This window comes from Pseudomonas sp. Irchel 3E19 (genome assembly GCF_900187585.1).
GTDB classification, from domain to species: domain Bacteria; phylum Pseudomonadota; class Gammaproteobacteria; order Pseudomonadales; family Pseudomonadaceae; genus Aquipseudomonas; species Aquipseudomonas baetica.
Genome location: NZ_FYDT01000005.1, coordinates 78,354 through 134,369 on the forward strand (window position 1 = coordinate 78,354; position 56,016 = coordinate 134,369).

The window sequence follows — 56,016 nt, forward strand, 5'->3', positions numbered from 1 at the left end:
GAATCAATGTCGACTGACACACCCTCTTCGCGAGCAGGCTCGCTCCCACTTTTGTTTTGTGTGTGGCAAATAATTCAATCTGCCAGGAGATGGCTTTTTCCCGTATCCAGAACAACGTCACATTCCCCCTGTGGGAGCGGGCTTGCTCGCGAATGCAGTGGGTCAGATGGCATCAATGTCGACTGACACACCCTCTTCGCGAGCAGGCTCGCTCTCACTTTTGTTTTGTGTGTGGCAAATAATTCAATCGGCCAGGAGATGGCTTTTTCCCGTATCCAGAACAACGTCACATTCCCCCCGGTGGGAGCGAGCCTGCTCGCGAAAGCGGTGGGTCAGAGGGCATCAATGTCGACTGACACACCCTCTTCGCGAGCAGGTTCGTTCTCACTTTTGTTTTGTGTGTGGCAAATAATTCAATCTGCCAGGAGATGGCTTTTTTCCGTATCCAGAACAACGTCACATTACCCCCGGTGGGAGCGAGCCTGCTCGCGAAAGCGGTGGGTCAGAGGGCATCAATGTCGACTGACACACCCTCTTCGCGAGCAGGCTCGCTCCCACTTTTGTTTTGTGTGTGGCAAATAATTCAATCGGCCTGGAGATGGCTTTTTTCCGTATCCAGAACAACGTCACATTACCCCCGGTGGGAGCGAGCCTGCTCGCGAAAGCGGTGGGTCAGAGGGCATCAATGTCGACTGACACACCCTCTTCGCGAGCAGGCTCGCTCCCACATTTTTTTGTGTGCAGCCCTGATAACCCTATCTGCCTATAAATCACTTGATGCGATCACCGCAGGTTATCGCCGGATACGCATAAGTGATTATCCGGCAGCCCTTCGCGCTGGCTACAGTCGCTCCATCGACTGAACGCCTGTTCAGGCGACCAACAACTACAAAAAGCCCGCCCTGTCACTTCCGCAGGGCACATACCGGCAGCAAAGGAACCTTCACATGACCCGTCCAGATTCCGCCCTGGCTCTGTCCAGTGCCATCGCCAAAAGCCGGCTGCGCCTGCTGCCGTTTCTGATCCTGATGTACATCCTCGCCTTTATCGACCGCTCCAACGTCGGCTTCGCCAAAGCGGCGCTGCAGGCCGATACCGGGCTGGGGGATGCGGCGTTCGCCTTCGGCGCGAGCATCTTTTTCATCGGTTACGCGTTCTTCGAAGTGCCGAGCAACTACATGCTCCATCGCCTCGGCGCCAAGGTCTGGCTGTGCCGGATCATGGTCACCTGGGGCCTGGTCTCGGCGGCGATGATGTTTGCCCACAACGCCGAAACCTTCTACGTCCTGCGCTTCATGCTCGGTGTGGCCGAAGCCGGTTTCTTCCCGGGCATCATTCTTTACCTCACCTACTGGTTCCCGGCGCAGAGTCGTGGTCAGGCGCTCGGGCTGTTCTATTTCGGCCTGCCGCTGGCGCTGGTACTGGGCAGCCCGTTGTCCGGCTGGTTGCTGGACTTCCATGGCGTATTCGGCCTGACCAACTGGCAGTGGCTGTTCGTCGTCGAAGGCTTGATGGCCTCGGTGGTGGGCATCGCCGCGTACTTCTATCTGGTCAACCGTCCGGCCCAAGCGACATGGTTGAGTGCCGAAGAAAAGCAGGCGCTGCAAACGGCGCTCGATGAAGAAGACGCGAAGAAAAAAGACTCCAGCCCCCACGGTTTTCTGAGTGCCTTGCGCAACCCGCGAGTGCTGCAATTCTGCCTGGCGTATTTCACCATTCAGATGAGTGTTTACGGCGTGGTGTTCTACCTGCCGACGCGCATTGCCGGGTTGCTCGACGGTCATGTCGGTTTGAACGTCGGCCTGATCACGGCGATCCCGTGGATCTGCGCGCTGATCGTCACCCGCATCGTCACTCGTTACGCCGACCGCACCGGCCAGCACCGCCGCCTCGCCGTGTGCATGTTGACCATGGCCGCCCTTGGCATCGCGGCGTCGGCCTTGGGTACCAGCATGGTGCCGGTGGTGCTCGCCTTCTGCTTCGCGGCCGCCGGATTCGTTTCGGTGCAGCCACTGTTCTGGACCATTCCCACCAGTTACCTCAGTGGTGCTGCCGCCGCTGGCGGGATCGCCCTGATCAACTCCATCGGCAACCTCGGCGGCTTCGTCGCGCCGAACCTGAAAACCGTGATGGAAACCTCGTTTGCCGACCCCCGTGCCGGGATGTTTGCCCTGGCTTTGGTCGGCCTCGTTGGCGCCGTCCTGTTGTCCCGACTTCGCACCACGCAAACCCCTGTTTCTCCCTCGCAGCTCACACCGGCTCAGGTTGGCTGATCACTACTTAAGCGTTAGCAAGGAACCGTATTCATGAAAATCAAAGCGATCCGTACCCGCGTCTTCGAATGGAAAGGCAAAGTCGTGCCACCACAGGCGCACTTTTGCACCAACGCCAGTGACATTCTCTTCGAGCGTGGCGATGCCATGGGCTCGTTCCGTTTCCACGGCTGGCTGGTGGTGGAAATCGAAACCGACACCGGTCTGGTCGGCATCGGCAACTGCGCCCTGGCACCGCGTGTGGCCAAGGAAATCATTGACACCTATCTGGCGCCGATTGCGATCGGCGAGGACCCGTTCGACAACGAGTACATCTGGCAGAAGATGTACCGACAGAGCCACGCCTGGGGCCGTAAAGGCATCGGCATGGCGGCGATCTCGGCCATCGACATCGCCATCTGGGACATCATGGGCAAAGCAGTGAACAAGCCGGTGTTCAAACTGCTCGGTGGGCGCACCAAGGAAAAGATCTGGACCTACGCCTCCAAGCTCTACGCCAATGACAACCTCGACCTGTTTCTTGAAGAGGCGCAGGGCTATCTGAACCAGGGTTTCACCGCGCTGAAAATGCGCTTCGGCTACGGCCCGAAGGACGGCCCGGCCGGCATGCGCAAAAACATCGAGCAAGTGCGCGCCCTGCGTGAACTGGCCGGCCCCGACGTCGACATCATGCTCGAGTGCTACATGGGCTGGACCCTCGAATACGCCCGCCGGATGCTACCGAAACTGGCCGAGTTCGAACCGCGCTGGCTGGAAGAACCGGTGATCGCCGACGACATCGAAGGCTACATCGAGCTGAAAAAAATGGGCATCATGCCGATCTCCGGCGGTGAGCATGAATTCACTTCTTACGGCTTCAAGGACTTGCTCGAACGTCGCGCCATCGACGTCATCCAGTACGACACCAACCGCGTCGGCGGCATCACCGCCGCGCGCAAGATCAACGCCATGGCCGAAGCGTGGTCGGTGCCGGTGATCCCCCACGCCGGGCAGATGCACAATTACCACCTGACCATGTCCACCACGGCCTCGCCGATGGCCGAGTTCTTTCCGGTGTTCGACGTCGAGGTCGGCAACGAACTCTTCTACTACGTGTTCAAGGGCGAGCCGCAACCGGTCAACGGCTATATCCAGCTCGACGACCACAAGCCGGGCCTGGGCCTGGAAATCTCCGATGAGTATTTGAGCGACTTCAACATCATCGAATGACCTGCCGGGCGTCGCCTGCGGGCGGCGCCATCCATGTATTTCCGGAGGGCCGCACATGCGCCTGATTCAATTTGAAAACACCGCTGGCCAGCGCCAGGTCGGGCTCGTCGAGGGGTCGCAGGTTCACGTCGTGCGCAACACCGTCAGCACCCGCGAACTGGCGCTGGCGGCGATTCGCGCCCGCCACGGTCTGCCAGAGCAAGTGGCCCTGCGTGGCACTGAGCTCGGCCCCGATTACGCCGAGCTGCTGCAACAGGGGCGGGTTCTGCCGCCGCTGGATCACGAAGATCCGGCCCACTGCCTGATCAGCGGCACCGGCCTGACCCACTTGGGCAGCGCCTCGGCCCGAGACAAAATGCACCAGCACGATGGCGCCGTCGAAGCGGGCATGACCGACACCATGCGCATCTTCAAGTGGGGCATCGAGGGCGGCAAACCGCCGGCCGGCGAAGTCGGTGCGCAGCCGGAATGGTTCTACAAGGGCGACGGCAACATCGTCGTGCGCCCCGGCGCGGATTTCCCGGTGCCGCCGTTTGCCGAAGACGCGGGCGAAGAACCAGAGCTGGCCGGCCTCTACGTGATCGGCGACGACGGTCTGCCGTATCGCCTCGGTTATGCGCTGGGCAACGAGTTTTCCGACCACATCATGGAGCGGCGTAATTACCTGTACCTGGCCCATTCCAAACTGCGCTTCTGTGCCTACGGCCCGGAGCTGCGGGTCGGCGCGTTGCCTACCGATCTGGCCGGCACCAGCCGCATCCTGCGTGACGGCGAAGTGCTGTGGGAGAAACCGTTCCTCAGTGGCGAAGACAATATGTGCCACAGCCTCGCCAACCTCGAATTCCACCACTTCAAATACGCGCAGTTCCTGCGTCCCGGCGATGTCCATGTGCATTACTTCGGCACCGCCACGCTGTCGTTTGCTGACGGCATAAAAACCCGTCCGGGTGACCGCTTCCAGATAAGCCTCGACGCGTTCGGCGCGCCGCTGGAAAACGGCATCGGCGAAAGCGCCCAGCCGCTGGCCATCGGTCAGGTACGTGCGCTGTAACGCCCAATTGTTTGAGGAATTGCCATGACATCGCTACTGGGTCACAACTACATCGGCGGCCGCCGCAGCGCCCAAGGCAACGTGCAGCTGCAAAGTCTCGATGCCACCACGGGTGAGGCGCTGCCGGGGCATTTCGTCCAGGCCACCGAAGCCGAGGTGGACGCTGCTGCCAAAGCCGCCGCTGCTGCCTATCCGGTTTACCGCAACCTCAGCGCGGAAAAACGCGCGTTGTTCCTTGATGCCATCGCCGATGAAATCGACGGCCTCGGCGATGAGTTCGTCGCTACCGTATGCCGTGAAACCGCATTGCCCGCTGCCCGTATCCAGGGCGAGCGCAGCCGCACCAGCGGCCAGTTGCGGCTGTTTGCCAAAGTCCTGCGCCGGGGCGATTTCTACGGTGCGCGGATTGATCGGGCGCTGCCTGAGCGTCAGCCGTTGCCACGTCCGGATCTGCGCCAATACCGCATTGCCCTCGGTCCGGTGGCGGTGTTCGGTGCGAGCAACTTTCCGCTGGCGTTTTCCACCGCGGGTGGCGATACCGCCTCGGCGCTGGCCGCTGGTTGCCCGGTGGTGTTCAAGGCCCACAGCGGCCACATGGCCACGGCCGAGTGGGTGGCGGACGCGATCATCCGTGCCGCCGAACGCTGCGAAATGCCTGCCGGTGTATTCAACATGGTCTACGGCGGCGGAGTCGGTGAATGGCTGGTCAAGCATCCGGCGATCCAGGCGGTAGGGTTCACCGGTTCGCTCAAGGGCGGCAATGCCCTGAGCCAGATGGCCGCGAGCCGCGCGCAACCGATCCCGGTGTTCGCCGAGATGTCGAGCATCAACCCGGTGTTCCTGCTGCCTGAAGCGTTGGACGTGCGCGGCGAGCAGATCGCCGCGCAGCTGGCCGGTTCGGTGACACTGGGTTGCGGGCAGTTCTGCACCAATCCCGGTCTGGTGATCGGTTTGCGCTCACCGCAATTCAGCACGTTTGTTCGGCGCTTCTGCGCCAATATGAGCGGCCAACCGGCACAGACCATGCTCAATGCCGGCGCCTTGGCCAGTTACAGCAAAGGCCTTGGCGAGTTGCACGAGCATCCGGGATTGACACACCTGGCCGGTCATCCGCAGCAAGGCAATCAGGCCCAGCCGCAGGTGTTTCAGGCCCACGTCAGCCTGTTGCTCAACGGCGATGCGCTACTGCAGGAAGAAGTCTTCGGCCCGACTACCATCATCATTGAAGTGGAGGATCAGGTGCAGTTGGCGCAAGCGCTGCAAGGTTTGCGCGGGCAACTGACGGCGACGTTGATCGGTGAGGCGGGGGAGTTGCTGGAGTACCGCTGGCTGGCCGAGCTGTTGCAGGAAAAGGTCGGGCGGATTCTGTTCAACGGTTATCCGACCGGGGTCGAAGTGTGTGAGGCCATGGTGCATGGCGGGCCGTATCCGGCGACCTCGGATGCGCGCGGGACGTCGGTGGGGACGCTGGCGATCGATCGGTTCTTGCGGCCGGTGTGCTTCCAGAATTACCCGGATGCGTTGTTGCCCGAGGCGTTGCAGGATGCCAATCCGCTGGGGATTCGGCGGTTGGTGGATGGCGAGGTGAGTGAACTGGCGCTGTAGATTTTCAGTGCCTGTGCGGGCCTCTTCGCGGGCAAGCCCGCTCCCACAGGGATCTATGTTGCTGCACAGATCCAGTGTGGGAGCGGGCTTGCCCGCGAAGACGGTTTCAGCAGCCCCGACAAACTAGCGGGCCGCTACCTCGGTAGCCTTCACCACCGCCGGCTTCAACACCAGCCACAACGCAATGGCAATCAACACCCCGCCATACAGATGCGCCATCGACAGCGGTTCATCCAGCAACGATGCCCCCCACAACACGCCGAACGCCGGGATCATGAAGGTCACGGTCATCGACTTCACCGGTCCGATGGAGCTGAGCAGGCGGAAGTAGATGATGTAGGCAAACGCCGTGCAGCCCAGACCCAGGCCCAGCAGCGACAGCCAGACATTCCAGCCGCCCCAGCTGGCCGGTGGCGCGGTGATCACGCTGTAGCCGAACAGCGGCAACAGAAACAGCGTTGCGCCGAGCATGCTGCCCACCGCCGACAAGCGGCTGTCCAGCCCGCCGGCCTGATCCAGCCAGCGTCGCGCGAGGAATCCTGCGAAGCCGTAACAAGTGGTCGCTAGCAGACAGGCGAGGGCGCCCATCAGCAGTTGCAGATCGAATGCCACTGGGCCTGCGCGGGTGAGCACGCCGACACCGAACAGTCCGAGGAACACGCCGCTGAGCTTGGCAGCGGTGAGTTTTTCACTGAAGAACAACCCGCCAATCAACACACCCATCAACGGCGTGGTGGCGTTGAAGATCGCCGAGTAACCCGCCGGCAGCACCTGCGCCGCCACCGAATACAGCGTCGCCGGAATCCCCGAGTTGATCACACCCAGCAACATCACGGTTTTCAGCTTGCCTTTGAAATCCCAGCTGATACGCATCAGCCCGAGGATCACCAGCAGCCCGACGGCCGCAATCGACACGCGAAAAAATGCTGTCGGAATCGTACCGATCACCGGCGCAATAATGCGCATGAACAGGAAGCTTGCGCCCCAGATGGCTGCCAGCGACAGCATGCGGAAAATATCGACAGGGCTCACGACAGCACTCCTTCCTTGATCGGGACGAGAGTGTTGCCGAGCGCCCTGACGATGGCAACCGCTAATCAGGCATTTAATTTTGGTCTGACCGGTCCATTGTTTACGCCGGCAACGAATAATCCCTGCCGTGTGCAACTACGACGAGGTTTTGGCCGAAATTGCACTTCTCCTCTGGCCGGTTCCGTGGCTAAGCTCAAGCATTCCACATGCACGCAGAGGTTTGATCTATGCCGCAGCCATGGCCCGCCACCGATATCGCCCGCATGATCCTCGATGGCTTCGACGATTACCGCGAGCATTTCCGCCGGATCACCGACGGCGCGCGGGAGCGCTTCGAGCAGGCGCGCTGGCAGGAGATCCAGACGGCGTCGGCGGCGCGGATCAATCTCTACGAAGAAAAGGTCGGCGAAACCATCGCTCGGCTGCGTGAACATTTCGACGAAGAAGCACTGATGAACGTCAGTTGCTGGCCGCTGGTGAAAAGCGCCTACATCAGCGTCATCGACCTGCGCTTCGACGATGAGCTGTCCGAGACCTGGTACAACTCGATTTTCTGCGGGTTGTTCAGCCATGACCTGATCAGCGACGGCTGCATGTTCATCCACACCACCCGGCCCAGCCTGCGCCGTGCCCGCGCCGCGCAAACCCGCACGTACAAACCGCAGGGCCAGTTGTCGGGGATGCTGGCGAGCATTTTTGCCGACTACCGCTTCAGTGAGGATTACGCCGACCTGCCGGGCGACCTGCGCCGCCTCGAAGCGCAACTGCGCGAGAACCTGCCGGACTGGGTATGCAAAGACCCGGAGCTGAGCGTCGAGCTGTTTTCCTCGGTGCTGTACCGCAACAAAGGCGCGTATCTGGTCGGGCGCATCTACACTCGCGACGAGCAGTGGCCGCTGGTGATTCCGCTGCTGCACCGCGAAGGTCGCGGGATTCAGATCGATGCGCTGATCACCGACGAAGCCGACGTGTCAATCATCTTCTCCTTCACCCGCTCGTATTTCATGGTCGACGTGCCGGTGCCGGCGGAATTCATCGGCTTCTTGCGGCGGATCCTGCCGGGCAAGCACATTGCCGAACTGTACACCTCGATCGGCTTCTACAAGCACGGCAAGTCCGAGTTCTACCGGGCGCTGATCAATCACCTGGCCAGCACCGATGACCAATTCATCATGGCCCCGGGCGTGCGCGGCATGGTCATGAGCGTATTCACGCTGCCGGGTTTCAACACCGTATTCAAAATCATCAAGGACCGCTTCTCGCCGTCGAAAAACGTCGACCGCGCCACGGTGATCGAGAAGTACCGTTTGGTGAAAAGTGTCGACCGGGTCGGGCGCATGGCCGACACCCAGGAGTTCGCCGATTTCCGCTTTCCCCTGAGCAAGTTCGACCCTGCGTGCCTGGAAGAACTGCTGGACGTTGCGCCGTCGACGGTGTCGGTGGAAGACGACACCGTGCTGATCCGCCACTGCTGGACCGAGCGACGCATGACACCGCTCAACCTCTACCTGGAAAACGCCAACGATGCGCAGGTGCGTGAGGCGCTGGAGGATTACGGGCTGGCGATCAAGCAGCTGGCGGCGGCGAACATCTTTCCCGGTGACATGCTGCTGAAGAACTTCGGCGTCACCCGGCACGGGCGCGTGGTGTTTTATGACTATGACGAGATCTGTTTTCTGACCGAGGCCAACTTCCGCCACATCCCGCAGCCGCGCACGCCGGAGGATGAAATGGCCTCCGAGCCGTGGTACTCGATCGGGCCGCTGGATGTATTCCCCGAGGAGTTTCCGCCGTTTCTGTTTGCCGATTCGGGGCAACGCAAGTTGTTCGATCAGTTGCATGGCGAGTTGTACAACGCCGATTACTGGAAGAGCCTGCAGGAGGCGATTCGGGCGGGGAAGGTGATTGATGTGTTTCCGTATCGGCGTAAGGGCCTCGATAATGAATGAAGGCGCGGCCTTTGTGTTGAGGATGAATGGCATTTGTTTAGGCGGTCTGTGACAATGCCAGTCTAATCAAACGACAGCTTGGATGGTCGAGGCACCCATGAAAATCGAATCAATTCGGCTAAAAAACTTTAAAGTTTTCCGCGATGTGCACTTAAAAGATATTCCCCCCTTCTTAATTGTGGTAGGAGCGAACGGTGCAGGGAAAACTTCACTTTTTGATGTTTTTGGTTTTTTGCATGATTGCTTGAAGGGAAATGTTAGGCAGGCACTAGATAGCCGTGGACGCTTTCGAGAGGTGCTTAGTAGGGATAGTGATGGAGATACCATTCTTATAGAGATTCAATATCGAATGCCCATCGCTGGAGTTAATCGACTGGTCACCTATTCTCTTGAAATTGGTGATAAAAATAATATTCCATATGTTAAGCGTGAAATCCTCCGATATAAACGTGGACGTTATGGTAGTCCATACCGGTTTCTCGACTTTGAAAATGGTCAAGGCTTTGCCATTACCAACGAAGAAGATTTTCAACGTTCTGATGAGGAGTTGGATCGTGAGTATCAATCGGTTGCCTCTGATACGTTAGCTATTAAAGGGTTAGGTCAGTTTGAAAAATTCAAGGCTGCTAATGCTTTTAGGCAGTTAATTGAACAGTGGCATGTTTCCGATTTTCATATCAGTTCTGCAAGGGGGCGAAAGGAGCCTTCCGGTGATTCCGAACATTTGTCTGAATCTGGCGATAATCTACCGCTGGTTGCTCGTTATATGTATGAGCAGCATCCGGAACAGTTTCAAAAAATATTGGAGACTATGTCTAGAAGGGTGCCAGGGGTAAAAACGATTGAGCCACTTTTAACGGCTGATGGTTATTTGACGCTCAGATTTCAAGATGGCGCCTTCAAAACGCCATTTTTAGATCGTTATGTGTCTGATGGGACAATTAAAATGTTTGCTTATATGGTGCTGCTACATGACCCTGTACCACACCCTCTATTGTGTGTTGAAGAGCCAGAGAATCAGCTCTATCCAACATTGATGCAAGAGCTTGCAGAAGAGTTTCGAGGCTATGCATTACGAGGCGGTCAGGTTCTCGTATCCACTCATTCACCTGACTTCCTAAATGCTGCGGAATTGGATGAGGTTTGCTGGTTGGTAAAGAAAGAAGGTGGAACTGAAGTTCGACGTGCAAAGGATGATCCGCAAATTTGTGCCTATATGGCTGATGGTGATCAATTAGGTTACCTGTGGAAACAAGGCTTTTTTGATGGGGCCGATCCACAATGAGAAAAGAGCTGGTTTTTTTACTGGAAGAACGCTCTGCGAAAGTCATGCTTGAAAGTTTGTTACCAAGAATGCTTGATGAGCGAATTGATTTTAGATTGATTGCCTTTGAAGGTAAGCAGGATCTCGAAAAGCGGATGGTTATGCGTATGAAAGGATACGTGAATACGGAGGCTCGTTTCGTCGTAATGCGGGATCAGGATAGTGATCCAAATTGCATAGCTCTAAAGTCGAGGTTGGTCGCGAAGTGTCATGATTCTGGGAGGGGCACGGTTAGCTTGGTCCGTATTGCATGCAGGGAGTTGGAAACCTTTTATCTTGCGGATCTTAAGGCTGTAGAGAAAGCTCTCGCTATAAAAGGTATAAGCGAAAAGCAGAATGTCGCAAAATTTCGCAATCCTGACTACTTGGTGTCGCCGAGTCATGAGTTGAAAGTTGTAAGTAAGCAGAAGTATGAAAAAATTAGTGGGTCTCGTGATATTGGGCTTTATTTAGATATTGATAATGTCCGTTCTGATAGTTTTCGTAATTTGGTTGAGGGTATAAAATTTTTGGAGCGCGAGCTTCTTGCTCTATAAGCGGGTTCCTATGCGATGATTTTGATTGTTGTGTGGTAAATTTTCTGCAATGCACCTTTTATAAGAATTTTGTACACCCGATGACCAACGAATCGCCCTCCATCGACAAACTGCTGAAAAACCTCGATCACGCCATGCTCGCCGACCGTCACCGGCTGCGGCGGCAGTTGCTTGAGCTGCGCAAGAAACCCGATGAGGCCAAACTGGCCCAGTGGGTGGTGCGCATGCAGGCGTCCTGCGATCAAGTGCTGGCGCGCAAGGCCAGCCTGCCGGTGATCCGTTACGACGACAGCCTGCCGATCGCCGCCAAGCGCGACGAAATCAAAAAAGCGCTGGAACAGCATCAGGTGCTGATCATCGCTGGCGAAACCGGCTCGGGTAAAACCACGCAGTTGCCGAAAATCTGTCTGGAAATCGGTCGCGGCCAGCACGGTTTGATCGGCCACACCCAGCCACGGCGGATCGCGGCGCGCAGTGTTGCCAGCCGGGTTGCCGAAGAACTCGCCACGCCCCTAGGTTCACTGGTCGGTTATCAGGTGCGTTTCGAAGACCAGAGTGATTCCAACACCCTGATCAAACTGATGACCGACGGCATCCTGCTGGCGGAAACCCAGAACGACCGCTATCTGGAACGCTACGACACGATCATCGTCGACGAGGCTCACGAACGCAGCCTCAACATCGATTTCCTGCTCGGTTACTTGAAAACCCTGCTGCCGCGTCGTCCGGATCTGAAAGTCATCATCACGTCGGCGACCATCGATCTGGAGCGTTTCTCCAAGCATTTCGACGACGCGCCGATTGTTGAAGTCTCGGGCCGCACCTTTCCGGTGGACACCTGGTATCGCCCGCTGACGCTGGAACAGGACGAAGAAGGCAACCGCGTCGAAGATGACCTGACCGTGGATCAGGCGATTCTCGCCACCCTCGACGAAATCGCCGCTTACGAGCGCAGCGAACGTCGCAGCCCCGGCGATGTGCTGGTGTTCCTGCCCGGTGAGCGCGAGATTCGCGACGCCGCCGATATGCTGCGCAAAGCCCAGATCAAGCACACCGAGATTCTGCCGCTGTACGCGCGCCTGTCACCGGCCGAACAGCAGCGGATTTTCCAGTCGCACCCGGGCCGTCGTGTGGTGCTGGCGACCAACGTTGCTGAAACCTCGTTGACCGTGCCGGGCATCCGTTACGTGATCGACAGCGGCACCGCGCGCATCAGCCGCTACAGCTACCGCGCCAAGGTGCAGCGCTTGCCCATCGAAGCGATTTCCCAGGCCAGTGCCAACCAGCGTAAAGGTCGCTGCGGCCGGGTCGAGCCGGGCATCTGCATACGTTTGTACAGCGAAGAAGATTTCCTCGGTCGCCCGGAATTTACTGACCCGGAGATTCTGCGCACCAACCTCGCCGCCGTGATCTTGCAGATGCTCCATCTGCGCCTCGGCGAGATCACCGCGTTCCCGTTCATCGAGCCGCCCGACGGCAAGGCGATCAGCGATGGTTTCAACCTGCTGCAAGAACTCTCGGCGGTGGATCGCAACAGCCAGTTGACCCCGCTGGGTCGCCAGTTGGCGCGCCTGCCGGTCGACCCGCGCATGGGCCGCATGCTGCTTGAAGCGGCGAAGCTCGGTAGCTTGCAGGAAGTGCTGATCGTCGCCAGTGCCATGTCGATTCAGGACCCGCGCGAGCGTCCGCCGGAACGCCAGCAAGCGGCCGATCAGGCCCACGCACAATGGAAGGATGTCGATTCCGACTTCGCCGGGCTGGTCAATCTGTGGCGCGGTTTTGAAGAGCAGCGCCAAGCGTTGACCGCCAGCCCGTTGCGCAACTGGTGCCGCAAGAACTTCCTCAATTACCTGCGCCTGCGCGAATGGCGCGACTCGCATCGGCAGTTGAGTCTGATTTGCCGCGACATGCAGTTGAGCCTCAATAAAGAGCCGGCGGATTACCCGAAACTGCACAAAGCCGTGCTGGTCGGTCTGCTCAGCCAGATCGGCCAGAAAACCGAGGATGGCGACTACCTCGGCGCCCGTCAGCGACGCTTCTGGATTCATCCGTCATCGGGCATTGGCAAGAAGCGCCCGCAATGGCTGATGACCGCCGAGCTGGTGGAAACCACCAAGCTCTACGCGCGCATGGTCGCCAAGATCGACGCCGACTGGATCGAGCCGCTGGCCGGGCACTTGATCAAGAAAAACCACTTCGAACCGCACTGGGAGAAGAAGCGCGGCCAGGTCGTGGCATTTGAACAGATCACTCTGTTCGGGCTGATCGTGGTCGGCCGTCGCCCGGTGCATTACGGCCCGGTGGATCCGGTGGTCTCGCGTGAGTTGTTTATCCGCGAAGGTCTGGTGCGTGGCGAGATTCAGTCCCGAGCCAAGTGCCTGACGGCCAACAAGCAGTTGCTGGAACAGCTCGACGAACTCGAAGCCAAGGCCCGTCGTCGCGACATTCTGGCCGACGAAGAAACCTTGTACGCCTACTACGATGCGCGGCTGCCGGCGGAGATTCACCAGACTGCGACCTTCGACAGCTGGTATCGCGTCACCAGCCAAAAAGATCCGCAGCTGTTGATCATGCGCGAAGAAGACGTGCTGGCCCGCGAGGCCAGTGAAGTCACCGCACGCGATTACCCGGACACGCTGCACATCGGCGATCTGGAACTGGCGCTGACTTACCACTTCGAACCCAATCACCCGCGCGACGGCGTGACCTTGCGCGTGCCGGCGCCGCTGTTGCCGATGTTGCCGCCGGAGCGTCTGGAGTGGCTGGTGCCGGGGCTGATCGAAGCCAAGTGCATCGCCCTTGTGCGTAACCTGCCCAAAGCGCTGCGCAAGAATTTCGTGCCGGTGCCGGACTTCATCAAGGCTGCGTTGCAACGGATGACCTTCGCCGAGGGCTCGCTACCGCAGGCGCTGGGCCGTGAACTGTTGCGCATGACTGGCGCACGGGTCAGCGATGAAGCGTGGGCGGAGGCTGCGCAGCAAGTCGAAGGGCATCTGCGCATGAACCTGGAAATCGTCGACGGCCAGGGCAAGTTCCTCGGCGAAGGGCGTGATCTGGCCGAGCTGACTGCACGCTTCGCTGAAGCCAGTCAGGCGGCGTTGGCGGTGCCGCAGAGTGCGAAAAGTCAGCAACCGGTGGAAGCCAAGGTTTTCGCACCGGTAGCGGAAAAGACTCAGCAGAAGATTGCCGGGCTGTCGATGACGGTGTACCCGGCGCTGGTGGAAGAGGGCGGCACGGTCAAGGAAGGGCGTTTCTCGACCCCGGCCGAAGCCGAGTTCCAGCACCGTCGCGCCTTGCAGCGGCTGTTGATGCAGCAATTGGCCGAGCCGGCCAAGTTCCTGCGTGGCAAGTTGCCGGGGCAGACTGAGCTGGGCTTGCTGTATCGCGAGCTGGGTCGGGCCGATGCGCTGGTCGAAGACATTCTGCTGGCCAGTCTCGATAGCTGCATTCTGGAAGGCGAAGACCCGTTGCCGCGTGATGGCGCCGGGTTGGCAGCCTTGGCCGAACGCAAACGTGGCAGTTGGACTGAACACGCCGAGCGCGTGGCGCGGTTGACACTGGATATCCTGAAAATCTGGCACGGTCTGCAAAAACGCTTCAAGGGCAAGATCGATCTGGCGCAAGCCGTGGCGCTCAACGACATCAAGCAGCAGATCAACAATCTGGTCTATCCGGGATTCGTCCGGGAAACGCCGATGCAGTGGCTCAAGGAGTTGCCGCGTTATCTGAAAGCGGTCGAACAGCGCTTCGAAAAGCTGGGCGCGCAGGTGCAGAAGGATCGGGTCTGGAGCGGCGAACTCGCCGGCCTGTGGGCGCAATACCAGACCCGCGCCGCCAAGCACGCGCAGGAAGGCAAGCGCGATCCGCAGCTTGAGTTGTATCGCTGGTGGCTGGAGGAATACCGGGTTTCACTGTTCGCCCAGCAGTTGGGGACGAAAGTGCCGATCTCCGACAAACGCCTGAATAAACAGTGGACCCAGGTCGAGCCCTGATCTTGCTCCCCTACGCAATCCCCCTGTGGGAGCGAGCCTGCTCGCGAAAGCAGAGTGTCAGTCAACGCAATAGCGACTGATACGACGCAATCGCGAGCAGGCTCGCTCCCACATCGGGATTTGGGTTGTGCTTGAGGAAGGCGCCAAAAGTCCGGGTTTATGGCAAACTTCGCGACCATAAACGCCAGTTTCGCGACCCAGAGCCTTCGGCGCGGTCGCGGATCGGAATAAAGCGATGCCAGGTTTGCGTCCCCCGGATGGGAATAGACCCTTTGTGTGTTGGCACGACGGTTCCAGCACTTTCTGCCTGAACAGATTAGAGAAACGACCATGCATAACGTCGTCATCAGCGGCACCGGCCTGTACACCCCGGCCAACAGCATCTCCAACGAAGAGCTGGTGCAGTCTTTCAATACCTACGTCGCCCAGTTCAACGCCGACAATGCCGACGCCATCGCCAGCGGCGAAGTCCAGGCCCTGACCGAATCCAGCGCCGCGTTCATCGAAAAAGCTTCGGGCATCAAAAGCCGCTTTGTCATGGACAAGGACGGCATCCTCGACCCGCAACGCATGGCCCCACGTCTGCCGGAGCGCTCCAACGACGAATGGTCGGTACTTTGCCAAATGGCCATCGGCGCTGCCGAGCAAGCCTTGCAGCGTGCCGGCAAGACCGCCGCGGACATCGACGGCGTCATCGTCGCCTGTTCCAACCTGCAACGCGCCTACCCGGCCATCGCCATTGAAGTCCAGGAAGCGCTGGGCATTCAGGGTTTCGGTTTCGACATGAACGTGGCCTGCTCCTCGGCGACTTTCGGCATCCAGGCCGCGGCCAACAGCGTGCAACTGGGCCAGGCCCGGGCGATCCTGATGGTCAACCCGGAAGTCTGCACCGGTCACCTGAACTTCCGTGACCGCGACAGCCACTTCATCTTCGGCGACGCCGCCACTGCGGTGATCATCGAGCGCGCTGATCTGGCCACCTCCAAGCATCAATTCGACGTGGTCAGCACCAAACTGCTGACCAAGTTCTCCAACAATATCCGCAACAACTTCGGCTTCCTCAACCGCGCAGCGGAAGAGGGCATCGGCACCCGCGACAAGCTGTTCGTGCAGGAAGGCCGCAAGGTGTTCAAGGATGTTTGCCCGATGGTTGCCGAACTGATCGGTGAGCATCTGCAAGAGAACCAGCTCAACGTCGGCGATGTGAAGCGTTTCTGGCTGCACCAGGCCAACCTGAGCATGAACCACCTGATCGTGCGCAAGCTGCTGGGCCGCGAGGCCACTGAAGAAGAGGCACCGGTGATCCTCGACACCTACGCCAACACCAGCTCTGCCGGTTCGGTGATTGCCTTTCACAAGCATCAGGACGATCTGGCTGCCGGTTCGTTGGCCGTGCTGAGTTCGTTTGGTGCCGGTTATTCGATCGGTAGCGTGATTCTGCGTAAACGTTGATTGCGCCCAAAAGTTCGTAGCCTTCGGCAGCTCCTGCACTGACCCCTGTAGGAGTTGCTGCAGGCTGCGATCTTTTGCTTTTAGAGAGGTAATACATGCCCGCAACAGACGACACCCAATTGCTCGAACGCCTGTTGGCCGGCGAGCAAAAGGCATTCAAGGAACTGGTCAGCGCTTACCAGGGCGCAATGCGCGCTGTGGCTTTTGCCATCGTCGGGCAGCGGCATGTCGAAGAGGTCGTGCAGGACGCCTGGCTGTCGGTGGTGCGCCATATCGGCAGCTTCGAAGGGCGCTGCAGTCTCAAGACCTGGCTGTTGACCATCACCGCCAACTCGGCCAAGAGCCGCTACAAGCAGAACCGCCGAGAGGTGCTGCTCGACGACCTGCCTTCGCCCCACGGCACCATCGATGACGACCGTTTTTCTGCCGGTGACGGCCATTGGCTGGTCGCACCCTACGCCTGGCACCAGGACACCCCGGAGGCATTGTTGACCGAAGGCGAACTGCGCGAGTGCCTGGAGCGCACGCTGCTGAGTCTGTCGGAGTTGCAACGCAGCGTTTTGCTGCTGCGCGAGCGGCAGGGCCTGGAACTGGAAGAGATCTGTAATCTTCTGGATATCTCGTTCTCCAATGTCCGCGTGTTACTGCATCGTGCGCGGTTGAAAGTCTTCGCCACGGTGGAGCATTTTGAGGAGACCGGCGAATGCTGACCTGTAGGGAGCAAGTGGCGAGCTCCAGCGATTATCTCGATGGCCAGCTGAGCTTTCGCCAGAAACTGATGGTGCGTCATCACCTGATGTTTTGCCTCAACTGTCGGCGTTTCATTCGCCAGATGAAACTGATGCAAGCGACGCTGAAAGCAATGCCGGAAAAGCCTGAAGACGGAGTCGATGCTCTGGCCGAACGCCTGGCATCTCAACGACGCAAAGACAATCCTCTGTAGGCGCTGCCGAGTGAAACGAGGCTGCGGCAGCTCCTACAGGGGAGCAAGCAGTGAAATAGCCCGGCGCGGGTGAGACGAACGGATGATGGGGATCGTCGCGCCCGCACCGGGCTATAGGATGAAGCGCTTTTAGAACTTGGCTTCCGCATCCAGCTGCAGGGTGTTGGCGTCTGCGTCACGCTGGGTACGGCTGGCGAAGTCGGCCTTGGTCAGGAAGTAGGTGGCACCGATGGCGAAGTTCTTGTCGATGTCGTAACCGACCTTGAACTTGTGCCCACGGGAGCCGGTGGTGCCGTTGGCGAAGTCGGAGTCGGTGAAGGCGCCGACGACAGCATTACGCTGCACGTCACGATAGTTGTAGTCGAGGTTCAGGCCGAAGACTTTCGACTTGGCACCCAACAGCCACGCGGTGTCCTGATCGGTCACGGCATCGTTGTTCTTCACGTATTGGCCGTAGAACGACAACGGCATCGGCAGACCGCCGATGTCGACCTGGCTGAAGCCTTCATACAGACGGAATTCGTTGTTGGCCGAGTTGCCGTTGACCGCCAGGGCGCACGGCGTGGATGTGCCGGTGCAGCGGCTGTCTTCGTCGTTCTGGTAGGCGTAGACGCTGCCGCCCAGCGTCAGTTTCAGGTTATCGGTGATGTTGAAGCGGCTACCCAACTGGCCTGCGGTCAGACGCAGGTCGTGACGAAATTGCACGCCATCGCCGTCAACGTTGTCCTTGAGGTTGTAGTTACCCAGGCTGCCGAACAGTTCGGCGCTGCTGCCCAACGGGTATTTGTAGGTAACGGCCAGACCTTCCGGGTTGATGTCGCTGTCCCAGATCACGTCGCCCATGCTGACCCACGGCTGCAGCATCTTGCCGCCGATGATGTGCAGGTTCTTGATCTGATCGGGGTGGTAGTCGATGTAGCCGAGGTCGAGCCAGATCTGCTTCTTGTCGAAGTAGTTGTCCTGATCCTGGTTGGTCGAACGAGCGTCATCGCCGCCGCCGGTGGCGATACGGATGCCGGTGTCGACTTGTGGGTTGATCTCGGTGTAAGCGCCCAGACGGGCACGGATGCGCTGGCGATCCTTGTCGCGGCCGCCGTTGTTCGGTTCGCCGTCGATCTTGATGGTTTCCTGACGAATACGTACATCGCCCTTGAACTGGGTCTTGGCAGCCCAGGCCAGTTTCTGGTCGAAGACGCTTTGTTCGTTGGTTTTCTTCGCAACAGCGGCGACTTGTTCGTTGGTCTCTTGCTGCGCCTGCTGGGCGATTTGCTGAGCCTTCTGATCCTTGGCCAGTTCAGTTTGCAGTTCGATGTACTGCGCCTGGGAAATGGAACCGTTAGCCTTGAGCATGTCGAGCAGTTTGGCGTCGACTGCGGCACTGGCCGGAACACTCATGGCCAGCAACAGGCCACCGCACAGGGCCGCCGCAGTTTTCGTGGAAGCAAGACGCATAGCAATCTCCGAATAAGAGGGATGGCTGAACCATCCCGGGCACAACCGACGGTTGAAGGTCGGAAAACAGTGTCCGGGTAGAACCCGGCGCTCTAAAAACAGGCGCCAGTATCGCGATGGTTTATGACAGTGCAGTGGCACGGTGATGGCAGGTTGATGACGGTGCAGGTTTGCCGTGAACTATTGATCTAGAGCGCTGTCGGCCGATGGCGGGTGTGTAATGCAGCGCAATCGGCGATACTCGCCGGGCGCTGAAACCCAGATGTGGAGAGCTTGTTGATGCCGCTGCAACGCCTGCAAAACCTGTCAGAAATTGCTTCGACAACATGGGATGCGCTGGTGCCCGAGAATCAGCCATTTCTGCGTCATGCCTTTCTCAGTGCACTGGAAGACAGCGGCAGTGTCGGGCCTCATACCGGTTGGCAGCCGGAGCATTTGCTGCACCTTGAAAATGAGCGGCTGATCGCCGCACTGCCCAGTTACCGCAAATGGCATTCCTACGGCGAGTACGTGTTCGATCACGGCTGGGCCGATGCCTGCGCACGCGCCGGCATCGATTACTACCCCAAGCTGTTGACGGCGGTGCCGTTCAGTCCGGTCAGTGGCCCTCGGCTGTTAGCGGCAAATGCCGAAGACGGCTTTGAACTGCTCAAGAGCCTGCCGGGTTATCTGGAAATCGAAGGGCTTTCCAGTGCCCACATCAACTTCACCGACCCGTTCACCGATGCCGCCATGGCCGAACAACCGGGCTGGCTGCAGCGCATCGGCTGTCAGTATCACTGGCAGAATCGCGGCTACCGCGATTTTCAGGATTTTCTCGACGTGCTCAGTTCGCGCAAGCGCAAACAGATGCGCAAAGAGCGTGAGCAGGTGGCAGGGCAGGGTTTCGAGTTCGAATGGCTGGAAGGTCGTGAGCTGGACGAGAAACAGTGGGACTTCGTCTACGCCTGCTACGCCAACACCTATGCGGTACGTCGGCAAACGCCGTATCTGACGCGAGAATTCTTCAGCTTGCTGGCCGAGCGCATGCCCGAATCGATTCGCGTGGTGCTGGCCAGACAGGGTTCACGGCCGGTGGCCATGGCCTTCAGCCTGGTCGGTGGCGATAGTTTTTACGGACGCTATTGGGGCTGTCTGGCCGAGTTCGACCGACTGCATTTCGAGACCTGTTTTTATCAGGGCATGGATTACGCGATTGCGCAGGGTTATCAGCGGTTTGATGCCGGTGCTCAGGGCGAGCACAAACTGATTCGCGGCTTTGAGCCGGTGATCACCCATTCGTGGCATTACCTGCGGCATCCGGGGCTGAAAGCGGCGGTGAAAGATTTCCTGCAACAGGAACGCGCCGGCATCCTCGCCTACGCCGAAGAAGCCAGAACAGCCTTGCCCTACCGCCAGACATAAATCCCTGTGGGAGCGAGCCTGCTCGCGAAGGAGTTGGGTCAGTCGGCATATACGTTACTGACACAACGTCTTCGCGAGCAGGCTCGCTCCCACAAAGGGATCTCAGGCACCCCTCAGGTTTCTTCTTTGCCCAACCAGCGATAGATCCCGCCACCGACCACCGCGCCAATCAACGGCGCGACCCAGAACATCCACAACTGCGCGATCGCCCAGCCGCCGACCATCAGCGCCGGGCCGGTGCTGCGCGCCGGGTTCACCGAAGTATTGGTCACGGGAATCGAGATCAGGTGGATCAACGTCAACGCCAGGCCGATGGCAATCGGTGCCAGCCCTGGCGGAGCGCGTTTGTCGGTGGCGCCCAGAATGATGATCACGAACATCGCGGTCATCACCAGTTCGGTGACAAACCCGGCGGCCATCGAATACTTGCCGGGCGAGTGCTCGCCATAACCGTTGGAGGCCAGGCCAGCGGCGATGTCAAACCCCTCCTTGCCGCTGGCAATATGGGCGATCAGGGCGGCAGCGAGGATTGCCCCCGACACTTGGGCGATGATGTAAGCAGGTAACTCTTTGGCCGGGAACCGGCCCCCCGACGAAAAGACCGACCGACACGGCCGGATTGAGATGACATCCGCTGATGTGGCCGATGGCAAAGGCCATGGTCAGCACCGTCAGGCCAAACGCCAGGGCCACACCCAGCACCCCGATTCCCAACGGTGAAGACGCGGCGATCACCGCACTGCCACAACCGCCCAATACCAACCAGAACGTGCCTAACAACTCAGTGACTGAACGTTTGAACAGAGACATGAGAAGCGTCCTTGATAGCCCTGCTATCGAGACTGCATCGAGTTGTGCGTCCTTGCAGACTTACTACAGATTCCCTGCTGGAACCTTGGCTGAGTACAGCAGGCTTTTTGCCGATTTCCAGCAGACACAAAAAAACCGCCAGCGCCCGTGGTTGGCGGGCTGTGGCGGTTTTATCCAGTCGGGGCTGCGCAAATCCCCTGTGGGAGCGAGCCTGCTCGCGAAAGCGGTGTATCCGTCAACATCAATGGGACTGACAGACTGCTTTCGTCGGATCGCCGCCCGGAGCAGGCTCGCTCCCACAGGATTTGTGTCGGGCAGAACTGTCAATCGATGCCGACAAACCCCCCGGTCTGATGCGCCCACAAGCGCGCATACAACCCGCGATGGGCGAGCAATTCAGCGTGGGTGCCGCTCTCGGCGATCTTGCCGTTTTCCAGCACTACCAACCGATCCATGCGGGCAATAGTCGAGAGGCGGTGGGCAATCGCGATCACGGTTTTGCCTTGCATCAGGGTTTCGAGGCTTTCCTGAATCGCGGCCTCGACTTCCGAATCCAGTGCAGAGGTCGCTTCGTCCATGATCAGGATCGGCGCATCCTTGAGCAGCACTCGCGCAATCGCGATGCGCTGGCGCTGGCCGCCGGACAGTTTCACCCCGCGTTCGCCCACATGCGCGTCAAACCCGGTGCGGCCTTCAGCGTCCGACAGCAGCGGGATGAACTCATCGGCGCGGGCCTTGCGCACCGCCTCCCACAACTCGGCGTCCGTGGCGTCAGGCTTGCCGTACAGCAAGTTGTCGCGAATCGAGCGGTGCAGCAAGGACGTGTCCTGGGTGATCATGCCGATGCGCGCGCGCAGGCTTTCCTGGCCGACTTCGGCGATGTTCTGGCCGTCGATCAGAATGCGCCCGCCTTCGACGTCGTACAGGCGCAACAGCAGGTTGACCAAGGTCGACTTACCGGCGCCGGACGGCCCGATCAGGCCGATTTTTTCACCCGGCTTAATGTCCAGGTTGAGGTCGCCGATGATGCCTTTCTTCTTGCCGTAGTGAAAATCCACGTGCTCGAAACGCACTTCGCCACGGGCCACGGCCAGCGGTTTGGCCTGCTCGTGATCGGTGACGCTGACCGGTTGCGAGATGGTGCGCAAACCGTCCTGAACCATACCGATATTCTCGAAGATGCCGGTGACCACCCACATGATCCAGCCGGACATGTTGACGATACGGATCACCAGGCCGGTCGCCAGGGCAATCGCGCCAACGGTGATCAGCGATTGCGTCCACAACCACAATGCCAGCGCCGTGGTGCCGACAATCAGCAAGCCATTCATCGCGGTGATCGCGACGTCCATGCTGGTCACAACACGGCCGGCCATCTGCGCTTTGACGGTCTGCTCTTCGATGGCTTCCTTGGCGTAGTGCTGTTCGAAATTGGTGTGGGCAAACAGCTTCAAAGTGGCGATGTTGGTGTAGCCATCGACGATGCGGCCCATCAGTTTCGAGCGCGCGTCGGAGGCTTCCACCGAGCGATCCTTCACCCGTGGCACGAAGTAGTAAAGCGCACCGATGTACGCGGCGATCCACATCAGCAGCGGGATCATCAGGCGCCAGTCGGCCTCGGCGAACAGCACCAGCGCACTGATCGCGTAGATCACCACGTGCCACAGCGCATCCACTGCTTGCACCGCCGAGTCACGCAGCGAGTTGCCGGTTTGCATGATGCGTTGGGCGATGCGCCCGGCGAAGTCGTTCTGAAAGAAGTTGAGGCTCTGCTTGAGCACATAACTGTGATTCTGCCAGCGGATCATGCTGGTCATGCCGGGGCTCAGGGTCTGGTGCACCAGCAGGTCGTGCAGACCAAAGAAAATCGGCCGCAGGACCAGCGCAACCACCACCATCCATGTCAGTTCGAGGGCGTGGTCGCTGAAGAAATTCGGGTTGGGTGTGCCCTGGGCGAGGTCGATGATGCGGCTCAGGTAACTGAACAGCGCCACTTCGATCAGCGCGGCAAACAGGCCAACGACCAGCAGGGCGGCGAAACTCGGCCAGACCTGCTTGAGGTAATAGGTATAGAAGGGGAGCACGCGGTCCGGCGGAGACGCTGTCGGGGCGTCGCGGAATATGTCGATCAGTTGTTCGAAACGGCGATAGAGCATCAGATAACCGCCCGAATTACGGGCTCTCCTTTTATCGGTGTGAGCGGCGTGGGGTTGAGTTCACGCCGCTCGAAACGCCCTGTACAGCTTAGTCGATGACTTTGGCCGACTTGATGATCACAGGGTCGACAGGCACGTTTTGCATGCCGCCTTTGGTAGTGGTTTGCGAGTTGACGATGATGTCGACCACGTCCATGCCCTTGACCACTTTGGCGAACACGGCGTAACCGGCGTCACGACCTGGATCGAGGAAAGCGTTGTCGGCGACGTTGATGAAGAACTGGCTGGTGGCCGAATCAGGGTTGGAGGTACGCGCCATCGACAAGGTGCCACGAACGTTATGCAGGCCGTTGCTGGCTTCGTTCTTGATCGGTGCCTTGGTGTCTTTTTGCTGCATTTGCTGGGTGAAACCGCCGCCCTGAGCCATGAAGCCCGGGATCACACGGTGGAAAATCGTGTTGGTGTAAAAGCCGCTGTTGACGTAATCGAGAAAGTTCTTGGTACTGATCGGTGCCTTGACCGGGTCCAGCTCGATTTCGATCTGGCCGTTGGTGGTGTCCAGCAGCACGTGCGGCGCTTTGGTCGGCGTGGCGGCCATCAGGTTGGCAGCGAACAGCACGGTACCGGCAGCGAGGGCGAGTTTTTTCAGCATGGGTCAGTGATCCTGAGATTGAATATCGGCTGTGGCAAGAAACTCCAGCAGCGTTTGATTGAAGCGTTCGGGTTGATCAAGCGGGGTGGCATGTCGCGAATCGGCGATCACCACCAGCCGCGCATCGGGCAGCAGTTTTACATAGGTTTCTTTCAGTGCCACCGGTGTGTAGTCACGGTCGGCGCTGACGATGAGGGTTGGACAGGTCACTCGGGAAAGTCGTTCCTGAACCCCCCAGCCCACAATCGCATCGAAGCTGGCGAGATAAGCACGTTTGTCGTTTTTTGCCCAGCGTTCAGCCATTTTCTGCCGCAGATCGGCCTGTTCCGGCTTGGGGAAAAGTTTGCCACCCAGCGCCTTGCCAATGGTCGCCAGGCTCAGCACACGCATCAGGCTCCAGCGCTTGAACCACTGCCAGTAGTCGTCGCGGCTACGCAATTTGACCTCGGGCGCGCTGTTGACGATGGTCAGGCTCTTGAGCATCTGCGGTTGATCGACGCCAAGCTGAAAACCGATCATGCCGCCCATGGATAAACCAACATAGTGCACCGGGCCGAGTTGCAAATGCTCGATCAGTGCAACCAGATCGGCGCTGAACCCGGCGATGCTGTAGCGCTCACGAGGTTTGTCCGAACGCCCGTGGCCGCGAATGTCCGGGACGATCACCCGGTAATGCGCGGCCAGTGCCGGGATCTGCATTTCCCAGTCCAGCGTGCTCGAACCCAGCCCGTGGACCAGCAGCAACGGCGTGCCGTGGCCATATTCCTCGTAGTGCAGGTTGCAACCGTCGTGCTCGAAATACGCCATCGGTGAACTCCGTGTCAGGCTTGTTCGGGGGCGGCGAACGGTGCGTCCAGCGGCAAGGTGTCGAAGGTACGCAGCAGTTCGATAAGGATTTGCGTGGCCGGGCCCAGCGGTTTGTCCTTGTTTGAATACAGGTAGAAACTCGGGTTGCGGCTGCCGCCCTGATCCAACGGTAGCAGCTTGAGCGAACCTTCCTTCAGTTCCCGCTCGATCATGTGCCGTGGCAGCCAGGCGAACCCCAGGCCGCTGCTGACAAACGTGGCGGCGGTGGCAAGACTGCCGACGGTCCAGCGCTGCTCGGCGCCGAGCCAGCCGACGTCCCGTGGTTGCTGGCGACCGGAATCGCGGATGACCACTTGCATCTGGGTTTCCAGATCCTGAAAACTCAGTTCCCGGTTGAGACGATGCAGGGCGTGGTCGGGGTGAGCGACGGCGACAAACTCGACGTCGCTCAATTCAGCACCGAGGTAGCCCGGGATACCCATGCCGGTGATGGCCAGATCGGCCACGCCTTCGAGCAGCACTTCTTCCACACCCGACAGCACTTCTTCACGCAGACGCACGCGGCAGCCACGGCTTTGCGGCATGAACGCGGTCAGTGCCCGCACGATGCGCGCACTCGGATAGGCCGCGTCGACCACCAGCCGTACTTCGGCTTCCCAGCCTTGTTCCATGTGGTGGGCAAGGTCTTCCAGTTGGCTGGCCTGTTTCACCAGTTGCCGCGAGCGGCGCAGCAGCACGCCGCCGGCTTCGGTCAGCACCGCTTTACGCCCATCAATGCGCAGCAACGGCACGCCGAGCTGATCCTGCATACGGGCGACGGTGTAGCTCACCGACGATTGCGAACGGTGCAGGGCCTCGGCGGCCTGGGCGAAGCCGCCGTGATCGACCACGGCCTGCAATGTTCGCCATTGATCAAGGGTCACGCGGGGCGCTTTCATCAATAGCTCCTCTTGTCCTAAGCTGGCGGTCCCTCATGGAGACTGCCGAATGAAAAAATTCTGTTGTGTGTTGCTGGCACTGCTGCCGCTGACGGCGTTTGCGTATCCGATCGACGTGGAAAAAGACTTCAATGGCCTGAAGATCGACTTCGAGACGTTCGCCACCGATAACGACATCGGCTCGATTCGAGTGGCCAACTACGGCGACGTCGATGCAGTCTGCAAGGCCGTGTTCAGCAACGGCCCGGAAGCACCGCGCACCCGCACCATCGAAGTGCCGGCCGGCAAACATAAAAACGCCACGGCCAAGTTCACCCGCGAGATCATCAAGCTGCGCATCAAGCTGACCTGCACCCCGAAATAACACCGTAGTTACCTGTGGGAGCGAGCCTGCTCGCGAAGGCGGTGTGTCAGTAAACACATTCCTTGACTGACACACCGCCTTCGCGAGCAGGCTCGCTCCCACAGGGTATGAGGTGAATCTAAACGAATTATTCGATGCTTTGCAGCAATTATTTGCGCTTTTTCATCGATTCGACTCTGTTTAACCTTCACTCCATCGACCTACAACATTCTCGGATGGAGGCTACACAACATGTCCCGCGTTCTGATCATCGAAAGCAGCGCCCGCCAGCAAGACTCGGTGTCCCGCCAGTTGACCCAGACCTTCATCAAACAGTGGAAAGCTGCGCACCCTGCCGATCAGATCACCGTGCGTGACCTCGCCGTGAATCCGGTGCCGCACCTGGACATCAACCTGCTGGGTGGCTGGATGAAACCCGCCGAGCAGCGCAACGACAGCGAGCAATCTTCGCTGGACCGCTCCAATGAATTGACCGACGAACTGCTGGCCGCCGACGTGCTGGTGATGGCCGCGCCGATGTACAACTTCGCCATCCCGAGCACCCTCAAGGCCTGGCTCGACCATGTGCTGCGTGCCGGCGTGACCTTCAAGTACACCGAAACCGGCCCGCAAGGCCTGCTCAGCGGCAAACGTGCCTACGTGCTGACGGCTCGCGGTGGCATCTACGCTGGCGGCCCGGCGGATCATCAGGAACCGTACCTGCGTCAGGTCATGGGTTTCATCGGTATCCACGACGTGACCTTCATCCATGCCGAAGGCATGAACCTGGGTGGCGACTTCCAGGAGAAGGGCCTGAACCAGGCCAACGCCAAACTGGCCTCGGTCGCTTGATATGTTAATCGCCAGATAATCGCCGATTGTTTTAGTGACCTGGCGCAACCCCTTCAAGGCTTTACGCGCATCGAACCTCCCTTTGCACTTGTTGCTCCTGAGTGCTGTAGCCCGATCGAACGCATTAGCGAGATCGGGCTTTTTTTTGCCCGCGATATTTTCTGGTTCAAACAATCCCTCTGTAGGAGCTGCCGCAGGCTGCGATCTTTTGATTTTAAAAAACAAGATCAAAAGATCGCAGCCTGCGGCAGCTCCTACATGGGGATTTTGTATTGGTTGCAGAAAGTAAAACCGGCTATCGTCGCCGCCATTCGAAACAGAGGCGACCATGGGCTATCTACTTTTTGTCACGCTGATCCAGGCGTTTTCCTTCAGTCTGATCGGCGAATACCTGGCAGGGCACGTCGACAGCTACTTCGCGGTGCTGGTGCGTGTCGTGCTGGCCGGGCTGGTGTTCATCCCGCTGACCCGCTGGCGTTCGGTGGAACCGGCGTTCATGCGCGGCATGCTGCTGATCGGCGCGCTGCAGTTCGGCGTGACCTACGTCTGCCTGTACCTGAGCTTCCGGGTGCTGACGGTGCCGGAAGTGTTGCTGTTCACCATCCTCACGCCACTGCACGTGACCCTGATCGAAGACGCGCTGAACCGCCGCTTCAATCCATGGGCGCTGGTCGCCGCGCTGGTGGCGGTGGGCGGCGCGGCGGTGATTCGTTTTGACAGCATCAATCCGGACTTCTTCATGGGCTTTTTGCTGCTGCAACTGGCCAACTTCACCTACGCCGCCGGGCAGGTGCTGTACAAACATCTGGTGGCGAAACACCCGAGCGACCTGCCGCATTACCGGCGTTTCGGCTTCTTCTACCTCGGCGCGCTGGCGGTGGTGCTACCGGCATTCCTGCTGTTCGGCAAAGCCAACTTCCTGCCGGAAGCACCGCTGCAATGGGGCGTGTTGCTGTTCCTCGGCCTGGTCTCGACGGCGCTGGGCCTGTACTGGTGGAACAAAGGCGCGTGCATGGTCAACGGCGGTACGCTGGCGGTGATGAACAACCTGCACGTGCCGGTGGGCTTGCTGCTGAACCTGCTGATCTGGAATCAGCATGAGGAACTGGGCAGGCTGTTCCTCGGCGGCAGTGTGATTCTGGCGGCGGTGTGGATCAGTCGGTTGGGTATCCGCAAATCTGCGGCCACTACCTGATCCCTGTGGGAGGGGTCTTGCTCCCGAAGTCGGTGTGTCAGATAAAAATGGACTGGCTGACACACTGCTTTCGGGAGCAAGCCCCCTCCCACATTGGGTATCACATCAGGTGTTTTTCTGGCTCGGGAATGTGGCTCGCGCCCAGCACCGCCGGCAGTAACCCGGTACGCAAATCCCCACCACTCGGCTGCTGATACAGGCTCAACCCAAACTCCGGCAGCACCGCCAGCAGATAATCGAAAATATCCCCCTGAATGCGCTCGTAATCGGCCCACACCGTGGTCGTCGTGAAGCAGTAGATCTCCAGCGGAATGCCCTGCGCCGTGGTTTGCATCTGGCGCACCATGCAGGTCATGTTCGGTTGCACCTCCGGATGGCTCTTCAGATAAGCCAGTGCGTACGCGCGAAAGGTACCGATGTTGGTCATGCGCCGACGGTTGGCTGACATCGCCGCGACATTGCCCTGCGCCTCGTTCCACGCCTTGAGTTCGGCTTTCTTGCGGCTCATGTAGCCGGTCAGCAGATGCACCTGGCTCAACTTCTCTTCTTCATCGTCACGGATGAAGCGCACGCCGCTGGCATCGATGAACACGCTGCGCTTGATCCGTCGGCCACCGGACTGCTGCATGCCGCGCCAGTTTCTGAACGACTCGGACATCAGGCGCCAGGTCGGGATCGAGACGATGGTCTTGTCGAAATTCTGCACCTTGACCGTGTGCAGGGTGATGTCGACCACGTCACCGTCGGCGCCGACTTGCGGCATCTCGATCCAGTCGCCGACCCGCAGCATGTCGTTACTGGTCAGTTGCACGCTGGCCACGAACGACAGCAGCGTGTCCTTGTAAACCAACAGAATCACCGCCGACATCGCACCCAGACCCGACAGCAGCAACAGCGGCGAGCGGTCGATCAAGGTGGCGACGATGATGATCGCGCCGAACACGTACAAAACCATCTTCGCCAGTTGCACGTAGCCCTTGATCGAGCGGGTGCGGGCGTGTTCGGTGCGCGCGTAGATGTCGAGCAAGGCATTGAGCAGGGCGCTGATCGACAGCAGCAGGAACAGGATGGTGAACGACAGCGCGACGTTGCCCAGAAAGGTCATCGCGGTTTTGCTCAGTTCCGGCACCAGATGCAGGCCGAACTGGATCACCAGCGACGGCGTCATCTGCGCCAGGCGCTGAAACACCTTGTTGTGGCGAAAGTCGTTGAGCCAGTGCAGCGCCGGCTGGCGACCGAGCATGCGGCTGGCGTGCAGGATCAGATAACGCGCCACTCGTCCGAGCACCAGGGCGATCACCAAAAGCAGGATCAGCGCCAGGCCCGATTGCAGAAACGGGTGTTGTTCGAGGGTGCCCCAGAGGTCTTGGGCTTTGAGCCAGAGCTGTTTGAAATCCATGAGAGAAACGATTCTTCTGTGAGACGCGATGGGCGATTAGAGCATTTAAGACGCTGTGTATTACCGTAAGAGACAAATTGAGCAACAAAAAAGCCACTGATTAGCGCCGTTTGTATAAAGAAACTCGGCCTGAGCGCTCGAAACCGGTAACCTATGCAGCTGTTTTTTTGCATATCTTCGAGGTAGCACCCGTGTTTTCCCAATTCGCCCTGCACGAACGCCTGCTTAAAGCTGTGGCCGAGCTGAAATTTGTCGAGCCAACGCCTGTGCAAGCTGCGGCCATTCCGCTGGCGCTCCAAGGGCGTGATTTGCGGGTGACTGCGCAAACCGGTAGCGGCAAAACCGCCGCTTTCGTTCTGCCAATCCTCAACCGGCTGATCGGCCCGGCCAAGGTCCGCGTCAGCATCAAGACGCTGATCCTGCTGCCGACCCGTGAACTGGCCCAGCAAACCCTGAAAGAAGTTGAACGCTTTTCGCAGTTCACCTTCATCAAATCCGGCCTGATCACCGGCGGTGAAGACTTCAAGGTGCAGGCGGCGATGCTGCGCAAGGTGCCGGACATCCTCATCGGCACCCCGGGTCGGATGATTGAGCAACTAAACGCCGGCAACCTCGACTTGAAAGAAGTCGAAGTGCTGGTGCTCGACGAAGCCGACCGCATGCTCGACATGGGTTTCGCCGAAGACGTGCAGCGTCTGGTCGATGAATGCCCGAACCGTCAGCAGACCATGCTGTTCTCCGCCACCACCGGCGGTTCCGGCCTGCGCGAGATGATCGGCAAAGTGCTGAACAACCCTGAGCATTTGCAGCTCAACGCGGTCAGCCAGTTGAACTCGACCACTCGTCAGCAAATCATCACCGCCGACCACAACCAGCACAAAGAACAGATCGTGAACTGGCTGCTGGCCAACGAGACCTATCAGAAAGCCATCGTTTTCACCAACACCCGCGCCATGGCCGATCGCATTTACGGTCGTCTGGTGGCTCAGGAATACAAGGCGTTCGTGCTGCACGGCGAAAAAGACCAGAAGGATCGCAAACTGGCGATCGATCGTCTGAAGCAGGGCGGCGTGAAGATCCTGGTGGCCACCGACGTGGCGGCCCGTGGTCTGGACGTTGATGGCCTGGACCTGGTGATCAACTTCGACATGCCACGCAGCGGCGACGAATACGTCCACCGTATCGGTCGTACCGGCCGTGCCGGTAACGACGGTCTGGCGATCTCGCTGATCTGCCACGGCGACTGGAACCTGATGTCGAGCATCGAGCGTTATCTGAAGCAGAGCTTCGAGCGCCGCACCATCAAGGAAGTCAAAGGCACCTACGGCGGGCCGAAAAAGGTCAAGGCCTCGGGCAAAGCCGTTGGCGTGAAGAAGAAAAAGACCGACGCCAAGGGCGACAAGAAGAAAACCGCCGCCAAGACGCCGACCAAGCGCAAGAGCGTCAACCGTCCGAAGCCGGATTCTCTGGTGAGCAGCGACGGCATGGCGCCACTCAAGCGTCGTAAGCCGGCAGAGCCTGCGGCTGAGTAAGGCGTTTCTGACAGGTACAAAAAAACCCGGACAATGTCCGGGTTTTTTATGGCTTATGTTTATCAGCTACCAAGCAGCCCGCTGGTGTCGGCATCAAAACGTTGCTTTGCCTTGTCGGCGGCCGGTTTAAGTAGAGCGAGCAGCGCAGCCTCGCTGTGCAACCGTGTGGCCGCCAACTCCTTCGGCGTTGGCTCGATTGGAATCAGCACATCTTCACCGTCGGCGTGCAGCCAGATCGCCACAACGTGCAGTGCCGAAACAAACAACAACCGCGGTTCCACGGTTTTGCCCTGCAATTGCGGCGATTGCTCGGCCAGTTTCAGCGCACCGACCGTAGCGGCCGCCAGACCGCCAGACCGCCATGGTTCAACGAAGCGAACTCGACATGGCCGCGCACTTCGGCCAACTGCGCATCGGCAATGGTCACGCCATCGGCGAACACCAGGTAATGCCAATCGCCGATTCGGGCATCTTTCAGACCTTTGCCGTTGCTCAAGTCCTCCAGACTCAGCGAGTAACCACGCCAGGCTTCGCCGAGGCTGATCTTTGCCGCAGTCGCGTTGGCAAACTGCCGGTTGGCGCCGAAGCCCTGGGTTTGCAATGCGGCTTGCAGCGCCGGACGCAGTGTCTGTACGCCGTTGGAAGGCGCCTTTGGATAAGTCAGTTGCATGATGTCGCCCTCCTGGTTTTTCGCGGTGAAGTAAGTGTGGGTCCAGTTGCCGCCGCCGTTGTACGAACCCGGGAATGAGTTCAGCGCGCGGGTCGAGTAACCGTAGATCGAGTCGGCGACCAGCACGTAGTTGCCGTTGGTGCCGTAGATCGCCAGGAAGTGCGCACCACCCCCGTACCAGGCGCAGCGCAGGCCGACCGGTCGGCCCATGTTGATCTGGTTCTGGATGGCCGACATCTGCAGCGAACCCTGATTCATGCCGTTGTAGCTGCGGGTGGTCTGCAGGGCCGAATCAAGGTAGCCATAAACGTTGCACGGCCCCGGCTGGCTGCAGCAGTTGCGATCCAGTTGCGTGCTGGCGACGCCGCACTGAGTCCAGGACCCGGTGCCGTAGTAGTTGCCGACCGAGGCGGAAACGGCGGCCCAGCACCAGTTGGTCTGAGTCTGTTTCTGCATCGTGAAATTGAGGTTGGCAGCGGCCAGTGCAGCGGTGTGTGCAGTGGCTTCAACCTCGACCAGTTGCGGGTCGAGCAAATGGCCGACAAGGCACCTTGGCTGGCTCTCGCCGGTGAATGATGTTGCTTGAGTGGTTAACATTTTTCAGTCCTCCATGAGTGAAAACAAGCGTCCAGCTTGTGATTGTGTTGCGGTATTGCCGAGCGATCGGTGGTTAACGGTTTTCATCTGCGATGAACGGTGCCGATCTCCTTGCTCGAGGTAACCTTAGCCTTGATATGCGTTCGTGCAATAAAATAAATGCGTTAATGCATTTTCAGGGGCGAAAGATCGCAGCCTTCGGCAGCTCCTACAGGGATCGGTGCAGGAGCTGCCGAAGGCTGCGATCTTTTGATGTTGCTTTTAGCTCTCGGCTTTTTTCTCGGCCGTGCCCAATTCCTTCAAACGCTGATCAATCAACTGGCACTTGTCTGGTAGATCCGCACTGGCGGTACCCAGATCCATCTTTTGCAACTCGGCGTTGATCTCCTTGGCCTTGGTCGGATTCTGTTCCGTGAGCTTGGAGACTTCCTTGGCCAATTGTTCGCGTTTTGCCGTGGCTTCTTCCGGCGTGCAAGCCCAGACGGGCAGGGCGCTGGCGAGGGTGGCGACTAGGGTGAGCTTGATCAGGGTTTTCATGGGGGCAGGCCTCAGTTCCGGTTAAGGCGGGTTAATCGGTTGAGGCCTTGAAGCCGAGAAAAGTTCAGTAATGTGGCGCCTTTCAGCCGCTATGGCAGCAGCTGGATTTGGTCGCCCCTTCATACCGGTCATGGTGCCGGACCCAGTCCATGATCTCGTCTTCATTCCTGCCCTTGGGCGTGAGGTCGAGGTAGTTGTAGGCGCCAACCAACATGTCCAGACCTCGGGCATAGGTGGAATAGGTATGGAACATCTCCCCGGCCTCATTGCGATAAAACACGCTCAGCCCCGGCATTTCTTCCTCGGCGCTGTCGGTTTTTTCGTAGTTGTACGTAGCCTTTCCGGTTTCAGCGTCTTCGGCTCGGGCGCAAACGCCGAAGTCGTAGTTGAAGTCGGAACCGGAACCGGAACCGTCTGACGACACCCACTCAAACTTCCAGCCCATTCGCCGTTTAAAGTCCTGAAATTCATTGAACGGCGCGTGGGAAACCGCTACTACCGAAATATCGTGATGCGCCAAATGCTGGTTGGCGCCATCAATATGGTCGCTGAGAAACGAGCAGCCTGGGCAGCCTTCCTCCCAGTCCTTGGCGAACATGAAGTGGTAAACCACCAATTGGCTGTTCTTGCCGAACAGGTCAGCCAGTTTCAATTCGCCGTCCGGGCCTTCAAACGGGTAGTCCTTGTCGACCTTCACCCACGGCAGCGCGCGGCGCTCAGCACTGAGGCGGTCGCGTTCCTTGGTGAAGGCTTTTTCGTGAGCGAGGTGTTGCCTACGGGCGGCGAGCCATTCTTCGCGCGATACCACCGGATGATTCTCAACGTTCATGATGATTTCTCCTGCGGGGTTGAAACCGTCTGTTTCAGACTAGTCGTTTAACCAGCAGGCAATTCGACAGACCGCCGGTCGGTCGGCGCTGCAAACGCGGCTGAACGGCTGCGGCACGCTCGGGTCACAATTTATGACCGCGCCATAAACCATGCGCACCGGAGGTTGAATCAGGATGACGACTTATAACTGGGATTTGATTGAGCGTTTGCTGCATGAAGTGCAGAACAGTGCCGGACACAGTTTTGCTCCTCGGGCCTACGCCGAAGACTATGCGGCGCAGAAATCCAGCGCTGGCGAGCCCATCGAGAATCTGGATCATCTTAAAACGCTGGCTTGCGACTATGAAAGGATGTTGCTCCTGCGCGGCTACATCGCACCGCGTCCGGATGAAGAGGGAAGCACAGGAAACAATTTTGTCCTGACGCCACGCGGTTCCAGCCTGCTGAGCCTGATTGATAGCAGCATTCCCGGCAATGACCATCCACGCCAGGTGCTGGATGAGCAGGAGGATGCGCTGGCTGAGGCGACGTTTGATGAGGTGGCTTCGAAAGCCCAGATCGCCTGAGTTCAAAGATATCCCCATGTGGGAGCGAGCAGGCTCGCTCCCACATTGGTCTTCGTTTTGTTCAGGTTTTTTGCGCCGCTTTGAGGCATTTGAGGTCGTTGAAGTCTTTACGCACCCCTTCGATCTTCTTCAACAACCGCTGCCGCTGTTGCGGCGTACTTTGCGCCATCAAGTCAACCGCCAGCGAGCGTCCCTGCGCCTCGGTATCGGCGAAGGCCTTGCGGTAATCCGCTGTCCATAAACGCTCGCGATTGACCAGAAGCGTCTCGATGCGTTGTGGGAATTCGGGACTCTGGCGTTGCGCAACGGCAGCGCTGAACTGCTGCTGCCAATGGGCACGATTGGCGATCCACTGGGTATTCTGGTCGCCCAAGGCTGTCGACCACGCCATCACCCGCTGCTCTTGAGTGGCGCTCAAAGGACCGAGCCAGTCGTTGAGGCGTTTGACCATGCGCGCGCCGCGCTCGGCGATCTGCTGGTCCAGCGGTGGTTTCAGATATTGTTGCTGACGCTTGCGCAGATCCTTGGCAAACGCGTCGTTCATCTCCGCCACTTGTTTATCGTCCAGGCCTTGCAGCAACTTGATGGCTGATGGCGTGATTTCTCGCGCGGTTTCAGCAATCGCTTGTTTGGCTTCCGCCGTGCGCGACTGAAGTGCTGCGTCTGTCACCTGATTGGTCTCGACCATCTTTTGCAAACGATCCATCCAGTCGAGGTAGCCGGGCAGTTGCGTGGTGCAGTGCCAGTTCAAGTGCTCCTTGAGCCGTTCGTCGAACCAGTCCTTCTGCTCGCCGTTCATGTCCAGGTAGTCGCCAAGCGTCCACGGGATGATCACATCGAGATTGCGATAGGCCAGGCCGACGCGGCTGCAAGCGCCGAGGGCGAGGGTGAAAATCAACAGGGCTGCTATGTGTTTGAACCAGCGAGACATGGGCGAATCCTTGCGATGGCCAGCCTTGGGGTCTGATTCTTATGTGAACGCAGAATGAACCCGGCAGTTCAGCCGATCAATAGAAGGCGCGCTCGGCCTTGAGCGTGACGAGGCCGTCGCACTCGCTGTTGTGCCCTGAGTAGGCGGAGCAATCGCTGCCGCTGAGGCTGGAGTTGCTGTAGGTCAGGTCCAGATTGACGCCCATGAACGGTCGGGAAAATTTCACCGACCAGTCGGTGAAACTGCTGACATAACCACCGTCCACCGCAGCCGGCGTGTTCAGTTGGTGGGTGGTGTATTTCATGCTGACGCCAATGCCGAACGGCTGATTGCCGCTGAGGTCGGCAAACAGGGTGTTGTTCTGTTTATCCGGATCGTTGCTCAGGGCGATTCCGAAGCGACTACCGAGCAGGGTCAAGCCGCCGAACAGTTCTTGGCTGTCGAGGGTGTCCACTTTGGGATAGCTGTAGTGGATCATCCCGACTTCGTAGCCGAGGGTTTCGTCGAAAGGTTGTTTAAAGCCGACGTAGGAGTCGATTTCGAGGTTCTTGCCCGGGGTGATGCCCATGCTCGGCGCGTACTGGCCAACATAGAGGCCGCTGTCGTGGCTGAGGTCGAGTCCGCCATGAAACGAGCCGGTGGACGCCGGTTTGACCAGTCCTTGCGCCATGCTGCGGCTGGGCGTGGTGCCGAGTTTGAGATCGAAGTCGCCCAGTTCACGCTGGAAAATCTGTGCGTGCGCGGTCGAGCAAGACAGTAGACCTACAAGCAATAAACAGGATGTTTTGCGCATGCGTCACTCCATTAACAGCGAGCGCAGGACGGCGGGCCTGCTGAAACGCTTGATCTAGACGCGTGCAAGGATACCGGCGAATGCTCGGCATTGATGGCCGTTCGTCGATTTTCAAAGATTTGATGATTATTTGTTTAACGCGGGGAAGGATGTTGCGCGGTGCCAGTCCAGACGCTTCGAAGCTCAAAGCGCCTATGGACGGGTGTATTACCGGGTGTTACTTCTTGCCCAGGCTAATCTGCTTGGACGGGCCGAACGTCTGGCCGCTGACGCCTTTGGCAATTTGCTGAATCTCGCCGCCGGACTTGAGGAATGCAGCGATTTGATCGTTGATCGATTCGCTGGTTTCAACGGCTGGAGCTGGCTTTGCTTTGCTGGTGGATGCTTTTACACGCATGGCGGCCATTAACCTGTAGAAAAGTAACTCGGCCAGGCATCGTACAGGAATAACTTGACAATTGCTTGGTAAATATCCTCCGGAATAACCAAGCTTATGGGGGCATTATTCGCGATTCAATGTGTGAAATAACCGTCTAACCTTCTGTTTTAAATAAGAACATTGATGTCTCGCAGCGCTGAGCCAGTGAGGCGAGATACGCGATACCGGACTGACGAGCGGCAACGTGCGTTCCGCAACCAAGGAAAATCAAGGCTTTGCGCAGTTTTCACTGAAAGCACGGATCTGCCGGTCAACGTTCGCGGCAAAACCGGGTAGAATGCCGCCCACGCAATGAGGGTTTTGGAAAATGGCTTTAGTCGGGCGTTACAACAGTCTGCAAGTGGTTAAACACACTAACTTCGGTTTATATCTGGACGGCGGTGCCGACGGCGAAATTCTTTTGCCCAACCGTTATATCCCCAAAGATATTCCCAGCGAAGATGAAGACTGGCTCAATGTTTTTATTTATCTGGACAGCGAAGACAAACTTCTCGCCACCACTGAAAAACCGAAAGTTCAGGTCGGCGAATTTGCCAGCGTGAAAGTGGTTGAAGTCAACAGCATCGGTGTGTTCCTCGATTGGGGCCTGCCGAAGGATCTGTTGCTGCCGTATTCCGAAGAGAAACGTCAGATGACCGCTGGCGAGTACTGCGTGGTGCACGTTTATCTCGATAAACATACCCGCCGTATCACCGCCACGGCACGTCTGGATCGCTACCTCGACAAAACCCCGGCCACTTACAGCCAGGGCCAGGAAGTTGATCTGCTGGTTGCCGAAGCCACCGACATGGGCTTCAAGGCGATCATCAACAACAAACACTGGGGTTTGATCCACAAGAATGAAATCTTCAAGTTCATGCGCGCCGGCATGATCGAGAAAGGCTTCATCAAGGAAGTGCGCGCCGACGGCAAGATCAGCCTGAGCCTGCAGCCGGTCGGCCAGGAAGCGGCCAGCAGCCTGAACTCGAAGATTCTCGCCAAGTTGCGCGAGAACGACGGCACGCTGCCAGTCAGCGACAAGAGTGATCCGGCGTTGATCAGCAGCCTGTTCGGCGTCAGCAAAGGCAACTTCAAGAAGGCCATCGGCTCGCTGTACAAGGAAGGCAAGATCGCCATTCACGCTGACCGCATTGAACTAACCTGAGCCTGCGTGGCCCATGTTGCATGGGCTCACTTGAGGTCGGGTAGATGAAAAAAACGCTGATTGCCTACGTCGCCACGCTGGTGACGTTTCTTTTGCTCGACGGCATCTGGCTCGGCCTGTTGATGGCGCCGACCTATCGTGAACTGCTAGGGCCGCTGATGCTCGAAAAACCGCTGCTGATTCCCGCAGCGGTTTTTTATTGCCTGTACGTTTTTGGTTGCTTGATGTTTGTGGTGTTGCCAGCGGCCCGTTTGCAGTGGGCAGCAAAGCGGGGCGCTTTGCTGGGACTTATCGCGTATGGGACGTATGACCTGACCAATTGGGCGACGTTACGCGGGTGGTCGGTGCAGGTGTCGTTGATGGATTGGGCGTGGGGGACGTTTGCTACCGCTGTGGCTTGTACGGTCGGGTTTCTGGTTGCGAAACGGTTGTGACGTCAGATCCTTGAACCGTGTTGATTGAGCTGACGTCTTCGCGAGCGGGCTCGCTCCCACATTGAAATGCGTTCTCCTGTGGGAGCGAGCCTGCTCGCGATGGATGGCGCAGCCATCGGCCATTCACCTCTGACGCCACCGATGAACTAAATGTCTTTTCCAGACGGCTTTTTCTGTCTGACTGATTGATAATCCCCGGCACTGTTTTTTGACCATTGGATGGCTGCCATGTTGTGTGTGTTCGAGGTGTTGCGGTGATTGTCGAGCGGCGCAATGCCGACCGTTTTGCCTTGCAGGTGATGATTGGCCTGTGCCTGATCTGGGGCGTGCAGCAGGTCATGATCAAGTGGGCGGCGCCGGACATTGCGCCGGTGATGCAGGCGGCGGGGCGGTCGGGTATTTCCGCGTTGCTTGTAGGATTGCTGATCTGCTGGAAGGGCGGTTGGGATCAGGTCGGCAACACCTGGCGCGGCGGCTTGCTGGCCGGTGCACTGTTTGGTCTGGAGTTCTTCTTTATCAGCGAAGGCTTGCAACTGACCACCGCTGCGCACATGTCGGTGTTCCTCTACACCGCGCCAATCTTCACTGCATTGGGCGTGCATTTTCTGTTGGCCAGCGAGCGTTTGCGGCCATTGCAGTGGCTGGGGATTTTGCTCGCATTCATTGGTATTGCGATTGCCTTTGCCGGCGGCGTGTCGTGGGACAACCTCGACCGACGCATGCTGCTGGGCGATGCCTTTGGCGTGTTGGCCGGCGCCTGTTGGGGGGCGACCACTGTGGTGGTGCGCGCCTCGCGACTGTCGGAAGCGCCGGTGACGCTGACCCTGTTCTATCAGTTGATCGTCGGCTTCGTCGGCCTGCTGTTGATCGCACTGTTCAGTGGCCAGATCAGCCACGTCAGCCTGACCACCGTGGCGGTGGCCAGCGTGTTGTTCCAGGGCCTGGTGGTGTCGTTCTTCAGTTACCTGGTGTGGTTCTGGCTGTTGCGCCGTTATCTGGCAGCCAACCTGGCGGTGTTCTCGTTCATGACGCCGCTGTTCGGTGTCACCTTTGGTGTGTTGCTGCTCGGTGAGCAATTGAGCCTGAACTTCGTCATCGGCGCGGTGCTGGTGTTGCTCGGCATCACGTTTGTCAGCGCTGAACAGTGGGTACGTCGGCGTTTGCGCAAAGCGCTGGGCCAGTAACAGTCGATTGCATCGCCAGCCCGCCAGCAATCAGCAAGCCGCTGCCGGCGATCAATAGGGCCGGCTGCAAGCCACCGCTGAAATGGCTGCTCAGCGCGGCCAGTAGCGGGCCGCCGAGTTGGCCGACGGCAAAGCAGGCGGTAAGCATGCCGGCGTTGCGCTGAGTGGCGTGGGGTGCCAGTTCCCGCGAGCGTTGCATGACCAGTTGCATGCAGGCCAGGAACGGCGTGCCGCACAGGATTACGCCCAAGGCCAGACCCCAGCCGCTGCCCAACAGGCAGGCAAAAACACCGGCCGCTTGTAGCCACAACGTCGCCACCAACCAGTGACGCGTGGTCTGCGGATCGTGACGGCGCAGACTCACCAGCAGCACCCCGATGGCCGCGCCGAGGCCGAAGCACGGCCAGAACAGATCCGCCTGCCATTGCCCGTGAAATTGCGCGTTGGCCATCTGCGACAGGAACGTCGCCGGGATGACGTAGCCGATGCCGTACAGAGCGTAAATCACCGCCAACCGACCGATGCCACGATTCGACGGACTGACGGCCGCTGCCGCAACTGCCCTGGCGGCAGCGGGTTGCGGCAGGAGTCGCCAGACCGCCAGCATCATCACCAACGCGGCTGCTGCATAAATCAGCCACAACGTCGCGGACGTCTGGTTCAGCAGATGTGAGACCAACGCCAGCAACCCCGTCAGAACAATCCCCATTCCCGGTCCGGCAAATACCAGCGCCCCAAGCCGTGGACGACCCGCCCCCGCAGCCAGCGGCTGACTGAGCGTGGTAATCATCACCACTACCCAGGCACTCGCCACCCCGGTGCCAAAGCGCAGCAGCAGATGCGACCAGAAGCCGCTGGCCCAGAAGGATGCCAGCGTCAGCAGCACGCATAGCCACAAGCCACCGTGCAGTCGACGCAGCACCTGTTGCGGACGCCGGGCGAACATCGCATCCACTGCACCGAGCAGATAACCGAGGTAGTTGGCCGCCGCGATCAGACCGGCGGCGGTCAAGTCGAACTGCCCCTCACTGAGCAGGTGCGGCATTTGCGGGGTGAGGGCGAAGCGCCCGATGCCCATGGCCAGCATCAGGGCGATGAAGCAGGCGGATAAGCGAATCAGTGGCGACATGGTCTGGATTCCGTTGGAAAAGCAATGACCGTCAGGCTAAGACTGATTGACTTTCTTTAAAATTGAATAATAGTGAGAAACTTGTTCTGTTCTGGAGAAAGGTTGTGGAGTTCAGCCAACTACGGATTTTTCAGGCCGTCGCCGAGGAAGGTTCGATCACCCGCGCCGCCGAACGCCTGCACCGGGTGCCGTCGAATCTGTCGACCCGACTGAAACAGCTGGAAGAGCAAATGGGCGTCGAACTGTTCGTCCGTGAGCGTCAGCGCTTGCAGCTGTCACCGGCGGGAAAAGTCTTGCTGGACTACACCGGCAAATTGTTTGCCTTGCGCGATCAGGCCAGCGCGGCAGTGATGGGTGGGCAGCCGGCGGGGGACTTTGTCGTGGGCACCATGTACAGCACGGCGGCGATCCATCTGCCGGCGCTGCTGGCGCGGTATCACAAGCAATACCCGGCGGTGAACCTGCAAGTGCAGTCGGCGCCCAGCGGTGAACTGCTCGAAGGCTTGCTCACGGGGCGTCTCGACGCGGCGCTGGTGGATGGGCCGCTGGAGTTCGCCGGGCTCGACGGCGTGCCCTTGTGTGAGGAAAGACTGGTGTTGATCACCGAACCGGATCATCCGCCGGTACTAAGCGCGCGGGATGTCGAAGGGCGCTCTGTGTTCACCTTCCGCCGCGGCTGTTCCTATCGCATGCGCCTTGAAGCGTGGTTCGCCCATGCCCACGCCGCGATGGGCCGGGCGATGGAGATCGAGTCGTATCAAGGCATGCTCGCCTGCGTGATTGCCGGCAGTGGTGTGGCGTTGATGTCGGAGTCGATGCTGGCCAGTCTGCCGGGACGCGAGAGCGTCGCAGTGCACCCTTTGGCCGAGCCATTTGCGGGTGCGACAACGTGGCTCATGTGGCGCCGGGGCATGCTGGGTGCCAATCTCAATGCGTGGATCGAGGTGCAGCAGGCGGTCTATTCCGCACCTTTGACTGAACGTCGGGAAACAGCCTGAACCCATGGCAGCAGACTCTGTTCAATTCAGTAACAGATCATTGCGGATTTGGCCGAGCATTGCGTAGGACTTCGGACTATTATCAGTGCGAAGCGGCCTCAGAATTCCGGCCGCTCGGCACTACCCTGAAGGGGGCATGACGATGAAAGAGAAAATTCAAAACTGGCTGCATGATTTGGGTGTTGCCCTCGGCTTGATCGAACCGCCTCTGCAACCGGTACCGATTCGCACCGATGACGAGCAGCGCCGCCGTCAACAACGGCGCCGGTAACGCCCCCGATCCGAGATCAAAGGATTCAAGATCAAAAGATCGTCCGATCGCGGTCCGAGCCTTCGGCAGTTCCTACACGGATCAATGTAGGAGCTGCCGAAGGCTCGGACCGCGATCGGACGATCTTTTGCTTTCAGTGCCGCGCAATCATCAGCAAAAAACGGCTCAAGTCATTCGCGGTCTTCGCCGTCTTGAGCATGTGATCTTCCTCTGCGGTAAACGCCGTCAGTCCGAATTCATCCTCCAGATGAAAAATCAGATCCTCGATATCCGCTTTCTCCAGACCCAGTTCCACCAGACTGGTGTTGTCGTTGAATTCGCGGTTTTCCAGCAGGCGCCGGATGAACCGGTGCACGGCGGCACGTACGGCAGCTCTTCTCATGGCAGATTGTTCTGATGGTTGTTCTGCTTGAGTACAGCAGGGGTCAGGCGTGTGCGCGCAACCATTGGTCAATCATCGAGCGCAAATGCTCACCGCAGAAACTGCCGAAATGTCCGCCATGCACGGTGCGGATCGGCAGGGCGTGCAGCCTGCGCAGACTGGCGGCATAGTCATCCAGATTGGAATGGTAGGCGTCTTCGATCAACGGCCCGTCGTAGATGATGTCGCCGCTGAACAGGGTCTCGGTGGCCGCTTCATACAGGCTGATCCCACCCGGCGAATGCCCCGGTGTGTGCAGCACCTGCAACGTGCGATTGCCCAGATCCAGCACATCACCGTCCTCGACAAACCCAGTGGCCGGTGCCGCTTTGACCCGGTACTCGGCGTAACACAGCGGGCAGTCCGGGTGCGCCTCGAACATGTCGTCGCCGACGAAGGCGCGGCTCAAGTCATTCTCGCCGTCCGGCGCTGCCAAAATGTCTGCTTCGGCCGGATGCACCAGGCGTTCGGCAAATTCGTGATGTCCGGCGATATGGTCGAAATGACAATGGCTGGCCACTGCCACCAGTGGGCGCTCGGTCAGCCATGGCAATTGCTCGCGCAGGCTGACCAGACCTGAACCGCTGTCGAGCAGCAGATCCTTGTCGCGACCCTGAACGTGCCAGAGGTTGCAGCGGTAGAACGGGCGGATGTACGGCTCGTGAATCAGGCGAATGCCATCGCTCAGGGTTTGCACTTCGAACCACTGATCGCGGGGAACAATCATCATCGGCACATTCCTCAAGACGAAAAAAAACGGGTGTGGCAACCGACGCCACACCCGTCGAAGAAAGCATCAAGTCGTTACATCAAAGCTTAGATGGCACTGGCCACGGTCGCAGGACGACGCGACGCCAGGCTGACCACCACGAAACTCACCAGACCCACCGCCAGGCTGTAGTAGATCGGCGTGTTCGCATCCAGACCGTCCTTGAACATGAATACCAGCGCGGTGGCGAAACCCAGGCCCATGCTGGCGATAGCGCCGGCGGTGGTCGCGCGTTTCCAGAAGATCGCACCGATCAGCGGAACCAGCATGCCGCCCACCAACAGGTTGTAAGCGAGGGTCAGGGCGCTGATCACGTCGTTCACCACCAGCGCGATGCCCAGCACGACGATACCGGTCAGCAGGGTGAACAGACGGTTGATGGCCAGGCTCGACTGTTTGCCGCCACGCAGTTTCGGCAGCAGGTCTTCAGTCAGGGTCGTGGCCGCGGCGAGCAGGCCGGCGCTGGCGGTGGACATCATTGCAGCGAGTGCCGCAGCAATCACCAGACCACGGATGCCGTCCGGCAGCGACAGTTTGACGATGGCGGCGAAGGCGTTGTTGACGTTGTCCAGATCCGGGATCAGCACGTGCGCAGCCATGCCGATCAGCGCACAGGCCAGACCGTAAAGGATGCAGTAGATACCGGCGATGCTGCCGGCGTATTGCGCGACTTTGGCGGTTTTGACGGTGAACACCCGTTGCCAGATGTCCTGACCGATCAGGATGCCGAAGAAGTAGATCATGAAGTAGGTGATGATCGTGTCCCAGCCAATCGTGGTGAAGCTGAAGGCAGTGGCCGGCAGTTTCAGCACCAGCTCGTCCCAACCGCCAACGCGGTACAGGCAGATTGGCAACAGGATGAACATCAGGCCCACGGTCTTGATGATGAACTGGACGATGTCGGTGAGGGTCAGCGACCACATGCCGCCGATCGCCGAGTAGATCACCACGACGCCACCACCGACGAGTACCGAGACCCAGAATGGCAGGTCAAACAGCACTTGCAGGACGGTGCCGATGGCCAGTATCGAGGTCACGCCGATCATCAGCGCGTAGGCCAGCATGATCACCGCGCTCGCCGAGCGGGCCATCGGGTTGTAGCGTTTTTCCAGCACTTGGGTAACGGTGTAGATCTTCAGTTTCAGCAGCGGTTTGGCGAGGAACAGGTTCAGCGCGACGATGCCGCAACCCAGTGCCGCACACAGCCAGAAACCGGAGATGCCATGTACGTAGCCCAGGCGCACGGTGCCGACGGTGGACGCGCCACCCAGCACGGTTGCGGCCATGGTGCCCATGTACAGGCTTGGGCCGAGGTTGCGACCGGCGACCAGAAAATCTTCGTTGGTCTTGGCTTTGCGCATGCCGAAGTAGCCGAGCAAGAGCATGCCGGCGGCGTAGATGAGGACGACGAATAAATCCAAAGCCATGATGGCGTGTCTCCGATTGTCTTTTTTATGTTGAAACAAATCTGGTTCAGCAATGCTGCCCACTGTGGGAGCGAGCCTGCTCCGGGCGGCGATCCGACGAAGGCGTCAGCACATTCAACAAAGAAGTGACTGAAAGATTGCTTTCGCGAGCAGGCTCGCTCCCACAGGGGATCTGCGTCAGGCGGCCTGGCGCAGTTCAGGTTTTTCCACGATTTGGCTACGGGCATCCTTCGGGCCGAACACTTCCCGCGGTTCCGGGAACAGGCTCAGCAACGTCAGGTACACCACCGAAGCCAGGCCCAGCGTCACCGGCAAACTGACGTCGATGCCGCCGGCCATTTCACCCAGCGGGCCGACGAATTGCCCCGGCAGGTTGACGAAGCACAAGCCGACCGCCGCACTCGGGATCCACGCGCCCAGACCACGCCAGTTCCAGCCGTGGGTGAACCAGTAGCGGCCACCCTGTTCGCCGCGAGTGAACACTTGCAGGTCATCCGGGCAGTAGAAGCCGCGACGCACCACCAGGCCGATGATCATGATCACCATCCACGGGGTGGTGCAGGTGATGATCAGCACCGCGAAGGTCGACACGCTCTGCACCAGGTTCGCCGCAAAGCGTCCGATAAAGATGAAGGCAATCGACAGCACGCCGATCAGCAGCGTCGCCTTGACCCTAGACAACACCCGCGGAAACACGCTCGACATGTCCAGCCCGGTGCCATACAGCGAAGTGGTGCCGGTGGACATGCCGCCGATCACCGCAATCAGGCACACCGGGAGGAAGAACCAGCTCGGCGACACCGCCAGCAGACCGCCTACATAGTTGTTGGCCGCGATGTAGTCCGGCGCCTTGATCGCGACGATGGTCGCGGTACTCAGGCCGAACAGGAACGGGATGAACGTGGCGATCTGCGACAGCACAACCGCTGCCATGATGCGTTGCTTGGAGGTGTCACGCGGGATGTAGCGCGACCAGTCGCCGAGGAACGCGCCGAAGGAAATCGGGTTGCTCATGGCCACCAGCGCCGCGCCGATGAAGGCTGCCCAGAAGCCCGGTTGACCGAGATTCACGGTGCCGGCGTAGTGGACGTCGAAAGGACCGGCGAAGGCGAAGATGCCCAGTAGGAATAACAGGCTGGCGCTCCACACCGCGATCTTGTTCACCCACAGCAAGAAGCGGAAGCCGTAGATGCACACGGTCAGCACCAGGATCGCGAACAGACCGTAGGCCAGGCCCAGGGTCAGGTCGGTTTCCGGCAAACCGATCAGGCGTTTCGCACCACCGATCAACGCATCCCCCGAACTCCACACCGAGAGCGAGAAAAACGCGATAGCGGTCAACAGCGACAGGAACGAACCGACGATCCGCCCGTGCACGCCGAAGTGTGCACCGGACGACACGGCATTGTTGGTGCCGTTGAGCGGGCCGAACAGGCCCATCGGTGCGAGGATCAGCGAGCCGAGCAGCACGCCCGCAACAATCGCCCAGACGCCGGCCTGAAACGACAGGCCGAACAGCACCGGGAAACTGCCGAGCACGGCGGTGGCAAAGGTATTGGAACCACCGAAGATCATCCGGAACAAGTCCGTCGGACCTGCGCTGCGTTCGTGGTCCGGGATCTGCTCGACCCCGTGGGTTTCAATCTGCGTAAGGCTTTGGTCGTTGTTGTTGTTATTCATGATCTGCTCCGATCATAAAGGCGCGCCTCATCGTGTGTGAGGCGTCACCTGTTTGGCTAAGGGGATGGCAGCCCTTCCGGCATTGCGGACAAATGTTCGTGGCAGGCCAGCCAATGGCCTTGTTGTTCTAGGCTCGACGCTTGTTTCTTGAAAACAATCGTCTCGCGCTCCTGGCTGAAGTGTTGCTCCCCTTGCATGCGCAGCTCGGTGGCCACGTCATGGATAAACACCGCCACGTCACCTTGCAGGCTGACGAAGGCGTTGCTTGAGGTGCAGGAAAGCACCTCGAAGCCATCCTCGGCGCTCCAGTTGTCCCACAAGGCCTGATAGGCATCGCGCGACAGCAGCGGCTGGTCGAGGGTGTAGAAGACGAAGCTGGCATCGGCGCTGAATGCGCCGAAGTAGGCTTCGCGATCGTTACGGGCGAAGGCGGACACCAGATCGGCGGCGGCCTTCAGAACCTGATCACGTTCGTTCATGACCCAACCCTCAGCGGTGAACCACGCCTGGCAGTACGCAGAGCATTTCGTACAGCAGGTTGGCGGCCAGCAGCGAGGTGTTGCCGGTGGTGTCATAAGCGGGCGAGACTTCTACCAGATCGCAACCGATCAGGTCGAGGCCTTGGCAGCCACGGACGATCTCAATCGCCTGAATGGTCGTCAGACCACCGATTTCCGGGGTGCCGGTGCCGGGCGCCCAGGCCGGGTCGATGCCGTCGATGTCGAAGCTCAGGTACACCGGGCCACCGCCGACTTTCTCGCGCACTTCGGCCATCAGCGGTGCCAGCGACTTGTGCCAGCACTCTTCGGCCTGCACCACGCGGAAACCCTGATCGCGGCTCCAGTTGAAGTCGTCAGCGGTGTAGCCCTGCGCACGCAGACCGATCTGTACCACGCGGTCGCAATCGAGCAGACCCTCTTCAACCGCGCGGCGGAAGGTGGTGCCGTGGGCGATCTTCTCGCCGAACATGTGATCGTTGACGTCCGCGTGGGCATCGATGTGTACCAGACCGACCTTGCCATGCTTTTTATGGATCGCACGCAGGATCGGCAGGGTGATGGTGTGGTCGCCACCCAGGGTCATCGGGATCACGTTGTGCTCGAGGATGTTGTCGTAGGCTTCTTCGATGATGCGCACGGCGTCGAGCAGGTTGAAGGTGTTGATCGCCACGTCACCGATGTCGGCAACCGACAGCGAGTCGAACGGCGCAGCGCCGGTGGCCATGTTGTACGGGCGGATCATCACCGATTCGGTGCGGATGTCGCGTGGCCCGAAGCGGGTGCCGGGGCGCAGCGAAGTACCGATGTCCAGTGGCACGCCTACGAAAGCAGCGTCCAGGCCGGCAGCGGTCGGTACATGGGGAAGTCGGAGCATGGTGGCGATGCCGCCGAAGCGCGGCATTTCATTGCCGCCCAGTGGTTGGTGAAGAATCTTGTCCACGGGTAGGGCCTCATCGTCTTTGTTTTATTTATGTCGGCGCGCCGGCATGCGGGCACCGCTGTGGGCCGATTCTGCGAAATGTAGTGGAGGGGAAGAATCGCTACGGGCAAATACTTAGTTCAGATTTTTCTAAACTAATGCCAGACTTCCACACTTGCTCGTTCCCATGCTCTGCGTGGGAATGCATCCACGGACGCTCCGCGTCCAGCCGTACTCGCAGGTGACGCAGAGCGTCACGGGCTGCATTCCCACGCGGAGCGTGGGGACGATCCTTGGAGTAGACATGGCCAACGCTTTACCCGACCTGAAACTGTTGCGCATCTTCGTCAGCGTGGTCCGTCATCAGGGTTTCGCCAACGCGCAGCAGGAACTCAACCTGTCGACCTCGGCGATCAGCACCTACATGAGTCAGCTCGAAGCTGCGCTCGGTCTGGTGCTGTGCCATCGTGGCCGTGGCGGGTTCAGCCTGACCAGCAAGGGTGAGCTGTTTCATCAGGAAACGTTGCGCCTGCTCGCCGAACTCGAAGGCTTCGAGCAGTACGCCGCCGCGCTCAAAGGCGAACTGCGCGGCACGCTCAACCTCGGGGTCATCGACTCCACCGTCAGCGACAAGGCTCTGCCGTTCGCCGAAGCCATCGGAGCCTACAGCCAGGAACACCCGGCGGTGCATTTGCATCTGTCGGTGATGAGCCCGTATGAACTGCAACTCGGCGTGCAGGACAACCGTCTCGACCTGGCTATTGGCGCGTTTTCCACGCGCATGAGCGGGCTGGTCTACATGCCGCTGTACCGCGAACAGCACTGGCTGTATTGCAGTAGCCGGCACCCGTTGTTCAACGAACGGCGCATTCCCGAACAAGTCATTACCCAGCAACGCATGGTCGGTCGTGGCTACTGGAGTCAGGCGGAACTGGCGCGGCACGGTTTCAAACACAGCGCCGCGACCGTGGAAAGTATGGAGGCGCAGCTGATTCTGGTGCTGTCCGGCGCCTACATCGGCTATCTGCCGGAACACTACGCGCAAGCCTGGGCCGACAAGGGTGATCTGCGCGTGCTGTTGCCGGCGACCTTCGGTTATCAGGCGCCGTTCTCGATGATCATGCGCCGTGGCCGCAGCCGTGAACCGCTGATCCAGACCTTTCGCGATTTGCTCAAAGCTCAGCTCAATCAGGCCTAAGAATCAATGTCCAGACCCCAATGCCCGCGCTGCCTGCGCCCACAAACCCATTGCCTGTGCGCGCTGATCCCCAGTCTCGACAGCCGCACGCGGGTGTTGCTGTTGCAGCATCCGAGTGAGGTCGGTCATGCGCTCAATACCGCACGGCTGGCGGCGCTTGGTTTGACCAATGCCGAACTGATCGTCGGTGAGGTGTTCGAGGATTTGCCGGCGCTGTTGAATCAACCGGGGTATCAAGCGCGGTTGTTGTTTCCGGCGGACGATGCGCAGCCGATGCAGGCCTACGGCGAGTCTGATCAACCGCTGTTGCTGGTCGTGCCGGACGGCACCTGGCGTAAGGCGCGCAAGATGCTGCACCTCAACCCGTTGCTGGCAGCGTTGCCGCGGGTGACGCTGGCCGAGGGCGGGGTGTCGCGCTATCGCTTGCGCAAGGCACCGGGGCCGGGGGCGTTGTCGACGATTGAGGCGATTGTGCAAGCGTTGCAGACGCTGGAGGCGCCGGCGTCATTCGAGCCGTTGCTCAAGCCGTTCGAAGCGTTGATCGAGGGGCAGATTGCGGCGATGGGCGAGGAGACCTTTCAGAAGAATCATGGCGAAAGATAGGTGTCGGTAATGCCGGCCTCTTCGCGAGCAAGCCCGCTCCCACAGGGGAACGCATTCCAAATGTGGGAGCGGGCTTGCTCGCGAAGGCGCCAGATCAATCACCGCAAAATCCTGATAACCCCTAGCGCTCGCGCATCGCCTCGGTCCGCGCTTTCAGTACCGGTTTGAGCAGGTAATCCAGCACACTTTTCTCCCCGGTAATAATGTCCACCGTCGCCACCATCCCCGGAATGATCAGCAACGGTTTCAAATCCCCGCCCAAGTGGTTTTTATCGGTGCGCACCTGAATCAGGTAAAAGCTGTTGCCCTTGTCATCGGTAATCGTGTCGGCGCCGATCAGCTCCAGTTTTGCACTCAACCCGCCGTAGATCGTGTAGTCGTAGGCACTGAACTTGACCATGGCTTTCTGGCCCGGATGCAGGAACGCCACATCCTGCGGTCGCACCTTGGCCTCGATCAGCAGGTTGTCTTCCAGCGGCACGATTTCGACCATGTCGCTGCCCGGCTGGACCACGCCGCCGATGGTGTTGACCTTCATTTGCTTTATCACTCCACGCACTGGCGAGGTGACCGTAGTGCGGCTGACGCGGTCGTCGATGGCGATGCTCGATGCGGTGATTTTTGACAGATCGGTGCGTTTCTCATTCAGCTCTTTCGCCGCCTCGGAGCGGAAGGTTTGCTCCGACTCGTCGATCTTGCTGCGGATCTCGGCAATCGCCGATTCCGCCCGGGGAATCGCCAGTGTGGTGGCATTCAGCGAACCACGGATTTCCACGGCGCTGCGCTTGAGCCGCAGGATTTCCACCGGCGACACCGCGCCGGTTTTCACCAGGGGTTCGGACATGTTCATCTCTTGTTGCAGCAGCGCCAGGCTGGAGCTGAACTGGCCCTGCTTGGAGCGAAACTCCGCCAGTTCCTGAGTCTTCTGCCGCAGTTGTTCGCTGAGGGTGCGCTGTTCACTGGCCAGCCGCCGTTGGCGTTGTTCGTACAGCGAGCGCTCGTCTTCGGCGACTTGCGGTGCCTTGGCGATCACTTCGGCGGAGAGCTTGAACGGCCGACCTTCGGATTCTGCTGCCAGTCGTTCGACCTGTGCAGTCAGCGCATAGCGGTCGGCCTCGCTTTCACCCTTGTTCGAGCGAAACCGCGTGTCATCCAGGCGCAGCAGGGTGTCGCCCTTGTTCACCATCTGGCCTTCGCGAACAAAGATCTCGGTGACGATCCCGCCCTCAAGGTTCTGGATCACCTGGACCTTGCTCGACGGAATCGCCTTGCCTTCGCCCATCGTCACTTCTTCAAGCACCGCGAACTTGGCCCAGACCAGTGCGCTGATCAACAGTCCCGCCGCCAGCCACACGGTAATCCGCGACCAGCGTGGCGAATCCTGCAATGACGCGCCGGCGGTTTCCGGCATGAACTCGGCCTCGGCGCTTTTGCCGAAACTGTCGAAGTAGCCGCGTGATTTGCCATCGGATGCAGCAGACATGGCTTACTCCTAGACCGCCGCCGAGCCGACACGGCCCTTGCGCAGTGCATCAATGACTGCTTCTTTCGGACCGTCAGCGACGACCCGGCCGTTGTCCAGCACCAGCAAACGATCCACCAGGCTCAGCATCGAAGTACGGTGGGTGACCAGCAGCAGGGTTTTGCCTTGCACCCAGCCATGCAGTTTCTGGCGTAACTGGTCTTCGCTGCTGTTATCCATGGCGCTGGTGGGTTCGTCGAGCAGCATGATTGGCGGGTCGAGCAACAGGGCTCGCGCCAGCAACACCGCTTGGCGCTGACCACCGGAGAGCAATTGCCCGCGTTCGCCGACGGGGCGGTCGAAGCCTTGCGGGTGCTGGCGGGCGAGTTCGGTGACGCCGGTCAGTTCGGCGACTTCGAGCATGCGTGAATCGCTGATGTAGCGCGCGCCCAAGGTCAGGTTGTCGCGCAGGCTGCCGGCCAGCAGTGGCAGGTCGTGGGCGACGTAGCCGATCTGTTGGCGCAGGTCGGCGACATCCAGTTGCCGCAGGTCGAGGCCGTCGAGCAGTAACTGGCCTTCCTCGGGCTCGTAGAAACCCATCACCAGCCGCGCCAAAGTGCTTTTTCCCGAACCGCTGCGGCCGATGATGCCGACTCGTTCGCCGGGTTTCAGACTGAAACTGACATTGCTCAGGGCCGGTGCATTCTGGCCGTTGTAGTGGAAGGTCACGCCGTTGACGTCGAGGGCACCCTGCAGTTGGGTGCGTTCCAGCGGCCGCTGTTTGCCGTCGCGTTCCTGCGGCAACGCCATCAGCGCATCGGTGCTTTTCATCGTCAGTTGCGCTTGCTGGTAGCGGGTGATCAGCCCGGCGATTTGCCCCAGTGGCGCCAGCACGCGACTGCCGAGCATGTAGGTCGCGACCAGCGCACCCACGCTGAGGTTGCCGGCAATGATGCTGTAGACCCCGGCAATAATCGTCGCCATCCCGGAAAACTGCTGGATGAACAGCGTGCCGTTGGTGGCCAGTGCCGAGAGGTTGCGCGCATGGCTGTCGAGGCGGGTGAGGGCGCCGTGGGTGCTTTCCCATTTGTGCTGGCGCTCGCTTTCGGCGCTGCAGGCCTTGAGGGTTTCCAGGCCACCGAGGGTTTCGATCAACAGCGCCTGACGTTCAGCGCCGAGGCTCAGACTCTTCTGCACGGTGTCACGCAGGCGCACCTGAATAATCATGGCGAATATGATCGTCAACGGAAACGCTAGCAGCGGGATCACTACCAGCCAGCCGCCGAGCAGGCCGATCACCACCAGCATCAACACCACAAACGGCAGGTCGATCAGGCTGGTCAGGGTCACCGCCGTGAGGAATTCGCGCAGGCCCTGAAAGTCGTGAATGCTTTGGGCGAAACCGCCGATGGTCGCCGGCCGCGCCTTCATCGACATGCCGGTGATGCGCTCGAACAAAGTCGCGGAAAGGATCACATCGGTTTTCTTGCCGGCGGTGTCGAGCAGGTGCGCGCGCACCACCCGCAGCACCAGTTCGAAGCCGGTGCCGATCAGCAGGCCGATCGACAGCACCCACAGGGTCGACGTGGCTTGATTGGGGACTACGCGATCGTAAGTCTGCATGACGAACAGCGGCACCATCAGCCCCAGAAGGTTGATCAGAAAACTGGCGAGAATCGCATCGCTGTACAACCATTTCGACAGCTTCAGGGTGTCGCGAAACCAGGCATGCACCCGTGGTACCAGCGGTGAGCGCAGGTCTTCGAGTTCGTGACGCGGGCGGGCGAACAACGCCTGGCCGTTGTAGTGTTCGGCGAGTTCCTCGCGGTTGACCCATTGTTCGCCGCCATCTGCTTCACTGGGCAGAATCAGCGCTTTGCCGTCATCGCCAAAACGCCGCAGCACGGCGGTGCGGCCGTCGTTGAGCAGCAACAATATTGGCAGGTTCAGTGGCGAGATATCTTTCAGTTCACGGCGCAACAGCCGCGCCTGCAACCCGGCACGAGCGGCGGCGCGGGGCAGCAGATCGAGGCTCAGGCGTTGCTTGTCCAGGGGCAGCCCGGCACTCAGGCTGGCGCGACTTACCGTCGCGCCATGCAGTTTGCATAGGATCAACAGACCGTCGAGTAACGGGTCATCGAAGCTCAGCCGCGGATCGACCCCGGAATGGCCGGGTTCCATGCTGGTCATATTGATCGCTCCCCTGTTACCGCTTCATTGGGCTTACTGATCGTTCCCACGCTCCGCGTGGGAATGCCTCCAGGGACGCTCTGCGTCCAGTGACGCGGAGCGTCACGGGCTGCATTCCCACGCGGAGCGTGGGAACGATCAGGATCAGCAGCCTTCGGCAGGAGGTTTACGTCATTTCAGCTCTGGCAAACGTGCTTCGTTCTTCACTTCGGTCGCGGCGATCGCGTCGGCAGGCAGCACCACCCGTTGTTTGCTCAGCAACTGGCCCATGTTCGCCAGTACGCGGTACATCGAATATTCCTCGGTGTAGCGGATTTCGGTGTAACGGCGGTTGGCGTTGTAGAGCTCGTTTTCACTGTCGAGCAAGTCGAGCAGGGTACGTTGGCCGAGGCCGAACTGATCCTGATACGCGGCGCGTACGCGTTTGGTGGTTTCGGCATATTCGCGGGCGGTCGGGGTTTGCTTCTTGGCATTTTCCATGGCGTTCCAGGCCAGGCGAATGTTCTCGTTGAGCTGGCGCAGGGCGTTGTTGCGAATATCCATCGCCTGATTGATGTCGTGCGCATTCGCAGCCAGGCGAGCCTTGTCACTGCCGCCGCGGAACAGGTTGTAGTTCATCACCACACCCACACGCCATTCGTTGTCGTGGCCCTCGTCACCCTGCACGTTGTTGTTGGCGCCGACCGCCGCTTCGGCATCGAAACGTGGGTAGAACGGCGACTTGGCAACTTCGTACTGGCTCTCGGCCGATTGCACGTCGGCCTGGGCTGATTTCAGGTACGGGTTGTTGTCGACCATGCTCTGCTGGGCTTCGCGCAATTGGGTTGGCAGCTCGCCGCGAGTCGACGCTGGAGTTTCCAGCTCATCGGGCATGCGCCCGACCACGCTGTAGAAGTTGGCCTCGGCATCGGCCAGATCGACTTCGGCGGTGTCGAGGTTGTTTTGCGCCAACGCCTTACGGGCACCCGATTGGTCGGAGTCGGCGGTGCTGCCGACGCCGCGCTCGGTACGCAGACCGATCTGATCGTTGACGCGCAAGTGCGCTTGCAGGTTGTTGGTAGCCAGGGTTACCAGTTCGCGGCGTTTGAGCACTTCGAGGTAGACCTCGATGGTGCGCAGGGCCAGATCCTGGGCGGTGCCTTGCGCGTAATAGGCGCGCGAATTGGACACGCCTTTGGTGCGCTCGACCTCGTTGGCGGTGTTGAAACCGTCGAAGAGCATTTGCCGCAAGCGCAGCTCGGATTGGGTGTAATTGAGGATGCGCGTGTCGTGATTGCCAAACGCGCGGGTGTTGGTGTTATCGCTGTAGCCGCGACCGTAAGCGGCGTTCAAATCGACGGACGGATAGAAGCCGCCCTTGGCGACTTTGACTTGTTCATCTGCTGACAGGCGGGCGTCCACGCGCGAAGCAAGTTCCGGGTGGGTGGCAATGGTGCTCTGGATCGCTTCGGTGAGGTTCATGGCCTGGGCTTGAGAAGTGCAAGCCATGGCCAGCAAAACCGCGCTGCAGAGGGGGGTTAGAACGCGCATGGGTGCATCTCCCTGAGTCCTGATGGTGTGTTACTGTCGCCAAATATTTGACGATATTTATAGGCCTAAGCGTTTCACTCTTGTAACAACAGAGCTAAGAACATCCTGAAGCGTAGCTAAGAAAAAATTTTCATAAGGCTTATGCCGAAAAAAACTTATGCGCTTTGTAAAAACCGGCACATTGTTCACCTCGAAAGCCTTTGTTTTATGTGCTTTAGGGAGTGCAAAAAGGCTTGAGGAAAGTTCAACTCACTTTGCGACATACGGCGAAGTACTGCTGAAGGGGAGGGACGCGTAGCAGGTGGCGGGCGACATTTTTTTGTCACTCGAGTGTTTCATCACCGTTACGTAGCGTTAGTAGGCGTGTTGCCTTGAACAGGGCTCGGAAGTGCTTGATAGCACTGATGTTTCCCGATGGGGTGCCACCTGCCAAACGAACTGTCGAGGTGCGAGCGTCACCCCGATAACCCGATTGAGCCATGGGCTGCTTCGCGAACCAGTGCCGACGGTGGTCGGCAGCGGAGGATTTCACATGGCAACGCTCATCGGTACCGTCACTAAAGTCATTGGTCAGGTTTTCGCCCAGGGCATCGACGGCACTCGCCGCGCCTTGGTCGAGGGCGACAAGTTGTTTGCCGGCGATCAACTGATCACCGGGGCCGAAGGCGCCGTCGCCGTTCATCTGCAAAATGGCCAGGAATTGACCCTGGGCCGCGACAGCAGCCTGACCATGACCGGCCAATTGCTGGCCGGCCAGGCGGCGCATGTGAACGCTGCGGAGGCCGTGACCCCGAGTGATGCGCAACTGACCGATGTCGAGCAGATCCAGAAAGCCATCGCCGCCGGTGACGACCCGACCCAATCCGCTGAAGCCACCGCCGCCGGTCCCAACGCCCCCGGCAACACCACCGGTGAGTTGGGTGGCGGGCACAGTTTTGTCTTGCTGACGGAAGTCGGTGGGCGGGTCGACCCGATCATCGGTTTCCCCACCGCCGGGTTCAACGGCATTCCCGAGTTTCCCGAAGAGCGGCGTAACGCGGTCATCGACAATGGTAACGACACGGTCGCGCCGGTTGTTCCACCGCCGCCAGTCAATAATCCGGTGACCCTCACCGGGCTTGGGGCGGCCGGTGGCGAGCTGACCCTCAACGAAGCCAATCTGCCTGACGGCTCGGCGGCCAATCCGGGGGCACTGACCCAGAGCGGCAGTTTCACGGTATCGGCCCCCGATGGTCTGAGCAGCCTGAGTGTCGGCGGCATCAACCTGATCAACGGTGGCGTGGCGGTCGGTTTTCCGCAGTCGATCACCACGCAACTGGGCAACACCCTGACCATCACCGGTTACAACCCGGCCACCGGGGTGGTCACTTACAGCTACACCCTCAATGGCAATGAAACCCACGCGGCGGGCGACGGTGGCAACAATCTGAGCGAGCAATTCACCGTAATTGCCGGCGACAGCAATGGCGACACCGCGACCGCTACGCTGGACGTCAACATCACCGACGACGTGCCCAAAGCCTTCGACGACAGCAATGCCTCACAGGCATCGGAAACAGTGCTGACCCTGACCGGCAATGTGCTGACCAACGACGTGCAAGGCGCCGACCGTGTGCCGACCGGCCCCGTTACGCCGGGTACATTCACCGGGACTTACGGCACGCTGGTACTCAACGCCAACGGCACTTACACCTACACGCTGAACACCAGCGACGCCGACTTCAAGAATCTGTACGGCGGCGGCAACGGCACCGAGAATTTCACCTACACCATCACCGACTCCGATGGCGACACCAGCACCGCGAATCTGGTTTTGCAGATCCACAACAATGACGACCCGGTGATCATCAACGGCTTGGATGTGAACGGTGGCGAACTCACCGTTTA

General features: G+C 59.4%; 47 protein-coding genes and 3 pseudogenes. 25 read left to right on the forward strand and 25 right to left on the reverse strand.

The features are described from left to right. Positions 1 to 947: 947 nt before the first annotated feature. The 4 genes from CKW18_RS04995 to CKW18_RS05010 are packed head-to-tail and all read left to right on the forward strand — an operon-like array spanning position 948 to position 6,138. On the forward strand, positions 948 to 2,273 hold the full coding sequence (locus CKW18_RS04995; protein WP_095187754.1) for an MFS transporter: 1,326 nt from the start codon (positions 948 to 950) through the stop codon (positions 2,271 to 2,273). A 33-nt stretch (positions 2,274 to 2,306) separates the two neighbouring features. Further along, the gene (locus CKW18_RS05000; protein ID WP_095187755.1) at positions 2,307 to 3,482 is read left to right on the forward strand and encodes an L-rhamnonate dehydratase; all 1,176 of its coding nucleotides are present in this window, start codon (positions 2,307 to 2,309) and stop codon (positions 3,480 to 3,482) included. Positions 3,483 to 3,537: 55 nt separating this feature from the next. After that, positions 3,538 to 4,533 carry an AraD1 family protein gene (araD1, locus tag CKW18_RS05005; RefSeq protein WP_095187756.1) on the forward strand — a complete coding sequence of 332 codons (996 nt, stop codon included), beginning with the start codon at positions 3,538 to 3,540 and terminating at the stop codon, positions 4,531 to 4,533. A 24-nt stretch (positions 4,534 to 4,557) separates the two neighbouring features. Further along, complete coding sequence (locus CKW18_RS05010) at positions 4,558 to 6,138, forward strand: aldehyde dehydrogenase (NADP(+)) (RefSeq protein WP_095187757.1); 1,581 nt, start codon at positions 4,558 to 4,560, stop codon at positions 6,136 to 6,138. Between the two features lie 123 nt (positions 6,139 to 6,261). Here the strand turns inward: CKW18_RS05010 and CKW18_RS05015 are convergent, their stop codons facing one another. Then, positions 6,262 to 7,170 carry a DMT family transporter gene (locus tag CKW18_RS05015; RefSeq protein ID WP_095187758.1) on the reverse strand — a complete coding sequence of 303 codons (909 nt, stop codon included), beginning with the start codon at positions 7,168 to 7,170 and terminating at the stop codon, positions 6,262 to 6,264. A 227-nt stretch (positions 7,171 to 7,397) separates the two neighbouring features. On the opposite strand from CKW18_RS05015, the gene aceK reads away from it, so the two are divergent. The 7 genes from aceK (at position 7,398) to CKW18_RS05050 (ending at position 17,366) form a co-directional block, all read left to right on the forward strand. Then, positions 7,398 to 9,119, forward strand: coding sequence for a bifunctional isocitrate dehydrogenase kinase/phosphatase (aceK, locus tag CKW18_RS05020; RefSeq protein WP_095187759.1), 1,722 nt, complete (start codon positions 7,398 to 7,400; stop codon positions 9,117 to 9,119). Positions 9,120 to 9,216: 97 nt separating this feature from the next. Beyond that, positions 9,217 to 10,404: an AAA family ATPase gene (locus CKW18_RS05025; RefSeq protein WP_095187841.1), complete on the forward strand. Its 1,188-nt coding sequence runs from the start codon at positions 9,217 to 9,219 to the stop codon at positions 10,402 to 10,404. Then, entirely contained in the window at positions 10,401 to 10,979 is a 579-nt protein-coding gene (locus CKW18_RS05030) for a DUF4276 family protein (RefSeq protein WP_095187760.1), read from the forward strand. Before CKW18_RS05025 ends, CKW18_RS05030 begins: the two co-directional genes overlap by 4 nt. Positions 10,980 to 11,059: 80 nt before the next feature. Continuing rightward, positions 11,060 to 14,971, forward strand: coding sequence for an ATP-dependent RNA helicase HrpA (gene hrpA / locus CKW18_RS05035; RefSeq protein WP_095187761.1), 3,912 nt, complete (start codon positions 11,060 to 11,062; stop codon positions 14,969 to 14,971). Between the two features lie 330 nt (positions 14,972 to 15,301). Beyond that, a complete protein-coding gene (locus CKW18_RS05040) occupies positions 15,302 to 16,423 on the forward strand; it encodes a beta-ketoacyl-ACP synthase III (RefSeq protein WP_095187762.1) in 1,122 nt (373 codons plus the stop codon). 95 nt (positions 16,424 to 16,518) lie between these two features. After that, on the forward strand, positions 16,519 to 17,133 hold the full coding sequence (locus tag CKW18_RS05045) for an RNA polymerase sigma factor (RefSeq protein ID WP_095187763.1): 615 nt from the start codon (positions 16,519 to 16,521) through the stop codon (positions 17,131 to 17,133). After that, positions 17,127 to 17,366: an anti-sigma factor gene (locus tag CKW18_RS05050; protein WP_095187764.1), complete on the forward strand. Its 240-nt coding sequence runs from the start codon at positions 17,127 to 17,129 to the stop codon at positions 17,364 to 17,366. Before CKW18_RS05045 ends, CKW18_RS05050 begins: the two co-directional genes overlap by 7 nt. Before the next feature lie 129 nt (positions 17,367 to 17,495). On the opposite strand, the gene CKW18_RS05055 is transcribed toward CKW18_RS05050, so the two are convergent. After that, a complete protein-coding gene (locus CKW18_RS05055; RefSeq protein WP_034153200.1) occupies positions 17,496 to 18,818 on the reverse strand; it encodes a putative porin in 1,323 nt (440 codons plus the stop codon). A gap of 279 nt (positions 18,819 to 19,097) precedes the next feature. Between CKW18_RS05055 and CKW18_RS05060 the strand changes: the two genes are divergently transcribed. After that, entirely contained in the window at positions 19,098 to 20,222 is a 1,125-nt protein-coding gene (locus CKW18_RS05060; RefSeq protein ID WP_095187765.1) for a GNAT family N-acetyltransferase, read from the forward strand. Between the two features lie 113 nt (positions 20,223 to 20,335). On the opposite strand, the pseudogene aqpZ reads toward CKW18_RS05060, so the two are convergent. The 5 genes and pseudogenes from aqpZ to CKW18_RS05085 form a co-directional block, all read right to left on the reverse strand. Next, a pseudogene (gene aqpZ / locus CKW18_RS05065) lies at positions 20,336 to 21,032 on the reverse strand (aquaporin Z). A gap of 323 nt (positions 21,033 to 21,355) precedes the next feature. Next, complete coding sequence (locus CKW18_RS05070; RefSeq protein WP_095187766.1) at positions 21,356 to 23,188, reverse strand: ABC transporter ATP-binding protein; 1,833 nt, start codon at positions 23,186 to 23,188, stop codon at positions 21,356 to 21,358. Between the two features lie 88 nt (positions 23,189 to 23,276). After that, positions 23,277 to 23,840 (reverse strand): peptidylprolyl isomerase, encoded by a 564-nt coding sequence (locus CKW18_RS05075; protein ID WP_095187767.1) that lies wholly within the window; start codon positions 23,838 to 23,840, stop codon positions 23,277 to 23,279. Between the two features lie 3 nt (positions 23,841 to 23,843). Further along, entirely contained in the window at positions 23,844 to 24,647 is an 804-nt protein-coding gene (locus CKW18_RS05080; protein WP_095187768.1) for an alpha/beta fold hydrolase, read from the reverse strand. A gap of 14 nt (positions 24,648 to 24,661) precedes the next feature. After that, positions 24,662 to 25,585, reverse strand: a complete 924-nt coding sequence (locus CKW18_RS05085) for a LysR family transcriptional regulator (protein WP_095187769.1) — start codon at positions 25,583 to 25,585, stop codon at positions 24,662 to 24,664. Positions 25,586 to 25,634: 49 nt separating this feature from the next. Here CKW18_RS05085 and CKW18_RS05090 point away from each other — a divergent pair, with 49 nt between their 5' ends. The 3 genes from CKW18_RS05090 (at position 25,635) to CKW18_RS05100 (ending at position 27,975) form a co-directional block, all read left to right on the forward strand. After that, complete coding sequence (locus tag CKW18_RS05090) at positions 25,635 to 25,949, forward strand: 3-phosphoglycerate kinase (RefSeq protein ID WP_095187770.1); 315 nt, start codon at positions 25,635 to 25,637, stop codon at positions 25,947 to 25,949. Positions 25,950 to 26,180: 231 nt separating this feature from the next. Then, positions 26,181 to 26,780, forward strand: coding sequence for an FMN-dependent NADH-azoreductase (locus CKW18_RS05095; RefSeq protein ID WP_095187771.1), 600 nt, complete (start codon positions 26,181 to 26,183; stop codon positions 26,778 to 26,780). A gap of 328 nt (positions 26,781 to 27,108) precedes the next feature. Next, entirely contained in the window at positions 27,109 to 27,975 is an 867-nt protein-coding gene (locus CKW18_RS05100) for a carboxylate/amino acid/amine transporter (protein WP_095187772.1), read from the forward strand. A gap of 100 nt (positions 27,976 to 28,075) precedes the next feature. Here the strand turns inward: CKW18_RS05100 and CKW18_RS05105 are convergent, their stop codons facing one another. Continuing rightward, complete coding sequence (locus CKW18_RS05105) at positions 28,076 to 29,374, reverse strand: mechanosensitive ion channel family protein (protein ID WP_095187773.1); 1,299 nt, start codon at positions 29,372 to 29,374, stop codon at positions 28,076 to 28,078. Between the two features lie 191 nt (positions 29,375 to 29,565). Between CKW18_RS05105 and CKW18_RS05110 the strand changes: the two genes are divergently transcribed. Further along, positions 29,566 to 30,906 carry a DEAD/DEAH box helicase gene (locus CKW18_RS05110; protein ID WP_038358505.1) on the forward strand — a complete coding sequence of 447 codons (1,341 nt, stop codon included), beginning with the start codon at positions 29,566 to 29,568 and terminating at the stop codon, positions 30,904 to 30,906. A 62-nt stretch (positions 30,907 to 30,968) separates the two neighbouring features. On the opposite strand, the pseudogene CKW18_RS31425 reads toward CKW18_RS05110, so the two are convergent. The 4 genes and pseudogenes from CKW18_RS31425 to CKW18_RS05130 form a co-directional block, all read right to left on the reverse strand. Continuing rightward, positions 30,969 to 31,576: pseudogene (locus CKW18_RS31425) on the reverse strand (hypothetical protein). Between the two features lie 15 nt (positions 31,577 to 31,591). Then, positions 31,592 to 32,173: pseudogene (locus CKW18_RS05120) on the reverse strand (papain-like cysteine protease family protein); the annotation flags it as partial. A gap of 261 nt (positions 32,174 to 32,434) precedes the next feature. Further along, positions 32,435 to 32,710: a hypothetical protein gene (locus CKW18_RS05125; protein WP_095187774.1), complete on the reverse strand. Its 276-nt coding sequence runs from the start codon at positions 32,708 to 32,710 to the stop codon at positions 32,435 to 32,437. Positions 32,711 to 32,792: 82 nt separating this feature from the next. Further along, positions 32,793 to 33,539 (reverse strand): thioredoxin family protein, encoded by a 747-nt coding sequence (locus CKW18_RS05130; protein ID WP_095187775.1) that lies wholly within the window; start codon positions 33,537 to 33,539, stop codon positions 32,793 to 32,795. A 175-nt stretch (positions 33,540 to 33,714) separates the two neighbouring features. Here CKW18_RS05130 and CKW18_RS05135 point away from each other — a divergent pair, with 175 nt between their 5' ends. Then, positions 33,715 to 34,107 carry a transcriptional regulator gene (locus CKW18_RS05135; protein WP_095187776.1) on the forward strand — a complete coding sequence of 131 codons (393 nt, stop codon included), beginning with the start codon at positions 33,715 to 33,717 and terminating at the stop codon, positions 34,105 to 34,107. Positions 34,108 to 34,168: 61 nt separating this feature from the next. Here the strand turns inward: CKW18_RS05135 and CKW18_RS05140 are convergent, their stop codons facing one another. The 3 genes from CKW18_RS05140 to CKW18_RS05150 all read right to left on the reverse strand — a co-directional run bounded on the left by CKW18_RS05140 (position 34,169) and on the right by CKW18_RS05150 (position 36,237). Next, on the reverse strand, positions 34,169 to 35,038 hold the full coding sequence (locus tag CKW18_RS05140; protein ID WP_095187777.1) for a DUF6279 family lipoprotein: 870 nt from the start codon (positions 35,036 to 35,038) through the stop codon (positions 34,169 to 34,171). Positions 35,039 to 35,114: 76 nt separating this feature from the next. Beyond that, positions 35,115 to 35,831, reverse strand: coding sequence for a TorF family putative porin (locus tag CKW18_RS05145; protein ID WP_095187778.1), 717 nt, complete (start codon positions 35,829 to 35,831; stop codon positions 35,115 to 35,117). A gap of 217 nt (positions 35,832 to 36,048) precedes the next feature. Continuing rightward, a complete protein-coding gene (locus CKW18_RS05150) occupies positions 36,049 to 36,237 on the reverse strand; it encodes a hypothetical protein (protein ID WP_016985943.1) in 189 nt (62 codons plus the stop codon). 340 nt (positions 36,238 to 36,577) lie between these two features. Here CKW18_RS05150 and CKW18_RS05155 point away from each other — a divergent pair, with 340 nt between their 5' ends. From CKW18_RS05155 to CKW18_RS05165, 3 genes are all read left to right on the forward strand, one after another. Further along, positions 36,578 to 37,414, forward strand: a complete 837-nt coding sequence (locus tag CKW18_RS05155; protein WP_095187779.1) for a S1 RNA-binding domain-containing protein — start codon at positions 36,578 to 36,580, stop codon at positions 37,412 to 37,414. A 44-nt stretch (positions 37,415 to 37,458) separates the two neighbouring features. Beyond that, entirely contained in the window at positions 37,459 to 37,848 is a 390-nt protein-coding gene (locus CKW18_RS05160) for a DUF2177 family protein (RefSeq protein ID WP_095187780.1), read from the forward strand. Between the two features lie 299 nt (positions 37,849 to 38,147). Beyond that, complete coding sequence (locus tag CKW18_RS05165) at positions 38,148 to 39,032, forward strand: DMT family transporter (protein WP_371857612.1); 885 nt, start codon at positions 38,148 to 38,150, stop codon at positions 39,030 to 39,032. On the opposite strand, the gene CKW18_RS05170 is transcribed toward CKW18_RS05165, so the two are convergent. Beyond that, the gene (locus CKW18_RS05170; protein WP_095187782.1) at positions 38,980 to 40,161 is read right to left on the reverse strand and encodes an MFS transporter; all 1,182 of its coding nucleotides are present in this window, start codon (positions 40,159 to 40,161) and stop codon (positions 38,980 to 38,982) included. The genes CKW18_RS05165 and CKW18_RS05170 overlap by 53 nt on opposite strands. Before the next feature lie 104 nt (positions 40,162 to 40,265). Here CKW18_RS05170 and CKW18_RS05175 point away from each other — a divergent pair, with 104 nt between their 5' ends. Further along, positions 40,266 to 41,159 carry a LysR family transcriptional regulator gene (locus CKW18_RS05175; RefSeq protein ID WP_095187783.1) on the forward strand — a complete coding sequence of 298 codons (894 nt, stop codon included), beginning with the start codon at positions 40,266 to 40,268 and terminating at the stop codon, positions 41,157 to 41,159. Between the two features lie 142 nt (positions 41,160 to 41,301). Further along, positions 41,302 to 41,430: a PA1414 family protein gene (locus tag CKW18_RS30900; RefSeq protein ID WP_007914492.1), complete on the forward strand. Its 129-nt coding sequence runs from the start codon at positions 41,302 to 41,304 to the stop codon at positions 41,428 to 41,430. Between the two features lie 133 nt (positions 41,431 to 41,563). Here CKW18_RS30900 and CKW18_RS05180 read toward each other — a convergent pair whose 3' ends face one another. The 6 genes from CKW18_RS05180 to speB form a co-directional block, all read right to left on the reverse strand. Continuing rightward, complete coding sequence (locus CKW18_RS05180) at positions 41,564 to 41,812, reverse strand: phosphopantetheine-containing protein (protein ID WP_095187784.1); 249 nt, start codon at positions 41,810 to 41,812, stop codon at positions 41,564 to 41,566. A 43-nt stretch (positions 41,813 to 41,855) separates the two neighbouring features. Next, entirely contained in the window at positions 41,856 to 42,581 is a 726-nt protein-coding gene (locus CKW18_RS05185; protein ID WP_095187785.1) for an MBL fold metallo-hydrolase, read from the reverse strand. A gap of 86 nt (positions 42,582 to 42,667) precedes the next feature. Next, positions 42,668 to 44,047 (reverse strand): sodium:solute symporter, encoded by a 1,380-nt coding sequence (locus tag CKW18_RS05190; protein ID WP_095187786.1) that lies wholly within the window; start codon positions 44,045 to 44,047, stop codon positions 42,668 to 42,670. Positions 44,048 to 44,224: 177 nt separating this feature from the next. Next, the gene (locus CKW18_RS05195; RefSeq protein WP_095187787.1) at positions 44,225 to 45,727 is read right to left on the reverse strand and encodes a cytosine permease; all 1,503 of its coding nucleotides are present in this window, start codon (positions 45,725 to 45,727) and stop codon (positions 44,225 to 44,227) included. Positions 45,728 to 45,783: 56 nt separating this feature from the next. Beyond that, positions 45,784 to 46,206, reverse strand: coding sequence for a nuclear transport factor 2 family protein (locus tag CKW18_RS05200; RefSeq protein ID WP_095187788.1), 423 nt, complete (start codon positions 46,204 to 46,206; stop codon positions 45,784 to 45,786). Positions 46,207 to 46,216: 10 nt separating this feature from the next. Continuing rightward, positions 46,217 to 47,167: an agmatinase gene (speB, locus tag CKW18_RS05205; RefSeq protein ID WP_003222717.1), complete on the reverse strand. Its 951-nt coding sequence runs from the start codon at positions 47,165 to 47,167 to the stop codon at positions 46,217 to 46,219. A gap of 283 nt (positions 47,168 to 47,450) precedes the next feature. Between speB and CKW18_RS05210 the strand changes: the two genes are divergently transcribed. Beyond that, positions 47,451 to 48,344, forward strand: a complete 894-nt coding sequence (locus CKW18_RS05210) for a LysR family transcriptional regulator (protein ID WP_007956593.1) — start codon at positions 47,451 to 47,453, stop codon at positions 48,342 to 48,344. A 6-nt stretch (positions 48,345 to 48,350) separates the two neighbouring features. Next, positions 48,351 to 48,947, forward strand: a complete 597-nt coding sequence (locus tag CKW18_RS05215; RefSeq protein ID WP_095187789.1) for a tRNA-uridine aminocarboxypropyltransferase — start codon at positions 48,351 to 48,353, stop codon at positions 48,945 to 48,947. Between the two features lie 121 nt (positions 48,948 to 49,068). Here CKW18_RS05215 and CKW18_RS05220 read toward each other — a convergent pair whose 3' ends face one another. The 3 genes from CKW18_RS05220 to CKW18_RS05230 form a co-directional block, all read right to left on the reverse strand. Next, on the reverse strand, positions 49,069 to 50,430 hold the full coding sequence (locus CKW18_RS05220) for an HlyD family type I secretion periplasmic adaptor subunit (protein WP_095187790.1): 1,362 nt from the start codon (positions 50,428 to 50,430) through the stop codon (positions 49,069 to 49,071). A gap of 9 nt (positions 50,431 to 50,439) precedes the next feature. Continuing rightward, positions 50,440 to 52,599, reverse strand: coding sequence for a type I secretion system permease/ATPase (locus CKW18_RS05225; RefSeq protein ID WP_095187791.1), 2,160 nt, complete (start codon positions 52,597 to 52,599; stop codon positions 50,440 to 50,442). Positions 52,600 to 52,770: 171 nt separating this feature from the next. After that, a complete protein-coding gene (locus tag CKW18_RS05230) occupies positions 52,771 to 54,129 on the reverse strand; it encodes a TolC family outer membrane protein (RefSeq protein WP_095187792.1) in 1,359 nt (452 codons plus the stop codon). Positions 54,130 to 54,661: 532 nt separating this feature from the next. On the opposite strand from CKW18_RS05230, the gene CKW18_RS05235 reads away from it, so the two are divergent. Beyond that, positions 54,662 to 56,016 (forward strand): retention module-containing protein (locus tag CKW18_RS05235; RefSeq protein WP_141233075.1); only part of this gene is annotated, 1,355 nt, incomplete at its 3' end.

What these genes read in the sequence shown, in the direction of transcription:
- CKW18_RS05150 (WP_016985943.1), bottom strand. Translation starts at nt 36,237, where the DNA reads ATGGCCGCCATGCGTGTAAAAGCATCCACCAGCAAAGCAAAGCCAGCT.
- hrpA (WP_095187761.1), top strand. Translation starts at nt 11,060, where the DNA reads ATGACCAACGAATCGCCCTCCATCGACAAACTGCTGAAAAACCTCGAT.
- CKW18_RS05045 (WP_095187763.1), top strand. Translation starts at nt 16,519, where the DNA reads ATGCCCGCAACAGACGACACCCAATTGCTCGAACGCCTGTTGGCCGGC.
- CKW18_RS05215 (WP_095187789.1), top strand. Translation starts at nt 48,351, where the DNA reads ATGTCCAGACCCCAATGCCCGCGCTGCCTGCGCCCACAAACCCATTGC.
- CKW18_RS05075 (WP_095187767.1), bottom strand. Translation starts at nt 23,840, where the DNA reads ATGCTGAAAAAACTCGCCCTCGCTGCCGGTACCGTGCTGTTCGCTGCC.
- CKW18_RS05180 (WP_095187784.1), bottom strand. Translation starts at nt 41,812, where the DNA reads ATGAGAAGAGCTGCCGTACGTGCCGCCGTGCACCGGTTCATCCGGCGC.
- CKW18_RS05225 (WP_095187791.1), bottom strand. Translation starts at nt 52,599, where the DNA reads ATGACCAGCATGGAACCCGGCCATTCCGGGGTCGATCCGCGGCTGAGC.
- CKW18_RS05185 (WP_095187785.1), bottom strand. Translation starts at nt 42,581, where the DNA reads ATGATGATTGTTCCCCGCGATCAGTGGTTCGAAGTGCAAACCCTGAGC.
- CKW18_RS05170 (WP_095187782.1), bottom strand. Translation starts at nt 40,161, where the DNA reads ATGTCGCCACTGATTCGCTTATCCGCCTGCTTCATCGCCCTGATGCTG.
- CKW18_RS05055 (WP_034153200.1), bottom strand. Translation starts at nt 18,818, where the DNA reads ATGCGTCTTGCTTCCACGAAAACTGCGGCGGCCCTGTGCGGTGGCCTG.
- CKW18_RS05050 (WP_095187764.1), top strand. Translation starts at nt 17,127, where the DNA reads ATGCTGACCTGTAGGGAGCAAGTGGCGAGCTCCAGCGATTATCTCGAT.
- CKW18_RS05140 (WP_095187777.1), bottom strand. Translation starts at nt 35,038, where the DNA reads ATGTCTCGCTGGTTCAAACACATAGCAGCCCTGTTGATTTTCACCCTC.
- CKW18_RS05155 (WP_095187779.1), top strand. Translation starts at nt 36,578, where the DNA reads ATGGCTTTAGTCGGGCGTTACAACAGTCTGCAAGTGGTTAAACACACT.
- CKW18_RS05090 (WP_095187770.1), top strand. Translation starts at nt 25,635, where the DNA reads ATGAAAAAATTCTGTTGTGTGTTGCTGGCACTGCTGCCGCTGACGGCG.
- CKW18_RS05040 (WP_095187762.1), top strand. Translation starts at nt 15,302, where the DNA reads ATGCATAACGTCGTCATCAGCGGCACCGGCCTGTACACCCCGGCCAAC.
- CKW18_RS05070 (WP_095187766.1), bottom strand. Translation starts at nt 23,188, where the DNA reads ATGCTCTATCGCCGTTTCGAACAACTGATCGACATATTCCGCGACGCC.
- CKW18_RS05160 (WP_095187780.1), top strand. Translation starts at nt 37,459, where the DNA reads ATGAAAAAAACGCTGATTGCCTACGTCGCCACGCTGGTGACGTTTCTT.
- CKW18_RS05100 (WP_095187772.1), top strand. Translation starts at nt 27,109, where the DNA reads ATGGGCTATCTACTTTTTGTCACGCTGATCCAGGCGTTTTCCTTCAGT.
- CKW18_RS05105 (WP_095187773.1), bottom strand. Translation starts at nt 29,374, where the DNA reads ATGGATTTCAAACAGCTCTGGCTCAAAGCCCAAGACCTCTGGGGCACC.
- CKW18_RS05080 (WP_095187768.1), bottom strand. Translation starts at nt 24,647, where the DNA reads ATGGCGTATTTCGAGCACGACGGTTGCAACCTGCACTACGAGGAATAT.
- araD1 (WP_095187756.1), top strand. Translation starts at nt 3,538, where the DNA reads ATGCGCCTGATTCAATTTGAAAACACCGCTGGCCAGCGCCAGGTCGGG.
- CKW18_RS05165 (WP_371857612.1), top strand. Translation starts at nt 38,148, where the DNA reads ATGATTGGCCTGTGCCTGATCTGGGGCGTGCAGCAGGTCATGATCAAG.
- CKW18_RS05000 (WP_095187755.1), top strand. Translation starts at nt 2,307, where the DNA reads ATGAAAATCAAAGCGATCCGTACCCGCGTCTTCGAATGGAAAGGCAAA.
- CKW18_RS05060 (WP_095187765.1), top strand. Translation starts at nt 19,098, where the DNA reads ATGCCGCTGCAACGCCTGCAAAACCTGTCAGAAATTGCTTCGACAACA.
- CKW18_RS05200 (WP_095187788.1), bottom strand. Translation starts at nt 46,206, where the DNA reads ATGAACGAACGTGATCAGGTTCTGAAGGCCGCCGCCGATCTGGTGTCC.
- CKW18_RS05230 (WP_095187792.1), bottom strand. Translation starts at nt 54,129, where the DNA reads ATGCGCGTTCTAACCCCCCTCTGCAGCGCGGTTTTGCTGGCCATGGCT.
- CKW18_RS05190 (WP_095187786.1), bottom strand. Translation starts at nt 44,047, where the DNA reads ATGGCTTTGGATTTATTCGTCGTCCTCATCTACGCCGCCGGCATGCTC.
- aceK (WP_095187759.1), top strand. Translation starts at nt 7,398, where the DNA reads ATGCCGCAGCCATGGCCCGCCACCGATATCGCCCGCATGATCCTCGAT.
- CKW18_RS05195 (WP_095187787.1), bottom strand. Translation starts at nt 45,727, where the DNA reads ATGAATAACAACAACAACGACCAAAGCCTTACGCAGATTGAAACCCAC.
- CKW18_RS05220 (WP_095187790.1), bottom strand. Translation starts at nt 50,430, where the DNA reads ATGTCTGCTGCATCCGATGGCAAATCACGCGGCTACTTCGACAGTTTC.
- CKW18_RS05210 (WP_007956593.1), top strand. Translation starts at nt 47,451, where the DNA reads ATGGCCAACGCTTTACCCGACCTGAAACTGTTGCGCATCTTCGTCAGC.
- CKW18_RS05030 (WP_095187760.1), top strand. Translation starts at nt 10,401, where the DNA reads ATGAGAAAAGAGCTGGTTTTTTTACTGGAAGAACGCTCTGCGAAAGTC.
- CKW18_RS05085 (WP_095187769.1), bottom strand. Translation starts at nt 25,585, where the DNA reads ATGAAAGCGCCCCGCGTGACCCTTGATCAATGGCGAACATTGCAGGCC.
- CKW18_RS05010 (WP_095187757.1), top strand. Translation starts at nt 4,558, where the DNA reads ATGACATCGCTACTGGGTCACAACTACATCGGCGGCCGCCGCAGCGCC.
- CKW18_RS30900 (WP_007914492.1), top strand. Translation starts at nt 41,302, where the DNA reads ATGAAAGAGAAAATTCAAAACTGGCTGCATGATTTGGGTGTTGCCCTC.
- CKW18_RS05025 (WP_095187841.1), top strand. Translation starts at nt 9,217, where the DNA reads ATGAAAATCGAATCAATTCGGCTAAAAAACTTTAAAGTTTTCCGCGAT.
- CKW18_RS04995 (WP_095187754.1), top strand. Translation starts at nt 948, where the DNA reads ATGACCCGTCCAGATTCCGCCCTGGCTCTGTCCAGTGCCATCGCCAAA.
- CKW18_RS05145 (WP_095187778.1), bottom strand. Translation starts at nt 35,831, where the DNA reads ATGCGCAAAACATCCTGTTTATTGCTTGTAGGTCTACTGTCTTGCTCG.
- CKW18_RS05095 (WP_095187771.1), top strand. Translation starts at nt 26,181, where the DNA reads ATGTCCCGCGTTCTGATCATCGAAAGCAGCGCCCGCCAGCAAGACTCG.
- CKW18_RS05135 (WP_095187776.1), top strand. Translation starts at nt 33,715, where the DNA reads ATGACGACTTATAACTGGGATTTGATTGAGCGTTTGCTGCATGAAGTG.
- CKW18_RS05130 (WP_095187775.1), bottom strand. Translation starts at nt 33,539, where the DNA reads ATGAACGTTGAGAATCATCCGGTGGTATCGCGCGAAGAATGGCTCGCC.
- CKW18_RS05125 (WP_095187774.1), bottom strand. Translation starts at nt 32,710, where the DNA reads ATGAAAACCCTGATCAAGCTCACCCTAGTCGCCACCCTCGCCAGCGCC.